The sequence below is a fragment of the Methylomonas albis genome (genome assembly GCF_014850955.1).
Taxonomy (GTDB): domain Bacteria; phylum Pseudomonadota; class Gammaproteobacteria; order Methylococcales; family Methylomonadaceae; genus Methylomonas; species Methylomonas albis.
This window is the reverse complement of sequence record NZ_JACXSS010000001.1, coordinates 173,015-229,569: the sequence shown is the minus strand read 5'-3', so window position 1 is coordinate 229,569 and position 56,555 is coordinate 173,015. Positions and strand designations below refer to the sequence as shown.

The following is a 56,555-nucleotide window of genomic DNA, read 5'->3' as shown; positions in this document are numbered from 1 at the left end:
ATGTGGTGCTGACCTATTTCGTTATCGTCGGCTCCAGCAATGCGGTCAATCTGACCGACGGACTGGACGGTCTGGCCATCATGCCCACCGTGATGATCGCCGCCGCATTGGCAATTTTTGCCTATTTATCCGGACACGTTAATTTCTCGCAATACCTGGCCATCCCGCATATCCCCAAAGCCGGCGAACTCGTAGTGTTTTGCGCGGCCCTGGTCGGTTCCGGCTTGGGCTTTTTGTGGTTTAACACCTATCCCGCCATGGTGTTCATGGGCGATGTCGGCGCACTGGCGCTGGGTGCTGCGCTGGGTATCGTCGCGGTACTGGTGAGACAAGAGATCGTACTGGTGATCATGGGCGGTATTTTCGTGATGGAAACCATCTCGGTGATTATCCAGGTCGCCTCGTTCAAAACCCGCAAAAAGCGGGTGTTTTTGATGGCACCGATTCACCATCATTACGAATTAAAAGGTTGGCCGGAGCCGCGTATCATCGTGCGTTTCTGGATTATCTCGGTCATCCTGGTGTTGATCGGTCTGGCCACTTTGAAGCTGAGATAAGTATGAACACTACCGCCCTGCTCAGTAATCTGGAAACCCATTTCAACTTAAATCCGGATAGCGCTCGCCTATTGATCGTCGGCCTGGGCGCTACCGGCTATTCGGCTGCGCAATTTTTGCAAAAGACCCCGATTAAATTCGCCGTGATCGATAGCCGCAAAAATCCGCCGCTGATCGATAATTTACGCGAACAAATGCCGGATGTGCCGGTGTTTTCCGGCGGTTTCGACCAGTCCGCTCTGGATGTCGCCACTCACTTACTGGTCAGCCCTGGCGTGTCCTTACACGAAGCGGCCATTCAAAAAGCCGTGCAAGCCGGTGTCACCGTGCTGAGCGACATCGACTTATTCGCTTGCGCCACGGACAAACCGGTTATCGCGATTACCGGTTCCAATGGTAAAAGCACCGTGACTACCATGCTGGGCGAGATGGCCAACGCCGCCGGGGTAAAAACCGCTATCGGCGGCAACCTCGGCACACCTGCACTGGACTTACTGCAACAAGACGCCGACCTCTATGTGTTGGAACTGTCCAGCTTCCAGTTGGAACGCACCACCGCTTTGAACGCAAAAGTCGCCACCATATTAAACGTCAGTCCGGACCACCTGGACCGCCACGATGGCATGGCCGGCTATGCGGCGGAAAAGCAGCGCGTGTTTCGCGGCGACGGGGTGATGATCTTAAATGCCGACGACGCCATGGTCATGGCCATGCGCGAACCCAACCGGCAAACATTAACTTTTTCCACGCAAACTCAAGCCGATTTTTATCTGAGGCGCGGCGAAACTGACACCATGATGCACGGCGAACAAGCCTTGATGGCGGCAGGTAAACTGCGCCTGGAAGGCACTCACAACATCGCCAACGCCTTGGCAGCCCTGGCCTTGGGTACCGCCGCAGGCTTAAGCATCACCAAAATGTGCGATGCGCTCAGAAAGTTCAAAGGCTTGCCGCACCGCATGCAAAAAGTCGCGGAAAAAGGCGGCATTAATTGGGTTAACGATTCCAAGGCCACCAACATCGGCGCGTGTATCGCCGCGCTAAAAGGCTACGAGCACAAAGTGATATTGATTGCCGGCGGCGAGACCAAGGGCGCCGACATGAGCGAACTAGTGCCGGCCGTCACCGAAAAAACCAAGGCCGTGGTACTGATAGGCAAAGATGCACCATTGATCGCGCAGGCATTAAACAATTGCGTGCCTATCCATTTTGCCGGGAACATGAAGGAAGCGGTAACAATAGCCGCAGACCTGGCCAGCGCAGGCGACAGCGTGTTGTTATCACCGGCCTGCGCCAGCTTGGACCAATTCCGTAGCTACGTTGATCGCGGTAATAAGTTCGCCGAAGCCGTGATGAGTCTGCCCTTATGTTAAAGCCGACCGCCAAGCCCCGCGCGCAAAACCGCTTGCACATCGACCCGGTGTTGATGTTGGCGTGCTTCAGCCTGCTGGGCATTGGTTTCATGCTGGTCACCTCGTCCTCTCTGCACTTGGGCGTAAAAATGGCCGACGACATTTCGCACTACCCGTTTAAACAGTTGATTCACATTGCTTTCGGCTTGGGCTTTTCCGCGATCATTTTGAACATTCCGATGCAAAGCTGGGAAAAAATGGGCCAAACCCTGTTTATCGCCGGCCTTGCCTTGCTGCTCGTGGTATTGATTCCCGGTGTCGGTATCAAGGTAAATGGCAGTATCCGCTGGCTATCGATTCTCGGCTTGCGGATTCAGGTGTCGGAAGTGGTGAAATTCATCTCGGTGATTTACATGGCCGGTTACGTCACCCGCCATTCGGACCATGTGCGCCGTTCGGCCTTCGGTTTGGTTAAACCTTTAATGCTGTTTTCGGTAGCTTGCGTGCTGCTGTTGCTAGAGCCCGACTTCGGCTCAGCCGTGGTAATTCTGATCATCGCGATGGGCATGATGTTTCTCGGCGGCGCCCGAATCTCTCAATTCATCATTTTATTGGCGTTGGTCGCGGGCTTGGCGGTGATGTTGGTCATCGTTTCACCCTACCGCTTGGCGCGGGTGACCAGCTTTATGGATCCGTGGGCCGACGCCAGGGATACCGGCTTTCAGCTGACTCAGGCCCTGATTTCGTTCGGTCGCGGCGAATTTTTCGGCGTTGGCTTGGGTAACGGCCTGCAAAAACTGTTTTATCTGCCGGAAGCGCATACGGACTTTTTATTCTCGGTCCTAGGTGAAGAACTGGGCTTACTGGGCGTATTGTTAATCATCGGTCTGTTCGCCGCCTTAGTCGTTCGCGCCTTTGCGATTGGCGAACAAGCCGAGCAAGCCGGTCTGAAATTTTCCGCGCTGGCGGCTTACGGCCTGGGTATCTGGTTTGGTTTCCAATCCTTCGTCAATATGGGCGTCAACATGGGCATGCTGCCCACCAAAGGCTTGACCCTGCCCTTGATGAGTTACGGCGGCGGCAGCATGATCGTGATGTGCGGCGCAATGGCCGTGTTGTTTCGGATTCACTACGAGGTGACCGAACACAATAAAAGCAACGTGAAGGGGAAACACGCATGAGCCGACGCATTGTCATCATGGCGGGCGGCACCGGCGGACATGTGTTTCCGGCACTGGCGGTTGCTCAGGAAATGCGCGCACGCGGCTGGCAAGTCAACTGGCTGGGCACCGAGAAAGGCCTGGAGAGCCGAGTGGTGCCTGCGAATGACATCGACATCGACTGGCTGGCCGTAGCGGGTATGCGCGGCAAAGGTTTACTCTCGAAACTGGGAGCCGGCTTTAAATTGATTCAGGCTTGCTTGCAGGCGCGGCGCATACTGAAGCAGCGCCAACCCAATGTAGTATTGGGCATGGGCGGCTTCGTAGCAGGACCCGGCGGCATAATGGCGAAATGGCTGGGCATCCCGCTGGTGATTCACGAACAAAACCGGATACCGGGCACTACCAACCGTTTACTGGTGAAACTAGCCGCCCGCAAAGTGTTGGAAGCGTTTCCAGACAGCTTCGGGAAAGCGGTGCAAGCTATCTGTACCGGCAATCCCTTACGAAACGCATTTATCGGCTTGCCGGAAAAATCCGAATGGCATCCGCAGGCCGGACGTAATTTACGCATTCTAGTCTTGGGCGGTAGCCAAGGTGCCAAAGTTTTGAACGACACCGTACCCGATGCCTTGGCGAATCTAGCCAATCTGGATGTAAAACACCAGACCGGCAGCGCCATGCAAGCTGAAGTGGCCGAGCGATACCGTACTTTGGGACTAAACGCCGAAGCATTGGCCTTCATCGAGGATATGGCCAGCGCCTACCAATGGGCCGATTTAATTATTTGCCGCGCCGGTGCGATGACGGTCAGCGAAGTGGCGGCTTGCGGTTTGCCAGCGATTTTCGTGCCCTTGCTGCACGCAATCGACGACCACCAAACCGCTAACGCCCAATATTTAACCGAAGCCGGCGCGGCGTTGTTGCTGCCCCAGCCCGAATTAAACGCGGAAAGTCTGCGTAAAACCATAGAACAAGCCATGACATCATTAAACTCCATGAGCCGGGCAGCCAAAGCCAAGGCCAGACTCGCCGCAACCCGGACCGTTGCCGACATTTGCGTTGCGGAGGCTGCGGCATGAACCGTCCCAACATCGACAACCAAGCCCTGGGCGACATCGACAAAATCCATTTTGTCGGGATCGGTGGCACCGGCATGAGCGGCATCGCCGAAGTGCTGTCCAACTTAGGCTACACCGTATCCGGCTCCGACATCAAAGGATCGGCGGTCACCGATCGTCTGCAAGCCATGGGCGTCAAGGTCTACTTCGGCCACCATGCCGACAACGTCATTGATGTCGATGTCGTCGTCACCTCCACCGCAGTCGACAGAACCAACCCGGAAATCGTCACCGCCTACGAAAACCGCATTCCGGTGATTCCGCGCGCGGAAATGCTGGCTGAATTGATGCGCTTTCGCTTCGGCATCGCGGTCGCCGGCACCCACGGCAAAACCACTACCACCAGCCTGACCACGATGATGCTGGCCGAAGGCGGACTGGATCCGACTTTTGTGATCGGTGGTCGTTTGAACAGTGCCGGTGCCAATGCCAAATTGGGCTTGGGTAAATACCTGGTGGCCGAAGCCGACGAGAGCGACGCGTCGTTTTTATACCTGCAACCGATGATGGCGATAGTGACCAATATCGATCAGGATCATATGGAAACCTACGGCGGCAGCTACAGCCGTTTGAAGGACACCTTCATCAAGTTTTTGCATCAATTACCTTTCTATGGACTGGCGGTTTTGTGCAGCGACGACCCAGGCGTCTGCGCAATTTTGCCGAACATCTCCAAACCGGTGAAAACTTATGGCGTCAATGAAGACGCGGATGTGCGCGCCATCGACATCAAACAAGACGGTTTGCGCACCCATTTCACGGTGTTGCGCTGGGGCGGACAGCCACCACTAAAAGTCACGCTGAATCTACCCGGCTGGCACAACATGCTGAACGCCTTAGCCGCCACCACCATAGCCACGGCACTGGGCGTGGACGATGCCGCCATTATCAAAAGCTTGGCCGAATTCAAAGGCGTCGGCAGACGTTTTCAAATCAATGGCGACGTGGATTTCAACGGCGGCAAACTGACGCTGGTCGACGATTACGGCCACCATCCGCGCGAACTGGCCGCCACACTGGAAGCCTTGCGCCAGGCATGGCCGACCCGCCGCAAGGTGGTGGTGTTTCAACCGCATCGTTATACCCGGACTCGCGACTTGTTCGAAGATTTCGTGGAAGTGCTGTCCAGCGTCGATGTGCTGATTTTGCTGGATGTTTATTCTGCCGGCGAAGCGCCGATTACCGGTGCCGACGGCAAAGCGCTGAGCCGCTCGATCCGAGTACGCGGCCAAGTTGATCCGGTATTCGTGCAAAACCGTGAAGACTTAGCCACCATCCTGGCGGGCATCGTCGAAGTCGACGACGTGGTGCTAACCATGGGCGCCGGGAACGTTGGCCAGATCGCCGCCGATTTGCCGCAACAATTGACTGAGGCCCTAAAGTGATGGCGCACAGAGGCACCTTATTAAACAACGAACCGCTGGCGAAATACACCAGCTGGCGCGTCGGCGGCCCCGCCCAGCACCTGTACATTCCGGAAAACAAGGCCGACCTGATCGAATTTATCGCCAGTCTGCCGACAGGCGAGCCTTTGTATTGGATGGGCTTGGGCAGCAATTTGCTGGTGCGCGACGGCGGCATTCGCGGCACGGTGATCAATACCCGCAATCGCCTGAAGGAAATGCGCCTGATCGATTCCGGACGCGTTTATGTGGAAGCAGGCGTGCCCTGTGCGCATGTCGCCCGCTTTTGCGCAGACCTGGGCCTGATCGGCGCCGAGTTCCTCGCCGGTATTCCCGGTACGATGGGCGGCGCGTTAAAAATGAATGCCGGCGCCTTTGGCGGCGAAACCTGGAGCATCGTCGACCAGGTAGAAATGATCAACCCGCGCGGCGAAGTGATCGAGCGCAACCATCACGAATTCGAAGTGGCCTATCGTTCGGTCAAAGGCCTTAACGAGGAATGGTTTTTATCCGCGCAATTGACATTGGTCAAGGGCAATAGCGAAGCCAGCCAACAACACATCAAAGCCTTGCTGGAAAAGCGCAACGCCTCGCAACCGACCAACAAACCGACTTGCGGCTCAGTATTCAAGAATCCGCCCGGCGATTACGCGGCGCGCTTGATCGAAGCCTGCGGCCTGAAAGGCTTTGTAATCGGCGGCGCAGTCGTGTCGGAAAAACACGCCAATTTTATCGAAAACCGCGGCGACGCCAGCTCCGAAGACATAGAAGCCTTGATCGAACATATTCAAACCCAAGTACAAACGCAATTCGGCATCAGTCTGCAAACCGAAGTCTGCCGGGTAGGTGAAAAAGCATGAAGCCCTTACGTATCAAAAATGCCGCCGATTTCGGCAAAGTTGCAGTCCTGCTGGGCGGCTCGGCCGCCGAACGGGAAATATCCTTGAATAGCGGCAACGCGGTCTATCAAGCCTTGAAAGCCCAGGGAGTCGATGCGGTAGCGATAGACGTGACCACTAGCCCGATAAACGCGCTGGCCGGCATCAAAGCCGATAGAGTGTTCAACGTAATCCATGGCCGGGGCGGCGAAGATGGCGTATTGCAAGCGGTTCTGCAAGTTTTGGGCTTGCCATACACCGGTTCCGGCGTGATGGCTTCGGCATTGAGCATGGACAAATTACGCACCAAGCTATGCTGGCAAGGTTTGGGTTTGAGCACGCCACTTTGGTTTGTGCTGAAAAACGCAGCCGATATTGATACCTGCATCGCCAAACTGGGTTTTCCGGTGATAGTCAAACCGGCGCAGGAAGGCTCCAGCATCGGCATGAGCAAAGCCACTAACCGCGACGAATTAGTCGCCGCGTTGCAATTGGCCCAGCAATACCAATGCGACGTCTATGCCGAGCAATGGGTGCAGGGCCAGGAATACACAGTCGGCGTGCTGGATGGCGAAGCGTTGCCGGCTATTAAATTGGAAACACCGAATACCTTTTACGACTTCGACGCCAAGTACCGGGCAAATACCACCAAATACCACTGTCCCTGCGGCTTGAACGCAGAGCGCGAACAACAATTACAGGCATTGGCCGTACAAGCCTGCCAAGCATTAGACGTGAAAGGCTGGGCCCGTGTGGATGTGTTTATCGACGCTAACGGCGAATCGCAACTGATCGAAGTCAATACCGTGCCGGGCATGACCGACCACAGCTTGGTGCCGATGGCGGCCAAGGCGGTGGGGATTAGTTTCGAGGAATTGGTCTGGCGAATTCTGGAAACCAGCATGGCGGGTCAAGGTGAGCCGGTTTAAATTCATCCTGTTATCCGCACTGCTGATGGGCGGTGGCTGGTGGACATGGCAACAATTCGGCGCCAGCGCGCTGAACAGTAAGCCCATCCACTATGTAAAGATTGAAGGCGCCTTCCAATACACCAGCAAAGACAGGCTGAAAGAAGTATTGGCGCCGCAAATGAAACGAGGCTATTACCAAGCCGACATGCAGGCTATCCACCAGGCAATTAAGGCGTTGCCCTTGGTGGATAAGGTGGATGTCAAACGGGTGTGGCCGGATGCGGTACATATAAAAATTACCGAGCAAAAGCCGGTGGTGCGCTGGGGCAAATCGGCTCTGTTGAACAAACAAGGCGATTTGCTGGTGCCGGACAATATCGACGAATTTAAGAATTTGCCCTTGATTACCGGCCCGGACGGCCAAGAAAAGAAACTGCTGGAAATCATGAAAGGCGTGTACATCGTATTGAAGGATAAATCGATGCAGCTCGCAGAGTTTCACGTCAACGAACGGCGGGCTTGGCGGATTAAGCTAGGCAGCGGCATGGAGATGCAATTGGGCAGAAAGGCGCCGCTGGAAAATATGCAGCGCTTTTTAAGAACCATGGATTTATTGGGTGAGGAACAACTGGCCATGATAGCGAGTGTGGATACCCGTTACCCGAACGGCTTTGCGGTGACCTGGAAACCGGATGTCACCAATATCGATTGGAAAGCAATCGTGGAAAAAAACAAGAACCTGATTTAAACGCTTACAAGAGCAAAAACAATGGCCAAAAAGACAGATCGAAATTTATTAGTGGGGCTGGATATAGGCACATCGAAAGTCGCAGCCATCGTCGGTGAATACCGGGGTGGCGACGAAATCGAAGTGATCGGTATCGGCACCGCACCGTCCAAGGGCCTGAAAAAAGGCATCGTGGTCAATCTGGAATCGACCGTACATTCGATCCAACGGGCGATCGAGGAAGCCGAGTTGATGGCGGGTTGCCAGATCAAATCGGTGTTTGCCGGTATCGCCGGCAGCCATATCAAAAGCCTGAATTCGCACGGCATCGTGGCGATAAAGGATAAGGAAGTCACGCAGCACGACATCGACCGGGTGATCGATTCGGCCCGGGCTGTGGCGATTCCGGCCGATCAAAAAATCCTGCACATCTTGCCGCAGGAGTTTGTGATCGACCAGCAGGAAGGCATCAAGGAACCAATAGGCATGTCCGGTATTCGTCTGGAAGCCAAGGTGCATATGGTCACCAGCAGCGTCAGCGCCGAGCAGAACATCGTCAAATGTATCCGCAAATGCGGATTGGATGTCGATGACATCGTTCTGGAACAACTGGCATCCTGCGCAGCGGTATTGACCGACGACGAGAAAGATCTGGGTGTTTGCCTGATCGACATCGGCGGCGGCACGACCGATATTGCGATTTTCTCGGAAGGCGCGATCAAGCACACGGCGGTGATTCCTATCGCCGGCGATCAGGTCACCAACGATATTGCCGTCGCGTTGCGGACGCCGACTAAAAATGCCGAAGAAATTAAACGCCAATATGCTTGCGCGTTGACACAATTGGCCGATCCGCAGCAAACCATCGCGGTACCCAGTATCGGCGACCGCGAGCCGCGCAAGATTTCCGCGCAAAACCTGGCGGAAATTGTCGAGCCGCGTTACGAAGAATTAATGTTGTTGGTGCAAGCAGAGTTAAGAAGAAGTGGGTATGAAGACTTAATTGCCGCCGGCATGGTGATCACCGGCGGTAGTTCGCAAGTAAGGGGATTGGTCGAGTTGGCGGAGGAAATATTCCATATGCCAGTTCGCATGGGTGTGCCGCTGCATGTCTCCGGTTTAACCGATGTGGCGGAAAACCCGATTTATTCGACCGCGGTGGGTTTGTTGCTTTACGGCAAGGATCATCACGGCCGAGCGCTAGGCATGAACGATGATAGCTCGGATTTATTGTCAAAAATCAAAAGCTGGTTTCAAGGAAATTTTTAATTATTTTGTCTGGAGGGTGTGAAAATGAAATATGAATTATTGGATAGTAGCGGCACCGCAGTTATCAAGGTCATCGGCGTAGGTGGCGGTGGCGGCAACGCGGTTAATCACATGGTGTCTGACGGTATCGACGGCGTGCAATTTATTTGCGCCAACACCGATGCCCAAGCCCTGCGGGAAATGAGCGTGGAATCCATCGTGCAACTGGGTGTAGAACTAACCAAAGGCCTGGGCGCGGGTACTCGCCCTGAAGTGGGCAGAGCGGCTGCGGAAGAAAATCGCGACCGCATTCGCGAAGTCATCGCCGGCGCCGACATGGTGTTTCTGACTGCCGGCATGGGCGGCGGTACCGGTACCGGTGCAATCGCTGTGTTTGCCGAAGTGGCTAAGGAGCTGGGCGTGTTGACAGTAGCCGTGGTATCCAAACCTTTCGATTTTGAAGGCTCCAAGAAAAAAGGCGTGGCCGATGCCGGCTTGCGCGAACTGGAAAAACTGGTCGACTCATTGATCATCATTCCTAACCAAAAATTGCTGCCGACTTTGGGTAACAATAAATCGTTGGTGGAAGCATTCAGCGCAGCTAACGATGTATTGCGCGACGCTGTGCAAGGTATTACCGAGCTGATTACTCACCCCGGCCTGATGAACGTCGACTTTGCCGACGTGAAAACCGTCATGTCCAACATGGGCAGCGCGATCATGGGTACCGGCGTAGCCAGCGGCGAAAACCGGGCTCGTTTGGCAGCAGAAAAAGCCATAGCCTGCCCATTGTTAGATGACAACAATCTGCAAGGTGCGCGCGGCATTCTGGTTAACGTCACCTCCAACGGCGACCTGGGCCTGAACGAGTTCGACGAAATCGGCAGCATCATGCATGCGTTCGCTTCCGAAGACGCCGACATGAAAATCGGTATGGCGGTCAACGCAGGAATGGGTAACGAAATCAAGGTTACTGTCGTCGCAACAGGCATGGGTGAAAAAGCCAAACAAGCCGCTTCGCCAATCAGTTTGGTTAAAAAAGTCGCGGCCGGCGAGATCAATTACGATCAATTGGACAAACCGACCATAGTGCGTCAGCAAAAACAGGAATCGGCTCGGGAATCTCGCTTCGGCGCGCAACCTAGAAACGATGTGGACCTGGATTATCTGGACGTACCAGCCTTCCTGAGACGCCAAGCAGACTAAGGTCGGCTTGCGGCAAGTCTATGAGGCAGCTGAGCCAAGTTCGGGGGGAGCTATCGCATAATCTGTGATAGACTCCCCGGCTTTGTTTTACCTATTTGTCGGCATTTCATGATTAAACAGCGTACCCTAAAAAACACCATCAGAGCCACCGGCGTCGGTCTACATACCGGCGACAAGGTCTATCTGACCCTGCACCCGTCCGAACCCGATACCGGCATCCGTTTTCGCCGGGTGGATTTGGAAACTCCGGTGATGATAGCCGCGCGCCCTGAAAATGTCGGCGAGACCAAGTTATCCACCACCTTGGTCCGTGATGGCGTCAAGGTTTCCACCGTCGAACATTTACTGTCGGCTTTAGCCGGTTTGGGCATAGACAACGCGATTGTCGACGTCAGCGCCGCCGAAGTACCTATTATGGATGGCAGTGCCGGACCGTTTGTGTTTCTGTTGCAATCGGCGGGCGTGGTCGAACAAGACGTGCCCAAACAATACATCCGTATCAAACGCGCCATACGCGTGGAAGATGGCGATAAATGGGCAGCCTTCGAGCCATTTGACGGCTTTAAAGTCACCTTTACTATCGATTTCGAACATCCGGCGTTTTCCGAGCATTTGAAAACCGCGGTGATGGACTTTTCCTCGACTACCTTTGTAAAAGAAGTCAGTCGAGCTCGCACCTTCGGTTTCATGAAGGACATCGAGTTTTTACGCGAGAACAACCTGGCGCTGGGCGGCAGCCTGGATAACGCCATTGTGGTCGACGACGATAAAGTCTTGAACGAAGACGGTCTGCGTTATGCCGACGAATTCGTGAAACACAAAATTCTCGACGCCATCGGTGACCTGTACTTGCTTGGCTACAGCCTGATCGGCGAATATCAGGGCTTCAAATCTGGTCACGCGCTGAACAACAAGTTGTTGCTAAGCCTATTGAACGACAAAGACGCCTGGGAAATGGTGACCTTCGATACCGCCGAAGAAGCCCCGATTTCTTTCATGCATTCCGCGCAAACATCATCACGTGCGACGGGCTAATCCCGCTCCACGTATAAATTTTTAGCTGTTCTGTGGCCGACCGACTTGATCGGCCACAATCGCAAACAAGTTCCTTAATCTTCCCGCAAGCGTTTCGCCAAAGTGGCGCCCAAACGCGTCAACGCCGCAGCCAACACATCCTGTTCATCCGCCTGCTTAAACTGCTGTGCAATCAAACCGACATTTTCCGCTGAGGGCAAGTGCGGTGTGCGTTTTGGCCGAAACGGCTCGCCTGTCGGCGGGACAATCCGAACTTGAAAGCGCACAATATAGGGATGCCCCGCACCATGCAATTTGTCTAAAATCGCTCGATTGAAAAACCGAATTTGCGATGCCCAGCTGGCCGAATCGCAGTACAAGAGTACCTGCAAACCGGACGCGACGCAGTACACGGCATGCTTGGCAATATCAGCCGGCAACGCCGTCCTGACAATGGCAAGCAAGGCTTGTTGCGCGGCAATTTTCGCCAAACACAAGTTCAGCTGCCTATTGTCAAAATCCAGAGCGGTCTTGAACACACCTTTGCGATAGGGAGTCATCGCAAAGGTGTGTGGTCGGCACCGATTTTTGAATACTCCAAAAGTAAGCCCTGCTGATCGTTTCTAAAAATCTGCCAGCCTTTTCCCAATAAGTGCTGCTCATCAACGGCTGACAATGGCAGGTTTTCAGGCTCCACACCGAATCTGCCCGGAAAGAATCCAACACGTATTGGTCTACTACCGGCTTGCTGCTTTATATCGTTTATGGCGTCGAGCACCGAAACATAGCCGTCGTTTGCGGACATGACCGCTCGCATCTCGCCGCCTTCAGCAGTTCCGGTAATGGCTTCAATCTGCCGCACGCGCGCACCACACTCAATACGAAACACATGTGCCCAATTCGATACCAAGTAGGTATCGGCCTGATTGCCGCACAAGTACGCTTTTCCGCTTGCAAAGGCGTGCGCCAACTTCGGATAGTCTTTGTCGCTGTTGCGAAAACTCTCCGAATATAGGGCATAGTTAACATGAAAAAAAACCAAACAGGCTGAAACCAGCAAACTGGCAGTCGTTAAGCCCTTAAAGACACCAGCCCTACCATGATTAGCCAACAGCACAAACAATCCAGCCAATAAATAGGGCGAATACTGCAGGGTATGGCGAAGATTAATCAATTCACCCCATTGATAGCGGGTTCTGGCGGCAACCACTACACAAGACCCCGTTACCAGATAAATCGTTGAGATGGCGAAGGCTTTTTTTCCGTCATTCGGCACGTTGGACCAGAGATATTTGTAAACAGTATAGACCGCGGCGATCAGCAACACTCCGAGGCCAAGCAAACCAGGCAGGGACCAGGCAACATAACGTGCACACTCACTACAAGCCGTTCCATCCTTCAGTAAGGCTTCAATATACGTGCGCAGATTCTCGACAAAACCTATCGTGCTTGGCCCCATCAAATAGGGATTTGGTGATCCAAACAGCACAAAATTTCTAAGCAACAGCGGCACTACAACCACGGCCATACCGAACATCGCCGCAAGAGTCTGTAGGACAACAGCACGCCGCTCCCGCGCCGCGCCGCTTAACCAGCAATAACCAAAATACAAAACAATCGTGGCCAGCAGTGCTAAATGCACATTTCTGATCGCATAGGCCACACCAGCGAGCAAACCGGCAAAGATAAAACCAACGATAGAGCGCGAATTAAGCGTCAAACCAATTGCCGCCGTCGCCAGCCATAAGCCGAATACATCGGTCAACCCCATTAGCGAATGCTTGAGCACCCCCGGCGATAACACAGCCAGTCCGGCCAATAGCAAGGCGTGGATCGTACCCAGGCTACGGCGAAAACTAAAAAATAATAACCAAGGCAGTGTTATCGCGGAAAAATGCGCCAAACCTACCGCAGCATCCTTCGCATCGATGCCAAAACTGGAAACGGCTGCCAGCACAACAGCAAAGCCGATTGGAAACAAACGATTCTCGACTTGATCCTGGTCACCCGGCACCAAGCCATACGGTGTATTCAGTAAGCTGCCGGAATCGAGAAAATTTCTGGCTTGCTCAATATAGCCGGCGCTGTCCGGCGAAAAAGGAAAACTCGGCGACCTGTAGTGCACATGCACCATTACCAGTAGCGAAATCGCCGACAGAATTAATAATTGATGTAAGCGCGCTCTAAATTTCCAAGTCATACGTGTTCGCTATCTCGTTAGACGATCAGGAGTTGGCCACCAGCCAAACGCCTTCGCAAATCAGCAGGATGCCCAATACCCGGAAGGCGGTGACTGTCTCGCCGAGCAGCATGCCGACCAGCACAGTCAGGGCGAAGCCCAAACCTACCAGAGGATAGGCCTTGCTAACATCCCAGGAAGCCAACACTTTCAGCCAAACCACCGCGCCAAAACCGTATAGGGCAAACCCGGCGAACACAAATTTGTTGGTCAACACAATCCAGGGCAGACGCGGCGTCAATGGTCCGGCCATGGCTTGTTTAACATCCAGGCTGGACATGCCGAGTTTCAACATAAACTGCGCGGCAACCGAAAGCACGATGCTAAAAATAGCAATCAGAAGAATTTGCATGGGTTATTCCAAATGTAAAAAATGAGCCGCAAGCACGGTCATCAGCATCAGCAGAATCGTTATCCGGCTGCCGTTGTCGCGAACCGCAAATACCAGCGGATCGTCATGCATTTCGCCGCGCGCAGTTTTTATCCACAAGCGTGCCAACCAATAAATCAAACCTATCGCCACAAACCATAATATTTGCGGATTCAGATAGCGGGCCTGGGTTTCCGCTGCGCTGATAAACAAGCCGAATACCACCACAGCACACAACGCCGAACTGACGCCCAACGGCCAAAGCACCGCCAAATCCGCCGTCCGGTAATCGCGACCGTGGGTAGTATCCCGTCCCTTCTGCTGTAACACTACTAATTCCGAACAGCGTTTTACCAAGGCCAGGCTAAAAAAGATAAACACCGAAAACGCCAATAGCCAGGAGCTGGTGTTAACGGAGGCCGCCACGGAACCAGCGATAATCCTGAGCGTATATAGCAGCGACAACACCATCACGTCGACCAGCACATACGTCTTAAGCCACCAAGTATAGGTGGTTGTTACCGTCAGGTAGAGCAACAACATTCCCAGGAAGGCCTGGGATACGTTAAACGCTAACACCAAGCCCAACGCTAACAAACCGAAAGCCGCCCCAAGGCCTTTCAGAATCGGCAATTCGGCGCTGGCAAACGGCCTGAATTTCTTGCGCGGGTGATTTCGATCACTGTCCAGATCCCACAAATCGTTACCCATGTAAGTCGCGGATGCCGCCAGCGAAAAGGCAAAAAAACCCAGAATTGCCGCACTTAGCTTGTCGAAATCCTGAAACGAAAAAGCCGTCAGCAAGGGCACAAATATCAACAGATTTTTCAACCATTGGTGCACCCGCAAAGCGCGCAGCCACAAACGAAGCTGATTAGCCTTGGCAGCGAATTCTTGTTCTACAGGCGTATTTTGTCTAACCGTCTTGGCAACCGCTTTTGAAGTATTAACCAGAATTGCGGCTTGCGCGGCTTGCCAGATCGGCAGATCGGCTTTGCTGTCGCCCGCATAAACAAAATTCGGTCCCACAGCCTGCCGGATGGCCTCCAGCTTATTCGCGCCTTTTAGGTTGATATCTTCATCGCTAGCCAACACTTGGTCAAACAAATTCAGATGCTGAGCTACCGCATCGGCAATATCGATATGCGCCGCGGTAGCCAATACCAGCCGCCGGCCTCGGCGCTTTTCCGCCCGCAGATATTCCAGTAAATCACTGCGATAGGGCAGGCTTTCTACCGTCAACGACGCCGCGTTTGCAACCCTAGCTTTAAAAGCGGCTCGCCCTTTTAACAACCAAATAGGCAATTTGAATATAGCCATCGGCTGCCGCTTACAGACCGTTATTACCGATTCCACCAACGTATCGGCAAGTGTCAGAGTGCCATCCAAATCCACGATCAAGGGGGCAAGCAATGTTTCCGTCATGTTATGTTTCTATAAGGTGATTGATGCAAGGCTGACAAATCGGCGATACCCGGACCCTCGAGCGCATTGTAATGTAACAGCAATTCCGTTAGCTATGTTTAACTGAGCTCGTAAACACACGCAAACCGATTCTTATCCAAACCAGCCCTCCCAAGATTTTAGCTGCATTTTCTCGTTGAGTCTGTCTGCCACCCTGTTACTATCAGCAAATCCAATAAAGCACCGGAAAATGCGTTTGAACTATCGGCAAAATATTCAAGCGGATTCTCCCAGCCAATGATGACAATATTGCGGAGGTTTTATGCCAAATTTACCGATCAAATTATTACTCGCGCTAGTTCTCGCCAACCAAAGCTTAACCCATGCCGCCGATCTCACTCGCGCCCAAGTGGAACAAATGCTGGCCAAAGCCGACAACCAGCATCCCGCCGACCTGCGCCGCAAAGATCTAACCGATCTGGACTTGTCCAATCTGGATTTTCGCAATGCCGATTTATGGGGTGCCGATCTAAGACGGTCCAATCTGAATAAAAGCAATCTCCAAGGCCTGACGCTGGATTTAACCGTGATGACCAATATCAAGCTCAACGCCGCCAATCTAGCCAACACCAGCATATTCGGCGTCAGCCTGATGCACGCCGACCTTAGCAACGCCGACATGAGTGGCAGCCGAGTGGTCGCCATCATGGACGGTGCCAATTTAAGCCACGCCAATCTCAGCGATGTGCAATGGGCGGCGGACATGAAGAATCAATCGATGGGCCTGATGCGTGCCAGCTTAAAAGGCGCCAATCTGACCGGCGCCAATCTTAGCAATGCCCAACTCGGTCGGGCCATGTTAAAACACGCCAAACTGAATAACGCCAATTTGCAAAATGCCGACCTGTATTCCGCCGAGATGGATGGTGCGAACCTGACCGGCGCGAATCTGACCAATGCCAATTTCTCGCAAGCCAAATTGCACGACGCGATTTTCAACGAGGCGGTGATCACCGGCACCCGCTTTGACGGCGCCCAAAACCTGCCCGATTCAGTAAAGCCTGACCCTTCCAAATAATCGAGACCACTTCATGCAAATCCCCAAGCAATTACTGCAACGCAAATCCGTTGAAGCTTTGACCGATGTCCAACATGGCTTAAAACAAACATTGACCGCCAGGGATTTAACCATCCTCGGCATAGGCGCGGTGATCGGTGCCGGCATCTTTGTATTGACCGGTATCGCTGCGGCCAAATACGCCGGCCCGGCCATCGTCGTGTCGTTCATTCTGGCCGGCATAGCCTGCGGCTTGGCAGCCATGTGTTACAGCGAATTGGCAGCGATGATTCCGGTGTCCGGCAGCGCTTACAGTTACGCCTACGCCACGATGGGCGAGTTGATGGCCTGGATCATCGGCTGGGATTTGATACTGGAATACGCTCTGGCTAGCAGCACGGTGGCGATAGGCTGGGCCGGTTATCTCACCAGTTTTCTGGATAACTTTGGCATACATTTACCGACCTATCTCACCACCGCCTACCTAGCTAATCCCGAGGCAGGATTCATCAATTTACCGGCCGTGACCATCATTTTATTGCTGACCGGCTTGCTGGTTGTCGGCATCCGTCAGTCGGCGATCTTCAATTTCGTGATGGTGCTGATCAAACTGACGGTGATAGTGGTGTTCATCATCGCCGGCTCCGGGCATATCCAAACCGAAAACTGGGCTAACTTCACCCCCTTTGGTTTCGGCGGCGTATTAACCGGTGCTGGCGTAATTTTCTTTGCGTACATCGGCTTCGATGCCGTGTCGACGGCAGCCCAAGAAGCCATCAACCCGCAACGTGACGTCCCCATCGGCATCATTGCCTCGCTGGCGGTCTGCACATTGCTTTACATTCTGGTGGCTGGCGTGCTGACCGGCATCATTCCTTACACCGAACTCAACGTCCCCGCGCCGATTGCACTGGCAGTAGATCATGTAGGCATGAGTTGGCTATCGCCCATCATAAAAATCGCCGCCATCGCCGGCTTGACCTCGGTGATGCTGGTGCTGCTGATGGGTCAAAGCCGCATATTCTTCTCGATGGCCAAAGACCAACTGCTGCCGCCGCTGTTTGCAAAAGTCCACCCCAAATTTCAAACCCCGCATTTATCCACCATTCTGGTCGGTGTAGCCGTATCGTTACTGGCCGGCTTCATGCCCATTGAGAAACTCGGCGAGCTAGTCAGCATCGGCACCTTATTTGCGTTTGTGTTGGTGTGCGGTGGCGTCTGGATTTTGCGGAACAGCCACCCGGAAATGCAGCGCCATTTCAAATGCCCGGCCGTACCTTATGTGCCCATCGCCGGGATTTTGGTGTGTTTGAGCTTAATGGTGGGTTTGCCGGCGGATACCTGGGTTAGGTTGTTTGTTTGGCTGCTGATCGGGTTTTTGATTTATTTTGGCTATGGGGTAAAACATAGTCACTTAAGGTCTTCTTGATACTAAGTAGCTTTCACGGCGTCACTTTGGCAGCGGATGCGATTTTCTCAGCACTTCAGAGCAGCGTGGCGTTTGACCAAATTGTATATTGGAATTGGCCGGTCTATGGGAAGCAGAAAGCCAGCTTCGAATGGGTTGAAGGCTTTCACTTTGATCGAATTGATCTCGGTGATTGCTATCGTGGGGATCTTGACGGCGACTGCGTTACCCCGTTTTGCCGGCCTCGGACGAGACGCCCACATAGCGTCTTTGAAGTCTATGGAAGCGGCATTCCGGACTGCCGCGACATTATTGCATAGCGCATGTCTGATCAAACCCTCCTGCGCATCGCCATCGGGCTTTTTCTATTTGCCTTACGACGGCCGGACATTGCTGATCACAAATACATATCCATAGGCTGGCGATGTGATTGGCGGCGACCAGATCGATACGATAATTATCTGTAGCAGTTTTGACGCAATCCTCGCGAATAATTTAACCACACGCTTTGATTTAAAGACCGCACTCAACCCCTCGACGTGTTCGATATCCTATAAACAAGCAGCCAAGCTAGGCGACGAACCGACGATCATCGTCACCAACACTGGTTGCTAAGCTTTAATAGACTATCTTCGATGCCGCAGCCTTCAAAAGCACCTAAGACATGAATGTGATAGGTCATGGATTTGGCTCAAAATACACGTTAACTTTTTGCCAGGTGTTATCTGACATAATGTAGTTTTTGTCCCAACATTTCGGCAGTTACTAGCACGACCCCGCCTTCGCTTACATAAAATCTACGTTTATCTTCATCAAGATTCTCGCCAATCACCGTGCCTGCCGGCATTTCACAGCCTTTCTCGACGATGGCTTTGGTAATACGGCAATTTTGACCTATGCGTACTTGCGGTAACAGGATGCTGTCTTTGACAAGCGATGATTCGTTCACCGTTACGTTGGAGAACACCATGGAGTGCTTGATGGTCGCTCCAGAAATAATCGAGCCGCCCGCGATCATCGAATCGACGGCCAGACCACGCCGGTCGTTATCGTCGAAGACAAATTTGGCCGGTGGCGTTTGTTCCTGATAAGTCCATATCGGCCAAGCACTATCGTACAAATTCAAATCCGGTTCGACACCGATTAATTCGAGATTGGATGCCCAATAGGCATCTATTGTCCCCACATCGCGCCAATAACTTTGTTGGCCACTTTGTAAATCCAAGAAGGGATAGGCATTAACGATATGATCGTCGATGACGGCCGGAATAATATCTTTGCCAAAATCGTTAGTGGAGTTTTCTATTTGAGAATCTTTAATTAATTGCTGCCATAAAAATTCGGCATTAAAGATATAAATACCCATCGACGCCAATGCAGTATCGGTTCTACCCGGCATCACGGGCGGATTGGCAGGTTTTTCGACAAACGCTCTGACGCGGCGATTTGCGTCTACATCCATTACCCCAAAAGCAGACGCGTCTTTTAATGATACTTCCAGACAGCCTATCGTTAAGTCGGCGTTTTTTTCGACGTGATCGATTAACATGGCCGCGTAATCCATTTTATAAATATGATCGCCAGCCAGAATTAAAATATGCTCGGGTTGGCGAGCTCTTAGAATATCGATATTCTGCAATACAGCATCGGCTGTACCTTTATACCAGGAGCTCTCGTCTATACGCTGCTGCGCCGGCATTATATCGACGTATTCACCAAATTCGCCGCGCATGAATCCCCAACCTTTTTGGATGTGGCGAATCAGTGAATCGGCCTTGTATTGCGTCATCACGCCGATTTTACGGATACCGGAATTCACGCAATTCGATAACGGAAAATCGATAATACGAAACTTGCCACCAAAAGGCACGGCGGGTTTGGCTCGCCAATCCGTCATATTCATTAACCGCGAGCCGCGTCCGCCGGCAAGAATTAAAGCAATAGTATTTTTAGTTAATTGATGGATATTGTGTGTGGGTGTGGGCGCTGACATTGCTATATCTTCAGAAAAATAAACTGTTGATCGAATATGTTATATAGGGTGTATCAAGATTTTTAAACCTAAAGATTACCGGCGAAAACTCAAAACACACGCATTTTTTCAAGCGAGGCAAATACGCTTGGGTCGCTAATATCCGGAGTGATATGTAATTCGATAATGCTTACCGCAGGTAAATCGACAATATGTTGTTCCGATTCCGCTGTGCAACCTTGTGGATTGAAATTCCACTGCTGACGGACGATTTCGACAAACGACTGCCCGTTATCCTGAGACATACGAATGATGTATTCTTGCGTTCTGACGATAGAGGATTCTAGAAAATCCAGTTGAATACATTTAACGGGCTGCGCCTGCTTAAACAGTAGTCGAATGGTTTGCTTTCCCGGCACTCCCGCTCGCCAACCTCGGTTAAAGCCTGGCAATAAAGCGGCTTCGATAGGGTGCTCCACATCCTCCGAAGAGACTTCAACGTCTGCAAGCTCCTCCAGACTCAGGTGCTGCGTCATTAAAGATGCTGCGTCGATCCGACTGTCCCCGATAATTCGTTTTTGCATGGTTTACCTGGCGTATGACTGCATTAAACAATCGAAATAATTTGAACTCGGCTTTGTTTGTCGTAATTAATTTGAAACACGGGTTGAGAGTTTTTTATTTGATCTGCAAGGGCCTCAGGCGCGGCATTGAGCTATTAAGACTTAAAAATTTCGGCATGGCTAGGCCTCTTTGAGAACAAAGTATTGTTACGAAGAATCGCAGCCGAAAAATATGGGCGCGTCCTTGCGCCCTAAGTCGAGGGGAGGATTAACCCTTTAAAAAGCTGGCCATGATGCCTGCTGGGTCAATACCTTGATGCGGGAATTGCTCCCATAGCCCACCGCAACCTTCTTTGTATGTACCGAGATGGGAGTATTTGGGCGCGTAACCGCGCTCCAATAGCCAAGAGCCCATGCGACTACCCAAGCCGGTTTTCCGATTGAAGGCTTCCACCACCATCACTTTTGGAGACTTGCCGATTTTAGCCAGCATGTCTTCATCGATGACATTCAGCGTTGGTTTGTTGATCAAACCGACATCAACACCTTGTTGTTTCAAGCGCTCGACAGCATCCAAGGAACGATATAGTGCTTCACCGAAGCTGACGATATAACCAGCGGTGCCTTCACGGATCACTTCGTCTTTACCGGAGACGAATTTGTAATCGCCGCCAAAAAACTCATTGCCGTTGCTATCCAGAATGGTTGGTACTTTGGAACGCGTTGAAAACACAAAACGCAAACCTGGGTTGAAGAAGACGGTTTCCAAACAAGCCTTCATTTGCAACGGATCGGCCGGGAAATACAGATTAGTGTCATAAGCATCGCTCAAGCCATTGTCGGCAAACATATTGTTCAAACCGAAGTGACAGGTGTTGTCGGCCATATCATCAATCCCGGAGTGGGAAAAATGGCTGAGCACGTTGGATTTGTTCAAGCGAGCCATGGTAATTTCTGACATCAGCATCTCTAAGAAGGCGCTGAAAGTACCGAAAATGCCCTGTTTGCCTGCTTCCATACCAAAACCTGCAGCAGCGGAGAAGTTGCCGCGCTCCATAATCCCTGAGGAGATAAACACTTCCGGGAAGGCTTTATGAATTTTGAACAGACCACAAGAGCCTTCCAGATCGCTATCGACTACGCGGACTTTTTCAACGCGTTCAGCTTCGCTCAGGCGACCAAGTATGTCGACACAGGCATCACCGAACACGTTGCGATTGGCATCCCAATTATCACTGGAACCCAGGAAAACGGCATCATTTTTAGGCGCTTTGACTTCTCTTAAATGATCAGCGGCAGCTTGTTGTCCATGTGATTCCAGGTATTCCAGAGCGACTTTAACGGAAACCACATCGTGACCATGGGTTGAACCTTCCAGACCGACGATACCAGGACACATTGGACGATGATTGATCACTGCAACCGGTCCAGGAGTATTAATGGCTGTGATAATGCGTTTATACAGATCATCCAAGTCTTCACCATCACCTTCCAAAACGGTGACGCCTTGGCCTGCCAGGGTTGCTGCGGTACTGCAGCCTTTCAGATAATGGGACGGGTGACCGGCAATGGTGACGTCGTTGTCATCGATAATCAGCTTCACATTCAGGTTTTGCGCTACCGCAAGACGAGCCGCTTCGGCATCGTTACCTTCCTGCTGCGAACCATCGGAACCCAGACAGAATACGGTTTTACCGGGATTGGCAATGGCTACGCCGTTGACATAAGGCCACATGTGACCCAACCGGCCGGAGCTGAATTTTACGCCTGGCGTAAAGCCTAACTCGGGATGGCCAGGCAAATGAGAATGTGCGGCGCGGTATTGCATCAGACGTTCTGCCGGCAAATCGCCGTTTAAAGTCGACATCAGGTACTGAGTCGCGACCCGGTGCCCGGCTTCGTCAAAAAATATTGGTACGAACCCATCCGCTGAACCACGGAATAAGGCATCCATGATCATCACTTCGGGCACCGTATCGTATGGTCCGCCTGTATGGCCGCCTACGCCACGCGCTGCGCCGGTGGCCGTGAAAAACACGATGGCATCGCGGCAAAGCTGGATATTGGCTTTTAGACTGACACGTTCTTCGGCGGTTAAAGTTGAATTATTTGGATTTAAAGCAATGCGCTGATAAGCGCCAAGATCGATTGGAAATTTGGACATAACTAAATCTCATGGTGAGGACATTATTTTTATAGACGCGCATTAGTTGTTGCGCTGTCATTTTTTACGCGGCACAAAGCAAAAAATAATACTTAGCTCTATTAAATATCCGTTGCTAATTAACTACAGTAATGCAGCTTTTTTTACAAAATCCGTTGCTATTTGTAGTCTTATATTTATTTTTTTATGCCGTTGTATCGAACCTTACACCCATTAAAACGGGCTTTGCAAGACTTATTAAATACGCATAATTTTGTATATAAATTGAAACGGATGGCCTTGATGGGCAAGCTCGAAGCAGCAGAATACGTTCCATGGAAAATCAATTAGTTATTCAACTTTTTCCTTCTGGCAGGGAAATATTCACCGCTAAAAAAATATTTTATTCTTCACAGCACGGCCGAACAAGCTGGGGATTTTTGCTTAAACCGGTGTGCTCAATCGTGCTACGAGGGCTGCTCTCATCAACTCAATTAGCCAATCTGAGCAAATACCGACCACGCTCGCTAACATGAATACAGACAATCTCAAAATAACAGCAATGGCCAACAGCTTGTTCAAGTTGCTTGAACTTGAAGCGGCAACACCTGATAAAACGAGCGATGCCGACAGCCTTGAAATCCACCCTATCTAGGTGACGTCAAAGCGCGAAGGCCACGCCCAAATTGTCCATCCAATACTAATTTCTCAGCAAACGAGCAGAGGCAGTTTAAATCGCGACGTTTTCGTGCAATTGCAGTATATGTTGGAAACGGTGTGCTTGGCGCGAAGCAAGGTCCGCAAGTAAGACTGGGCACCGTAGTTGTTTTCTCTGAAACGTGAGCTATGTTTTAAGTTACCTAAAGTAAAACCGCTGGGTGACGCTATATAAGTAGCTTCGATAGTTGATTAAATCGACTTACCGACGAGAGCGGCGGTTCGCTATCTTGATTTTCATGAATCCCGCCCCCGTCGCAACGTGTAAATTTATTAGGCAGTGCTTCCCTAAACGACAGCGAGTGCAAGCCAAGCAAACGTGAAGTTTCGAAGCGCTGCTGCAAATGGCCTTGGGATACGCCCAGTACAGTTAAAGTGTCTTTATGATATTGATTATTAAAAATATCCCGTCGATTACTCAAGAAAGCGAGTTGGGAGACTTCGTTGCTCCTGCGCTTAAATTTTGTCTATTATTGCCCTTCAGGCTGGGCAATATTCTAAAAACCGACATCTTTTGTCTTAAAAATATCAAGACCAACGTACTGTCGTTCCATGGCCGTATTTTTATTGACGATGAAAAAGCCGGAAAGCGCGTTATCGAAAGGCTGCATGGCAAGCGCTTCAAAAACAAAATCGTCGAAGTTAGAGAATATTTTATTCGTTCGGACAAAAACGACAGACGCTTAACTCAAAAACCGGTATCGACAGACATACTTGAAAAGCGTAAAGGGGAGCGCCGTTGCAATATTAAGCATGCTGGAGAGGCCGCCGCTTACACGAATGTATTTGATACCGAAAATATCTATCAAATTAGCCGCAGGTTACGGAATGACTTTTATGATGGCCAATAAAGCTTGAGCATGCGGTCCCTATATTTCACCCCGCACGTGTAAAAATCGCGGCGGCTCTGCGCTAGGGTTCAAATAATGCCGGTTTGCTCAACTCTCTCCCCTTCAATCTTTCCCTCAAACCGATGCGCTATCCCTTGCATCACCAAAATCAACACCACGCCTGCCAAAATAAAGCCAATCTGCTGCAACGAAGTTTTGATGTCGGTCTTCTGATGTAACGATGGGATCAAGTCGGCAACTGCAATGTAGATAAAACTGGAAGCGGCCAGAGTTAAAAAGTAGGGCAGGATGTGATGCAGGTCGCCCAAGCTGAAATACGCCAACACACCCCCAACTACCGTGCTCAAACTGGAAAGAATGTTGTAGAACAAGGCTTCACCGCGCTTGTAACCGCTATGCAGTAGGATGGCGAAATCACCGACTTCTTGTGGAATTTCGTGCGCAGCCACCGCCAAGCTGGTGACGATACCCAATTGCACGTCAGTCAAAAACGCCGCGCCGATCAGCACACCATCGACAAAGTTATGGATACTGTCGCCCAAAATGATGAACATGCCGGCCGGCCGGTGGCCGACTGGCTGCACTGGATGGTTATGACCGTGATTATGCTGATGGTCGTCATGCGACTCTTCGCCGTGAGCTTCGCAAGCGTGGGAATGGCAATGCCGCCAGACCAGCAGTTTTTCCAATACAAAAAACAGCAGAATACCGGCCAGAATCGTCGCCGAGAGGGCAGACATATCTTCGACAGGTACTTCTTCGAACGCATGCGGGATCAAGCCGCAAAACGCGCCCGTCAATAAAGCGCCTATCGCGAAGCTGATGCCATGCGGCAGAACGTGTTTTTGTTGGTGCTCGGGTAACAGTAAAAACACGGCGGCAGCCAGCACGCTCAGCACCCCGCCCAACGCAGTAAACAGGATAATCGACAATAATACGGTCAAATTAGTCTCTCCAGATCAGACTGGCCATGCGGCCAGTGGTCGCGCCGTCGCGGCGGTACGAGTAAAAGCGTTGTGGGTCGGCAACGGTACACAAGCCGCCTCCATAGACTTGTTCGACGCCCAGTTCAGCCAGCTTAATTCGTGCCAGCCGATAAATATCGGCCAGCCATTTACCTGGCTGCCCAGCACGAAACGCCACGGCGGCAATCGGGTTGTCCTTAATAAAAGCCTCCCTCACTTCGTCGCCAACTTCGAAATTGTCCGGCCCTATCGCCGGCCCCAGCCAGACGTGCACATCTTGGCAGCTCATTGCATACAGGGTTTCGGCGATGATGCCGGCCTGCAAGCCACGCCAGCCGGCGTGAGCGGCGGCAACTACTTCGCCGTTGTCGCCACAGAACAGCAGCGGCAAACAGTCGGCAGTCAGCACCGCGCAAACCGTGCCGGGCTGATCGGCGAAGCTGGCGTCGGCCTCTTCCAGACTTTCGGTTTCATCGGCATTCACTACCCGCACCCCATGCACTTGCTGTAGCCAGATCGGTTCGGACGGCAGTTGCAGCATGTCTTTGATGATGTAGCGGTTAGTTTTAACGTGCTGTGGGTCGTCGTTGACGTGGCTGGCCGGGTTCAAACTGGCGTAAGCGCCGGCGCTGACGCCGCCGGTACGCAGGGTAACGGCGGCATGTACATGCGCCGGTAGCGGCCAATCAGGCTTGATCCAATTCATTTTCGCCCAGTAGTTTTAATAGGTTTTGCATATCCTCGGGGATGGTTTGCTCCCATTCGCAATACTCACCGGTTTCCGGATGCTTCAGACCCAGTTTGGCCGCATGCAGGGCCTGACGTTTGAAATTACGGAAGGCTTCGGCCAACGCCGGGTTGCAATCTGCTGGCATTTGGAAGCGGCCGCCGTAAACTTGATCGCCAACCAGCGGATAATTGATGTGGGTCATATGCACTCTAATTTGATGGGTGCGGCCGGTTTCCAGCTTGACCCGAATCAGAGTGTGGCGTTTGAAGCGTTGTTCGAGGCGGTAGTGGGTAATCGCTTCCTTACCATCGCGGCGCACCGCGTTGCGTTTACGGTCCACCGGATGGCGGCCTATTGGCTCGTCGACGGTGCCGCCGGCGGTCATCCAACCCTTTACCAGAGCCAAATACTCGCGATGGATACTGCGCTCCTGGAGTTGTTCGACCAGACTGTTATGCGCCTGCAAAGTTTTGGCCACCATCAACAAGCCGCTGGTGTCCTTATCGATGCGATGCACGATGCCGGCGCGCGGCAGGGTATCCAGGCTGGGGGCGTGATTGAGCAAGGCATTCACCAGCGTGCCGTCCCAGTTGCCTACTGCCGGATGCACTACCAAGCCGGCTGGTTTGTTGACGATTAATAAGGAATCGTCTTCGTAAATGATGTCCAGAGGGATTTCTTGCGGTGCGTATTCGATGACGCGCTCGGCTTCGGCATCCAGCTCGATTTCCTCGCCGCCATCCAGTTTTTCGCGGCCCTTCATGATTTCGCCGTCCACCAATACCCGGCCGGCTTTGATCCAGGTTTGCAGCTTGCTGCGTGAATAATCGGGGAACACTTCGGCCAGACATTGGTCCAGTCGCATACCCGCCAGTTCCTCTGGAACCCTTGCCGTCAATATCGTCATAGTCGTTTTTAAGTTATACTCGCGGTCAGAACGCCGCCAAAAGCTGCAAAAAACCCGCAATATTACAACGTGTTGATAAACGTATGCGATTAGTTTTAGTAAAAACCGTTTTTATCGCCAGTCTGGCTTGGATGCTGCAAGGCTGCGAAACCCTGGAAGCCTTCATGAGCAAGGATTCTTCCGCCAGTAAGGAGGAAGAATACGCCGGCTGGGATGACAAGATGTTTCATGAAAAAGCCAAGGAAGCGCTGGATAATAAAAACTACCAAAAAGCCGTTACCCTCTACGAAGCGTTGGAATCTCGGTATCCGTTTGGCGATTACGCTGCCCAAGCGCAATTGAACGTTGCTTTCGCTTATTACAAAAACGACGATCCGGAAGCAGCGTTGGCTGCCGCCGACCGTTTCATCAAAATTCACCCGCGTAACCCTAGCGTCGATTACGCCTATTATTTGAAAGGCCTGATCAATTACAACCGCGGCATCGGCTTTATCGACCGCTTCTTGCCCACCGACTCTTCGCAACGCGATCCCGGTCCGGCCAAAGACTCATACGATAATTTCCAGGAATTGATCCGCCGCTACCCCAACAGCCAATATGTCGCCGACGCCAAACTGCGGATGATCGCGTTGCGCAACAATATGGCGATGTACGAAGTCCATGTCGCCGACTTTTACATGCGCCGTAAAGCCTATGTCGCCGCTGTTAACCGCGCCAATTACATCATTAAAGAATACCAACGCACGCCGGCGGTACCGTTTGCGCTGCAAATCATGCAGGACGGTTATCGGCAGTTGGGTATGGACGAATTGGCCGCTGATGCCGAACGGATTTACACTTTGAATTACCCGGCCGGCGCGCCGCAAGCCAACTACAAAGACGAAGGCGCCATCCAAAAAGTCTGGGACGCCATGGGCCTGGATAAATAAGGCTTGCGCCGTTTGACTTTTTTGCGGCCTGCTTGCTTAGGCTGGCTGCTGTTAAATATTGGCGCTGTTCACGCAGCTGAACCGGCGCCGCTGTTTCAAAACCGCTTTTTCACGCTGTCGCAGAACACGGAGCTGGTCTGCGCAACCAGCCAGCAAAACTTTACCCCCACCGCCGCACTAGCCGACATCATCCGTTTTTACGAAGTGGGCCATCCGGACTTGCGCAAACAAGCGGTGGCGGTGCTGACCGATCATAAAAACCAGGATTATCTCGACGACTTAGCCGATTACCGCGAGTCCTGCGCCGACAATATCGCCGGCGAACTCTGTGTACTTGAAAAGTATTGGGATGACCGTGAGGCCGCCTGGCGGGCGCTGGCCTTGTTCTATGACACCAAAACCGTCATCAAACACAGCGAGGATTACCGCTACGAAGTAAAGCGCTTCAACGCCGATCATCTGCGCCTGTTCGAAAAAGCCATCCGCAAAATCCCGGCTTTTTTAAGGCAAAGCATCAGCAAAGCCAAGCCGGTAGATAATCTGGAACAGGAAATTGCCGACAAGCCGACTGTGATGCAAGAGCTGATTCGCGACGCATTTCAGGAAGATTACAAAAACAGCATCTGGCAAGATCATACTCATCCGTTGACGCTGGTGCCGGGCATCGGTTTTCGCTCGCAGACCGTCGCCCAAGTATTCAGCGGCCAAAACCTGATTGTGTTTACCGTCAAAGCCTTCGACAAAGGCAAGGAAGGCGGCACTTATCGCGACATCGGCGTGCAATATCTGGTGGATTTTAGGCTGCCTATCGTCGTCCACGAGATCGCCCATACCATCGATAACTTCCATTTCTGGAACGGTCAGGACGATCTGTATTTTTTTTATAAATACCACAAGATTTCCAACGACGCAGACATCATGAAAATCATCGCCGAGGCCAAGTTGGCGCTGTGGCCGTCGAAATGGTTTGAGGCCTTCGAATATCTGGGCGAAGTTAACGAAGGCCGTTACGACGGCACCAGCCAGGAAAAGCTGGCCGAGTTGGTGGCCCAATACATCTTGATCCCGGAGCGCCTGCAGCACAGCGCGCCGGCGGCTTACCAGTGGTTGCGCGAAGACATTTTTCGCGGCATCGAATATCAAGGTTACGACCGCTGCGCCGCACCTTTGACCAGACCACTAAGCTGGTGGCAGTACGCCACCGGCAAGATGCTGGGCCAATAAAACTTTGTGCTATGCTGACCGCGAATTTTAACGTCGATAAACCGCTGTCTAGCCATGAAAAAACCGCAAACCTTATCACTGCAAGAGCAACTGCTTAAATCCGGCTTGAGCAACGATGCCAAGCTGAAACAAGTCAAAGCCGAGAAACGCAAACAAACCAAGTTGGAACGCAATACCGGCGTCGAGATCATCGACGAGATCAAACTCAGCGCCGAGCAACTGCGCCAACAACAAGTGGAACGCGACCGCGAATTGAATCGGCAACACAAATTGGCCGAGGAACAGAAAGCCCTGGTCGCACAGATCAAACAAATCGTCGAAATGAACCGTATCGCCCAGGATCCTAACGGCGTGGCTTATAACTTCACCGATGACAACAAGGTCAAAACCTTATACGTGGCGGAAAAAGTACGGGTGGCATTAATCAATGGCCGGGCTGGTATCGCCAAAGTAGATAGTCATTACCAAATCGTACCGGCAGAAGTCGCCCGAAAAGTACATGAGCGGGACGCCGCCGTTATAGTGGTGTTGAATGAAGCCACCCAGGATGTGGCGGCCGCCGACGATCCGTATGCGGCGTTTCAAATTCCGGATGATTTGATGTGGTGAAAACCGTTGGCTGAGCGGAGCCGGCGCGCGCTTCGACTCCACTCAGCGAATGTGTTATAGACTCTCGATCGGCTTAAACCTTCCGAAAAATCAAATCCCAAACCCCGTGACCCAAGCCCAAACCGCGGTTTTCAAACTTGGTTAAGGGCCGATAAGTTGGACGCTCGCAGAAGTCGTTGCTGAGGCTGCTGTTTTGCAAACCGGCGCCAGCCGACAATATTCCCAACATATCGTGGGCGTAATGTTCCCAATCGGTAGCCGCATGGAAGTAGCCGCCGGTCTGCAGTTTCTTGTTCAGCAATTCCACGAAACTGGGGCGAACGATACGGCGCTTGTGGTGACGACGCTTTTGCCAGGGATCGGGGAAAAACAGATGCACGCCGGCCAGACTGTAGTCGGCAATTTTCTGTTCCAGAATCTCGATGGCATCGTGATGATAAATCCGCACATTGTTAATGCCGCGTTGCTCCAGCAACATCATCAAATGGCCGACGCCGGGCCGATGCACTTCGATACCTAAATAGTTCAAATCCGGATTCGCCTCTGCCATCGCCGCCAAACTGTCGCCGTTGCCAAAACCGATTTCAACGATCAGCGGCGCTTGCCGACCGAAAGCCTGCTCGGCATCAAAGTTGGCTTGCGGGGACAGACAATATTTATCCCAGTGACTCTCCAGCGCCAGTTTCTGACCGGCGGTGGCACGACCTTGGCGGCGGATAAAGCTTTTGATGCGGGCTGGATCAATTTTTTGCGGTTCAGTCATGGAAATAGCGAGGGTTACTCGGGTAATGCTCAACGAAATTGGCAACAAGACCGGTCTTGGGTAGCGAGTATATCAGCTTAGTTATTATCGACAGGCTAACGATCCGGTAAGGGGTCTCAATCTCGATTGAGACCCCTCAATGATCTAGAAGTCCTGACTGACAACGCCATACAAACCCGAAAACGACGGCTCAATCATTTTCTATACACAGTTGCCCAGTGAGTGTCGCCGTTTGATATGTGATATTGCCGGTTATCTCAAATTGCCCGTGACTGCCTTTGAAGACTTTACTGCCGGCGACCACCGTCAGCATTTCGGTCGTCGCCGCATCAGGATTAAAAATCAGATCCTTGGTGAAAATCCGACCCAACTCTACAGAGCCCGCGCTCAGTTTGATCGCCGATACTGCCGTTAATTGGCCTACACCGTTGGCGATTACCCCGGAAAACGCGGTACCGGTCAGTTGTTGCTTGCCTAGCGTGGCCGTTAAGCTACCGGCAAAACAGACAGGCGGAGCCTCGGCTGGCAAGGGGCCTAGAAAAGTGGCATCGGGAAAATGCCTATCCTTGAATCGCAGAATATTACAGTCCGGATCGGCCGCGAAAGGCTGTATGACGCCGTTGATTGTCTTGCAAACGTAATCGCCCGCATTTGAGTTTGCGGAAACCAACAGCACTAACGCCGCGATCGTAAATGTCGATAAATTCATGATGAAATCCTTGGGGCTTTGACGAGAGGAAAAGTCTACCGATTTTGTAAGCATGCAGATGTAGCCAGCAATGGCCGCGCAAACACACCTTCTACCGGTCTTGTTTTGACAAGCTTCCAAAATGTAGCTGAGATACATCAACTATCAAGCAGTCTGTGCGGATTTAACCGCTAGCTGGTCCGGAGCTTGGTCAGTCTGGCGGTTGCGGCCAAACCAAAGGCGGAATCCGGCTCCTTTTCCAAGATTCGCTGCAACACCGAAACACTGGATTTTTCCAATAAACCAATCGCTCGCAGTCTGACCGACGCGTGATGGGCATTCAGCGCCGCCAGTTCCGTCAAATAAGCGCTGGCGTCGTTTAGCAGATTGAGGATGACATTTTCGGGATCGTCGGTGAACAGGTCGCGAACCAATTCGCCATATTGTTCCTGGAGCCGGATCAATTCCCGGCGGTCGAGTTTTTTCGGCTCGGTGGGATCGTCGCAGCAGGCCATTGTCTTAAGCTTTTTGACCGTGCTCGGATATGAGTTGCTGAAATTCGAATTCGCAGCCGCCGCAGCCGGACGCAGTGCCGGTGATACGGGAGATTCTTTCCGGATCGGTGACTCCCTCGTCGAGTAGTTGTTTGATTTGCTGCCCGGTGGTGCCGCTGCAGTAGCAAATTACTTCGTTTTCGGTGTCAAGCTTCGTGGCGTTCATAATGAAAGGTTTAAGCGTATCAGATGATCGTGTTAACGGTGCGTAACCCGGCACGTTGGCCATTCGTTGGGTCACGCCCTACCAGGCTAACCCAACCTACATTCCGTATTTAAAAGTTACAAAGATAAAAAATCCAATTGAAGTTACTGCAACTATCAGTATTACTTTCTTGTGCAAACTCTCGAATTCTAAATTGGGGATTATAGTTTTTAATAAAAAATAGACCCCAAGAGTAATCGCTAAAATCAGAAGTTTTATTACTAAGCGTTCTGATATTTCCACGGACTCTCCGTTACAAAAACAACCCATCAATCGGCGAAGACGCCGAGGCAAAGCGTTTGCGCGGCATGCGTCCGGCCAAAAATGCTTCGCGGCCGGCTTCGATGCCTTTTTTCATCGCCGAGGCCATCAACACCGGGTTTCTTGCGGCGGCAATGGCTGTGTTCATTAACACGCCGTCGCAGCCCAGTTCCATCGCCATCGCTGCGTCGGAAGCGGTGCCGACACCGGCATCGACCAAAATAGGTACTTTGGCGTTTTCGACGATGGTCAGGATATTGTACGGATTACGGATGCCCAAGCCGGAACCGATAGGTGCGGCCAATGGCATCACAGCGATGCAGCCGATTTCTTCCAAGCGTTTAGCCGCAATCGGGTCGTCGTTGGTGTAAACCATCACATCGAAGCCGTCTTTGACCAGCAATTCGGCGGCAATATAACTTTGGGCAACGTCCGGAAACAAGGTCAGCTGATCGGCCAGCACTTCCAGTTTGACCAATTTATGCCCGCCCAATAATTCACGGGCCAAGCGGCAAGTGCGCACCGCGTCTTCGGCCGTATAGCAGCCGGCGGTGTTGGGCAGGATGGTGTATTTATCGGGCGAGATTACGTCCAGCAAATTGGGTTCACCAGGGTTCTGGCCGATATTGGTTCGGCGAATAGCCACCGTGATAATCTCGGCGCCGCTAGCTTCGGTGGCCAAACGGGTTTCTTCCAGATCCTTGTATTTGCCGGAGCCCACCAACAGCCGAGAGCGATATTGCTTACCGGCCAGCGTGAAATAATCGTCCTGCCCGCCGCCGATGGCTTGCACGATTTCCAAGCGGTCGTCGTTTTGTAAACGTTGGCTGGCGTGTTGGGTGAACGGCAAAATTTCCTTGTTCAATTCCACGGCGATGCGTTTGCCGGTCAAACCCAAATCGGCAATTATGTCGGCAACGGTAGCGTTCTCGCCGACTTCGCGATTGTCGCCATTGACCTGTATTTTCATGCTTTAAACCTTGTGTGTAGTCGCGGCGCGGCGGCGTTGTACCGCACTAGCCAGATGATGTAACAATTCCGCGCTGTCTTCCCAGCACAAGCAGGCGTCGGTAATGCTTTGCCCGTAAGTCAGCGGTTTGCCTTCCTCGACATCCTGACGACCACCGACCAGATGACTTTCCACCATCGCGCCGATGATACGTTTGTCGCCTTGTCTGATTTGCCCGGCCACATCTTGTGCAACCAGCATTTGCCGTTCGTATTTTTTGGAACTGTTGGCGTGACTGAAATCGACCATGATATTGGGGCGAAGGCCTGCATCAACCAAGCCTTCGGCCACTTGCTCGACGCTGACTTCGTCATAATTCGGTCTATTGTTGCCGCCGCGCAAGATGATATGCGCATCTTCGTTACCGCGCGTCGAGAAAATCGCCGAACGGCCTTCCTTGGTCAAGGACAAAAAGTGATGCGGACTCATTGCAGCATTGATGGCGTCGATGGCGATCTTAATACCGCCGTCGGTGGCGTTTTTAAAGCCGACCGGGCAGGATAATCCGGACGCCAATTCCCGATGTACCTGGCTTTCGGTGGTGCGGGCGCCGATGGCGCCCCAGGAAATCAAGTCCGAGACATATTGCGGCGTAATCAAGTCCAGATATTCGGTAGCAGCCGGCACACCGAGGTTATTCACATCCGACAATAACTGCCGAGCCATGCGCAGGCCTTTGTTGATGTTGAAGCTGGAATTGAGGTCCGGATCGTTGATCAAGCCTTTCCAGCCTACCGTGGTGCGCGGCTTTTCGAAGTAAACCCGCATCACTATCACCAAATCATTTTGTAACTCGTCCATGATGAGTTTCAAGCGTCCGGCATATTCCACTGCCGCTGCCGGGTCGTGGATGGAGCAAGGACCGATAATCACCAGCAATCTATCGTCGGCACCGGTGAGAATGTTGTGAATCGCCGCCCGCGTATGCAGAATGGTGGCGGCGGCCTGCTCGGTCATCGGAATTTCTTCATGAACTTGAATCGGCGCTACCACGTCCTTGGTTTCACAAATTCTTAAATCATCGGTGTTATAGTTAGTTGGCATGACACTCAGCAATACGCTTTCAATAGAAGGATTAATTGACTATTTTAACCGTTTTGCCGTGTCGGTGTTACAAACTAATGCCGAAACCGACTTGAGAAAACCCGGACATGACAGACGATAGACCGATTAAACGCTGCCTGACGGTGTGCCTGGCACAATCGTTCGAATTCGCGCAATTGCGGGAAAAACTGCTGGATACCACCCGCGCACAACTGTTCAGAAACGCGATGGTTATCGATTATAAAACCGGCTGCGCGATTGTGTTTGCCTATGGGGTGATGGTGTGCTGGAACCTGAATCTCGACGACCGGCGCTCCTTGCAGGATTTGTTGCTGGATTATGCAATCAAACCCGACGCCGAACCGCAGGAAGATAATTTCAGCTATGAAGTGGGCTGCGAGCAAGATAGGTTTCAACACGATCACCTAGAGCTGCAGTCCGCCGATTTCAAAGTGCTGCTGGCGCTGTCGCATGCGATGGCGCAATCGATCAAACTGGCGGCATTCGAAGGCCATGCTATCGATACCATCCGCGCCACCAGCCATTTACCGCAATCGCTGGCGCGGGAAGGTAAAATCAAGCTCAATCGCAAAACCATGGCGATGATCCGCGGCCAGTTGTTTCTGACCAAAAGCGACATCATCCTCAATTACGACTTACTGGATACGCCGGAATTTTTCTGGGAACACCCGGAATATCAGCATATTTACTCGATGGCCGCCAATTACCTGGAAATTCAGCAACGCACCGACGTATTGTCAAAAAAGCTTGAGACCATACACGAGCTGCTGGAAATGTTGGCCGACGAACAAAAGCACCAGCATTCCTCGGCCTTGGAGTGGATCATCATCTGGCTGATTGCGGTAGAAATCGTGATGTCGATTTTGGATAAACTTTTTTAGTAAGCCCAACTCGCATCTCCCCGATTCGGCACCTCGTCAGTAGCAATCGAGCACTTGCCCAGGAAAATCAAGGGTTGACGGTATCGACCGGCTGCGGCCATAATCGGACCAGAGATTGAACTCGCTCACAAAAATATTGGTATTCCCCTGCATTTCAACTTAGCCTTGCTGTTAAGTCTAAGTTGAAGTCATATCACTAAATTTACTTTAAGGACAAACCATGAAAATACTATCTGCCTTATTTGCGACGTTTTTATATTCGGCTAGCGCGCATGCGGCTCTTGAATTTACTTTTTCAGGCGATTTCGTCAATTTCACTACCGGCAGCTTTTCGGGCCAACTAACCTTTGATGCCTTGTCACCGGATTCCAGCGATTTTTTTCCGGCTACAGCCAGCGACCCCGCCAGCTTGCGCTTGAGTTACTCCTTGAGTGCTCCCCTGTCGATAGTAGCTAATAGCCAGGCTCTCACTATCGACAACAATAATGTTGTACTAAATATTGTCGATAACGCCACCGGCACAACTGATGACCTGATAGCAAGCCACGGCTTTACCGGCCACGTGACGGCCGGCGTTTATGATTTACTAACGCTCAGCATGGAATCCTCAAATAATATATACGATGAAAATGGCTTGGTATCCGGTACGGAATTTTCGGTAACAGGCTTTTTTGACCAGACATTACTGAGCGGCACTAACCTTAACCCCCCCAATCTCCAAAGTCTATTTGGATTACCTGACCCAAAATATTTTGTTTTTGAAGTTAACCGAAAATTAGGCGACGCAGACGATTATCATGGCGCGGGCATTATTACGGCTAGCGACATTGTCGATACACAGGTATTTACTCCCGTCCCTCTGCCTGGCGCCGCATGGTTGTTTGGCAGCGTTATCGCCGGATTAGGCTTGCGGTTCCGTAAACAAGCATAAACGCTTAATGTCAGGATGAGTCAGCGCCTGCGCCAATCGTTGCCAGGCCGACTCGTCTTTCGGCAAACCAAAACGTAGACTAGCCGGCTCCTGAAACAATCGGGTCAGAATACCCTGCCTAGCCAATAGATCGTGCAGGTTATCGGCCTGCTCACATTTCACCCATTGAAACAAATCGCATCCTCCGCTGGGCGGCCAACCATAATCGGTCAATAGCTGCCGCAGGCGCTGGCCTTGCATCGTTAGTGCTGCGGCATTGGCAATCTGCCAGCCTTGATCAGCCAATGCCAGCGCCGCAACATAGCGACCAGGATGACTGATAGCCCAAGGCCCTAGAAGCTCGGTAAGTTTCGACAACAAGTCCGACTTGGCGATCACGAAGCCGCAACGGATTCCAGCCAAGCCAAAAAACTTACCCACGGACCGCAATACGATCAGACCAGGCCGCACTGGTAATGGCGATAGACTGTATTCGCCGGGCAGGCTGTCCATAAACGCTTCGTCGATCAATAACCAGCCGCCGCGCCGGCTAAGTTTTTCATGCCAACTCAATAGCTGCGGCCGAGTCCATAATCGCCCAGTGGGATTATTGGGGTTGACCAGAATCAGAACATCTATGTCATCCAGACGATCATCTATCGCATCCGCTTCGATCTTGATAATTTGATGCCCGGCTTTTTGCCAACTGCCGGCATGCTCGGCATACGCCGGATGCAGCAGGCCTACCCTTGATGAGGAACGCAGCAAGGGCAAGGTTTGAATTGCGGCTTGTGAGCCGGCCACCGCCAGTATTGAATCGTTTTGGTAATAAGTTCGCGCTGCCAGCAATAGCTCGTCATCATCTTCCGGCAGACGTTGCCAGCATGCTGCGGGAATGGCAGGCACCGGCCAGCCGTTGGGATTAATACCCGTGGATAAATCCACCCAGTCGGCTAAAGCAATGCCATATTGGCTTGCGGCTTGCCGCAAGCGTCCGCCATGCTCAAGCAAGCGCATCTCCCAGGCCGATTACGATCAGCCATAACAGTAGAGTTCGGTACATCAGTTTGCAGGCGCGATTAATATCGTCATTTTCAGGCAGTTGTTGGCCGCCAAACCAGGGTTTTGGTTTTATTTGGCCGTGATAACAAGCCGGCCCACCCAGAAGTAACAACAGGGCGCCGCCGCCAGCGGTCATCACCGGCCCGGCGTTAGGGCTATCGAGCAAATGCGCTTGAGTTCGCCAGGCCTTGATGGCCTGCGCGGTGTTACCCAGCAAGGCATAACTCAATGCCGTCAAGCGTGCCGGCAGCCAGTTCAGCAGATCGTCGAAGCGGGCAGCGGCCCAGCCGAAGTATAAATATCGTTGATTTTTGTAGCCCCACATGGCATCCAGGGTATTACTAAAGCGGTAGAGCAAGGCGCCGAACGGCCCCAATACGACGAACCAGAACAAGGGCGCAAATACCGCATCGGCACCGTTTTCCAACACAGACTCTATGGCAGCCCTCCGCACGTCGGCCTCCGTCATGGCCTCAGTCTGACGGCTAACGATTCTGCCAACCTGTTGCCGCGCTAACGGCAAGTCGCTATCCAACAAGGCCGAAAGAACGGCTAGCGCATGTTGTTGCAAGCTGCGGGCAGCGATACAAAAATACAAAACCAATATATCGACAGCAGTTTGCAGCGGCGGCCAACTGCGCAGCACCAGCAAATACAGGACACACGGCGACAAGACTATCAACACTGCCACACAACCCGTCAGTCGCTGACGAAAAGCCGATTGCCGGCTGTTTAACAGCCGCTTTTCGACAGCAGTGACCCATTTACCGAACATCACTAGCGGATGATACGCGTTGCGTGGCTCGCCCAGCCAAAAATCGATGGCTACGGCCAACAAAATGCTGATGGTGAGAATCATGATTTACGGTGGATAAACAGGTATATCAAAACTAGCAGAAAGGAAAGGGGCAACAAAGGTGACACAACTCCAATCAGCGGGGACGACTTTCATCGCCCCGCCGGGTTTGGCGGAATTGCTTAGATAGCTTCGTGGGTGGCTTTGGCGGCCAGCAAGGCTTTTACTGCACTGACCAGAGCAAAAATAACCACGCCATAGATCAAGGTCGATGTCAGGTAAGGCGGGTAATACATCGCAACGCGCTCAAAATATTGGGCGAATGAGCCGTTCGGATAGCGGCCGGACAACCAGTAGAAGCTGCCGTTGGAAAACAAAAACGCGATGGATGTAGCTGCTACCAGAACCGCCAGACGTTGCGCGGCGGTTGCCACCGATAACACAGCGAATTGTCGGCACCATTTGCCGCCCAACCACATCGCGCCGTATGAACCGATCAGAAACACATAGGCTTTGGACACACAAAAATCGCTGACGCCGAGTTTGGTGATCGCCAGGTAATCAATCAAGCCGGCTTCTGCTAGCAACAAGGCGAACAAATAGCGTCCGCCCAGCCACAAGCCGGCGAAAAAAAACACCGCCAATGAAGCGTCCGGCAATGCGAACGGCGTGCCGAAATGGTGAAAACGGGTGGCGGCCATCAACGCCATCAGCGCAACCGCGCCGGGTTTGACAGTCAAGGTTTGATTCAGACTCATAGGGTTCTCCAGAAAAGGTTTAGTAATTGTAATGGATCGAAAAATAGAAATTTCTGCCGAAGCTGTTATAGGTGTTAACTGTTTGATAGCGTTTATCGAACATATTATTCAGTTTGGCGCTTAACATCCAATTTTTGTCGATGCGATAAGCGGTGCGCAGATCGGCGGTCATGAAGCTGCCCAGGCGGACTCGGTTCGCGGCGTCGTCGAATCGCTCGCCCTGAACCAATACCGCCGCACCCAGATCAAAGTCGCCGAACGAGCGGGAAATATCATAGGACAGCGTTTCGGTGACCCGGCGCGGCAGGCGCAGATTGGTCTGTCTATCCTTTGGCGTCATCAGGCTCATACCCAATTTGTTGTTCCAGCCGAAAATTTGCGTGGATATTTCCGCTTCTATGCCGTCTATCTGCGCTTTGCCAATATTTCTGGCCGTAAACGGCGTCCCGCTGAACACAATCAAATCCTCGATATTGGTGTGATAGCCGCGTAGCTCCCAATTTGCCCAACTGTGGCGTCCGGCAAAACCGGCTTCGAAACTGGTGGACTTTTCCGGCCGTAATCCGGCATTACCAAAACCCGGAAAGTATAGCTGGTTAAATGTTGGCGCCTTAAAGGCATTACCGAAACTGGCAAAGGCGCTAAGGCCGTAATCCCAATTAAACCGCCAACCGAAATTGCCGGTGACACTATCGCCGAAAGCCTGGTTTTCGTCCCAACGCAAGGAAGCATTCAGAAAGTGCTTATCGAAAATCCGGCTATGTAGTTCGGCGAATGCGCCCACATCGTAACGGGAGTTCTCCGCATAGCGCGTTGTGCTGTCGATTTCGTCAAAACGGTAATCGGTACCGAACGTCAACTGGTGATTCTTATGCAAGGCCAATTCATTTAGCCAGCTGGCGTTCCAACGCGTGGTATTAAAGCGGCTGGCGAACGAACCGTTATGCCGAAATTGATCGGCATCATCAACGCTTTGTCCAACACGTAATATGGATCGCCACATGTCACTGAAATTAGCACTAGCTGTGGCACCCAGCGTTTGATTGACAAACTCCGTGCTGCTGCTGGTGACGTTATCGATCTCGGTTTCGCCTTCGGCCCGTAGGAAAAACGCTTCCAGTTCCGCGCCGTTGTCGAAGCGGTAACCCGTTTTTGCATTCAGACTGGTGTTGTTATAGCCGTCGCGGTCCGGATTGTAGCCATTCGCTACACTAACGCCGCTCAGAGCATTTATCCCCTGGCTACCGAATTGCGCAGCACTCAAGTTATACCAGGCTTTACCCCATTTGCCGTTGATGGCCGCGGAGCCGTTATAAGTGTCGTAAGAACCGCCGCCGGCTTCCAGCGCGATGTTCGGCCGTTCGCTTTTACCACCCTTGCGGGTAAATATTTGAATTACCCCGCCAATCGCTTCCGAGCCATACAAACTTGACTGAGGGCCACGGGTAATTTCCACTCGCTCGACTTGATCGATAGGAATAAACTGAAAGGCGCTGGTGCCCGTGGTAACCGAACCAGCCTTGATGCCGTCTATCAGCACCAGTACATGGTCTGAATTGGTGCCACGCAGATAGACATTGGTATCCTTGCCGTAACCGCCGCTCTGCACCATATCAACACCCGGAGTGCCTTTCAGTAACTCGGGAAGGGTTCTGACCTGAAGTTTTTCTATGTCCTGACGCGTATAAACCGTCATGGCCGTTGCCAACTCGTTCTGCCGGGTTTCGGTTCGGGTAGCCGTCACGACTGTTTCCGCAAGGTTGACCGTCTCGTCGCCATTCGCCGCCAGCGCAGTGAAAGGCGCACTCGCCAGAAATAAAGACCTGTATAAAATTGATTGCATATTGTCCTCTGCGCCCGCCGCGCATCCGGGTAAAAAAGGACAGAGGAAAAACGGTAAACGAAAAAGACGGAGGCAGGCTAGGCATGGACTCAGACCATTCCGTCAACAGCCCTCCGCTGTCTCGAATGATCTTCCGGGCCAGTCTCCGGGCTTATAAGTGGCTTGACACCTGATCTACGACCTTCCCATGCAAAGCGCACAGTGGCAAAAACGTGGATCTTTACTTATCTACCGTTGCGGGGGCAGCGTCGGCATGGGCGGTTAAATACCGACGCACCGACTTCCTGTTTGAGCTTGGCCGAGAAACGGCACAAGCACCTGAAAGAAGGGCGCAATTGTATGTAGTCGGGCAAGATATAGCAAGAATACCTGCTTAGTTACGGACAATCAGCATTGCAAATACCCCTTTCCGTGCTATACATTGGTGCATTGATTAATGCTGTTAACTTAATATTTAGACAAACACGGGCGGGATTATGGAAATTCAATCGAAATTGTTAGGCAACCAAGAAATCAATCCGGACACCATCATTAATTTTCCGCGCGGCCTACCTGGCTTCGAGGATCAGACCCGCTTTAAGTTATTTCATCAGGAAGGTAGCGAAATCGTCTATTGGCTGCAATCGGTCGATAACGCGGAACTCACCTTTTCCGCTGCACATCCGGCCAATTTCAACATCAATTACAATTTTACGGTAACCGATCCCGAAGAAACGATCTTGCAAATAGAGCCGGGTGACGACTTGGTGATTTTGATTCTGCTGCACAAGGACAACGAGCAGGATAACGGCAAACCGACCATCAAAGGCTCGATCAAATCACCAATATTAATCAACGCTAACAAGCGCATCGGCATACAAAAAGTACTGGTAGCGATCGAACAAAGCATCACACTGACTGAAAAAATCAGCGAAATCGACGTATCGGAAGCGTAAAAAATTGCAAACAAGCGCCGATGACTGCTGGTCACCGGCGGCTGTTGAAATCAGGCAGCCTGAACAGGAATGGAATGACTGGAATGGCTAATGTGGTTGTTGCCGTCGAAATACACCAAAGTCGGCTTGTAATTCTTCAGTTCCTTCTCATCTAGGCTAGCGAACGCGCAGACGATAATCAAGTCGCCAGGGCAAGCCAGCCTTGCAGCTGCGCCGTTGATCGAAAACACGCCGGAACCTTCTTCGGCACGAATCGCATACGTGGTAAAGCGCTGACCGTTGTTAATGTTGTAAATATGGATTTGCTCGTATTCCAGAATCCCTGAAAAATCCAAAATCTTGCCGTCAATAGCACACGATCCTTCGTAATCCAGCTCGGAATGCGTTACCCGCGCACGGTGTAACTTAGCTTTAAGCATGTTTATGTTCATGGTAAACAAGGTCGAATACTAGGGCCGGCGATTATGCCTGAAATTGACCCTGCTATCAAATTTAAGCATTAGCTTTTATAGGCCGGAAAACCAGCACCGTCAGATGCTAGATTTAGAAAAGTAGAGGTTATCAATCAGGCGCGTGTTGCCTAGCTTGGCGGCAGCCAAAATCAGCAGACTAGGATCGCTAGAGCCAGCGGGCAATAAATCCTGGCTACGACAGATACTGAAATAGTCGACCGCAAAACCGGCTTGCTGCAAATCCTGTCGCTGCCGCCCCGCCACTGCCAGATAATCGTCGTGCCCGGCCAAAATCTCATCGCGCGCCGCGCACAATGCCTGATAAAGCATAGGGGCTTGCAGTCTTTGCTGCTCGGACAGATAGCCATTGCGCGAACTCATCGCTAAGCCATCGTCTTCCCGAACCGTTGCCACGCCCTGAACCGTAACAGGGATATTTAGATCCGCCACCATTTGCCGAATCAGCGTCAGCTGTTGAAAATCCTTCTCTCCCAGCAGTAGCAGATCGGGCTGAACCATATTCAATAGCTTGCAAACCACCAATGCCACGCCGTCGAAATGCCCGGGCCGACTGGCCCCGCAATGCAGGCTCGACAAGGCTGCGACCGAGATGTTAGTTTGCGCGACGTGCGGATACATTTCCGTCACCGCAGGCAAGAACAGCAAATCGGCGCCGCTGGCTAACAGCTTTTCCTGATCCTGCTGTTCGGTGCGCGGGTAACTGGCAAAATCTTCGTTCGGACCAAATTGGGTGGGGTTGACGAAAATACTGGCCACCACCTTATCGGCCTGTTGCTTGGCAGTACTGACCAGTTTTATATGGCCTGCATGCAGATTGCCCATGGTTGGCACAAAACCGACGCTGTGCCCGGCTTGCCGCCATTGTCGGGTTGCTTCTCTCAATGCGACCACGCTGGTGACTATCTGCATACGCCTAATAACTGTGTTCGGAAGCTGGAAACTGCGCGGATTTAACCGCTTGATGATAATGCCGTACCGCCTCTTCTATGCTGGAGGCATCGGCCATAAAGTCTTTGGAAAAACGTGGCCGCTTGCCGGTGCTGATATTCAACATGTCATACAACACCAATACCTGACCATCGCAATCGACGCCGGCGCCGATGCCGATGGTCGGAATACTCAGGCGCTGACTTATTTCGGCGGCCAGTTGCGCAGGTACGCATTCCAGCACTAACAGGCCGGCACCCGCTTGTTCGATTTTTTCGGCATCCGCCACGATTTGCCGAGCTTGCTGCTCTTCCCGCCCTTGCACCTTATAGCCGCCCAAGCGATTCACCGATTGCGGCAACAGACCCAGATGACCGCAGACCGGAATACCTTGTTCGACCAAAAAGCCGATGACATCGATTTTGGCACCTTCCAGCTTGACCATTTGCGCACCACCAACCGCCATCAAGCTTGCTGCATTAGCCAAAGCCTGTTCGGGCGTAGCGTAGCTGGCAAACGGCAAATCGGTAATCACGAAAGCTCGCTTTCTGGCCATTGCCACATTACGGCTGTGATACACCATATCGCCCACCGTGACCGGCAGGGTACTGCTGTGCCCTTGAATCACCATGCCCAGCGAATCGCCGATTAGCAACACATCAATACCGGCCCGGTCCAGCAACGCGCTGAAACTGGCGTCGTAAGCCGTTAGGCAGCTGATTTTTTCGCCGGACCGTTTCATCGCTGCCAGATCGCTGATAGTCAGGGCCTTTAAGCCATCCGCGTATAGACTCATGAAGCTATTTTCCGCAAACCGTCGGCTGGGCAAGCTGCCAATAGCTGCGATAACGAATCCAGACCCGGAATCATTAGGTCACTGCTAGACACATCGGCCAATGGGTATAACACAAACGCGCGCTTGGCCAACTCGGGATGCGGCACAATCAGGTCCGGTTCGTTAATGCTCTGTTGCGCGTAAAGCAATACATCCAAATCCAGGGTTCTGGCTCCCCAACGCACACTGCGCAGCCGACCATGCTGGTTTTCGATTTGCTGTAACTGTCTGAGCAAAACCAAAGGTTCCAACTCGGTCGAAATTCGCAGCACCGCATTCACGTAATCGGGTTGATCTTGCGGGCCGACCGGGACACTGCGATACAAGGGTGAAAAGCCAATTTCGGCAACGCCCGGCAAGGCCGCGATTTCCGCTCTGGCCCGACTGACATGACCGACAGAGTCTTCGAGATTGCTGCCCAAGCCTATATAGGCCTCGACACCTTCTTTAGGGGGAATCATTGCCGATGGAAGCCGGTTTAGCTCGAGAACGGTAACGACCGGTTTTGCGATTACGGGATTTGCCGTTGCCGGATTTGGGCGGCGCGGTCATTTTTTCACGCTCCACTTCGTCGGCTTCTTGAAAACCTGTCCACCACTCGACCAGCTCAGGATCGGCACCGCCGGTTTCCGCACGCAGCCGTAAAAAATCGTAAGCCGCTCTAAATTTTGGCTGCTCCAGCAACCGGTAAGGCCGAGGTCCAACCGTTCTGGAAAACTTATTCTGTAAGAACCAAACTTCGCGCATAGATTGCGTAATATGCCGCGGTAGCGCGGTAATTTTGATCTGTCTGGTCAGCACTTCGTTGGCGGCGTTTTGATAGGCCAGTGTTTCGTTTTCACCGTGGCTGATGCGTTTTTGCGCGGCCAATTGCAACGGCTCCCACAATAAGGCCGCCAGTAAAAAATAAGGTGTCAGGGTTTTGCCGTCGTTAAAGCGGGTATCGGAGTTTTCCAAAGCCCTGATCAAAAACAGGCGCGGAAAATCGTGGTCTTCGCTGGCCAGACAGCGGTCGGAATCCGGAAACAAAATCGCAAATAAGCCGTAATGTCTGAGCATTTCGAAGGTTTGCAGGCCGTAACCGGACAAAAACAACTTGATGACTTCATCGTAAAGGCGTGCCGAGGGGATGCTCTTTAGCAGATCAGCTTGCGCGTAAATCGGTTTTTCGGTATCGGGGTGCAGGGTAAAGCCCAGCTTCACCGCAAACCGGATGGCGCGCAGCATCCGCACCGGGTCTTCCCGATAGCGCACTTCCGGATCGCCGATCAGCCGTATCACCGCGGCCGCATGGTCCTGCATGCCGCCGGTATAATCGACCACGGAAAAATCGCGGATGTTGTAATACAGCGCGTTGACGGTGAAATCTCGGCGCCAGACATCTTGTTCTAGCGTGCCGAACACGTTATCGCGCAGTAAGCGACCGTCTTCATGCACGACTTGCTGATCGGACTCTTCCGGCTCGGAGCCGCGAAAGGTTGCCACCTCGATGATCTCGCGCCCAAAAAACACATGCGCCAGCCGAAAGCGCCTGCCGATAATCCGGCAATTACGAAATACTTGCTTAATTTGTTCCGGACTGGCGTTAGTCGCCACATCGAAATCTTTAGGCTCCCGTCCCAATAGCAAATCCCTGACGCAGCCTCCCACCAAATAGACTTCGTAATCGGCTTTTTTCAAGCGCTGCAACACTTTCAGGGCATTTTCACTGATTTGCGCACGAGAAATGCAGTGCTCTGAGCGCGAATAAATCTTCACAGCACTAGCCCCTGCCGATTCATTGACTTGATCGGCAACCTGCTCAACCGGTGAAAAGATTTTTTTGAAGAAACTAAAAATGACTTTATCCCTTAATATAAATGACGTTTGCCAGATTTTTCGAGGCTTCGGGCGCAAACAACCTGGCGCGCTTATCATAACACCTCGCCAGATTTAAGCTCAATCAAGCACATTCTTTTACATTCCCTTGCGTTAAATGTAGAATTTCGCCATTCGCCGAATATTTGGTGTAATAACATAAAAATGGCTGTACTTTGTCGCCCTTAAACAGGTGACGGGGAATTTATATCGGAGAGTGAAGCGCATGTTTAAAAAAATTTTACTGGGTTTTGTAGACCAACCTATATTTGCTAGTCTATTCATCACCGATTTCGCTATATTGGTTTTCCATAGACCGCCCTTCTTGTTTTCCATTGTCATGATCGGGGCTCTGGTCGGCATGAGCATGTATATGGGGCAAAAACTGGCGATTTTCGAAAAATAATTGCGACAAACCGCTAAAGTAAACATCCCAAAACCCGGCGCGGATTCACCGTCCCCGCCGGGTTTTTTGCGTCGCCTGGCGGCTGCTTGTTACGACGCCTTCTTACTGGTGGCGGTATGGTTTTTAGCCACGGCAATTGCTCTGCCGTTCAATGCAGGCCAGGCATTCGCCAGTGATCAGCTGTTTTATCCACTGTATCTGCTGAGCATCAGCTTTGTGTTTTACGGCTGGTTTTGGACCCACGGCGGCCAAACCCTGGGCTTGCGCGCCTGGAAAATAAAAGTATGCACTCCGGAGGGTCACGCCTTGGATTGGCGACAAGCCGGCATCCGCTTCGTTGGCGGCTTGCTATCTTGGGCCTGCCTGGGCCTGGGATTTTTCTGGTGTCTATTCGATAAAAACGGCCAATGCTGGCACGATTATCTATCAAAAACTCGGCTGGTTTTTCAGGAAGAAAAGCGCTGACAGTAAAAGCGGATATGCTATATTCGCCGCTCGATTAATCTCTCATCCGGGAGCATACAATGAAAACAATAATAATGCTTTTATCCCTGCTTGCAGCATTTGCGACGTCTACAGCCAGTGCTGACGTTAAGCTGCAGGACAATTCCAAGCTGCTGGGCAAATGGCAGGTTACTCACGAAGCTCTGGCGCTTGATCGCGAAAAGAAACCCCTGCATGTCACTTGGGAGTTTCAAAAGGACGGCACCTTGGTAACCACCGGCGAAGATGCCCGGAGCGGCATTGGCGAAATGACTATCCCGATCAAATATAGCGTGGCCGACGGCGTCATCAAAAAACAAATCACCCCCGGCCGGGAAAAATACGAAGATTGTTCTGTCGTGGAAATGGACGATAAAAATATCGTTTTGAAATGTAAATTTCTCTATCTGTTCATGACGCGTAAATAACACCCGTCATCACCTCGGCTGACAGTAGTAAATTCAAGGCATTGACCGACTCACTGCGAAACGGAAGCAACCGTTTCGCAGTGAGGCCAGCAAAAGACTTATCTAGCTAACCCGCCTAACCGCTATCAACGCACCGCAAAATACCAAGGCGCTTGGCAACATAGCCATCAACATAGGATTGATGTCGTAAACCAAGCCAACATGACCGGCAATTCTGTCGAAAATGTTAAACGTCATGCCAATCACGATGCCCATCATGATCCGCGCGCCGGTGCTGGTGCCGCGACCGATGCCAATCACAAACGGCGCCGACACCATCAACATCACAAACGTCACAAACGGGTTGATCAAACGGCTCCAGAACGCCAGCTCGTAGCTTTGCGACTTTTGATTATTCTGTTTCAGGAAGTCGATGTAGTTGAACAAATCGTATAAAGACAGGTTGTCCGAGTTGACTACGGCCACTTTCAACAAATCCGAATCGATGCTGGATTTCCACGGCTGTTCCGCTTCGGTGCGGGCATAAATTTGCTGCGAATTGATCTCAGACTGCTTCACGCTATCCAAGCGCCACTGCTTATTGCCTTGGAACAGAGCATGCTCGGCGTGAGTGATCCGGTTGAGTTTATGGGTTTCGTCGACATCGTAAATGCGCACATCGGCCAGCGAACCATCATCGAGAATTTTGCGGACGTTGATAAAACTATTGCCCTCTCTCAGCCACATCCCGTATTGCGAACGCATCACCACGCCGTCGTTCAGCGCCGTGGTTTTCAATAATTGCGCGGCACGTTCGCATGACGGCGCAACGAACTCGCCAACCAATACCGCCACGGTCACTAGCAGCAAGCCCGCCAACATAATCGTTCTGATGATCCAGGCGATTGATAAACCCGCGCCGCGCATCGCCACAATTTCGCGATTATTGGCCATCGAGCCCACCACGAACAAGCTGCCCAGCAGCGCTGCCGACGGCACCAACTCATAAAACACCCGCGGCGAGGTCAGCGTCAAAAACCACAAAATCTGCTTCAAGTCATAGCCGCCTCTCCCCAAATTCTTTAATTCATCGCTGAAGCTGAACAGATTGAACAGCGTCAACAACAGTAACACCGCAATCAAAGAACCCTTAACAACTTCCTTGATAATATAAATGGTTAATACATTGATCATGCCAGCTTCTCCTTAAGACTTTGCGATAACCACTTCCAGCCATATAAGCGCATTAACATGAATAAGCCCAACACCAGCAACAAGGAGTCCACCCAGAAATAACCCAGCCAGGACGGCAATGCCCCACTGATCACCCAGCTGTGATTTACCCGCTGCAAATTGCCGTACACAAAATAAATCCCAAAAGCCACCAGCATGCTGCCGTAGATGCCGCCGCGCGGCGACAGTTTAGCCAAGGGCACCGCCAGAAAAGCCAGCAACATTACGCCCAACGGCGTGCTGACACGGTCTTGTAACTCGGCAATATCCCGTAACTCGGGCGACAGCCATAAGTTTTCGGTAGTAATGGCTTCGCGCCCCAAATTCAAAATGGTGGCCTTTTTTTCGATCAGCACCGCATATTCGGCAAAGGTCTCCACCGTGAAATCCTTATTGCCGGGTATACCTTGAATCCGCTCGCCATTTTCCAAAACCAGATACAAACCGCCGGGCAAGTTTTTCAGCCAACCGTACTCGGCGTTCACCACCCCGGTCTTCTCACCCTGCTTGTTTTGCACGAACACCTTATGCATGCGGCCTTCGTCGTCGACATTTTCGGTATAAAAAATCAACTCGCCGTCGCTGTATTCGCTGAATCGACCGGCGGCTATTCCGCGAAGATCGGCGTCTTGTTTGTCATGATGCATCAACTGCTCGGTTTTGGCCTCCGCCCAGGGCGACGCCAGCATCGACAGCCCCATGCCCGCCACGCTTAAGGGCACGACCAGCATAAATATCGCCCGATAAATGGTAAACACGCTGCCGCCGGCCGACGAAATTGCCGCCATTTCCTGCTCGCGATACATGCGGCCCAACACCATCAATATCGCCATAAACAGCGCGGCCGGCAGGAAGGTCGTAGTGGCTATCACGATTTTCAAACCCAGCAGCGTCATCACCGTTTCATTGGCGATATTGCCTTCAATCGCCTGCGCCAGCACCTTGATGAACTTGCGGCTGACGATGATCACCACCAACACGACTAATACTGCCGTAACAGTCTGAAACAGTTCCTTAATTATCATTTTGTCCAACACCGTCAACAGCCGGAAAGGCCGGCCCGCGCTGGGTAATCCTCGCTCAATGCTCAACAACTCACTCCTGATTTTCTATTGTATAATCGAACAAAGCCTCTGCACCCCGCAGAAACCCTCAATCTCAGACATTTACAGACCACTCTCATGGACTATTCTATAGAAAGCTCACCCTTAGACAAACTGCAAAGCGACTGTCTATTGGTCGGAATCTTCGAAAATCAACTACTCAGCCCGGCGGCAACCCAACTGGACAGGCAGTTCGACGGCCTGCTGACTAAATTGATCGGCCGCGGCGACATCAAAGGCAAAAACGCGGAAACTCTGCTGATCAACAACCTGCCCGACGGTAATATCGCCCGTATCGTGTTGCTGGGCTTCGGCGAGCGCGGCAAAGTCAGCCGCAAGCAATACCGTAAAGCCTTGGTGGCCGCGATCAAAACCGTCAAAGACAGCAAAGTCAGCGCCGCCAGCTGCGCGCTTTTGGATATCGACGTCAACGGCGTGGATAGCCAATGGAAAGCCCGCCAAGTTGTCGAAATATTTAACGACGGCCTGTACCAATACAGTGCCACCAAAAAAGTGGACGATAAAAACCCACTGCAAAGCTTAGCCGTCGTCGCCGACGACAGCCAAAAAGCCTTAGCCGAAACAGGTCTGCAACAAGGCATAGCCATCGCCAAAGGCTTGGAACTCGCCAAACACTTGGCCGATCTGCCCAGCAATTTTTGCACACCCACCCATCTAGCCGAACAAGCCTTGGCTTTGGCTGGCGAGCACGACAAACTGAATTGCGAAATCCTGGAAGAAAGCGATATGGAAGCGCTGGGCATGGGCTCTTTCCTATCCGTATCGCGCGGCAGCCGCCAACCCGCCAAACTGATCTGCCTGGACTACCAAGGCGGCGACAGCAACACTAAACCCATCGTCCTGATCGGCAAAGGCCTGACTTTCGACGCCGGCGGCATTTCGCTTAAACCTGGTTTAGGCATGGACGAAATGAAATACGACATGTGCGGCGGAGCTAGCGTCCTAGGTCTTTTGCGCATGGCCACCCTGCTGAACTTGAAATTGAACATTGTCGGCCTGGTTCCGTCCTCGGAAAACCTACCTGACGGCGCCGCCAGCAAACCCGGCGACATCCTGACCAGCATGTCCGGCAAAACCATAGAAGTATTGAATACCGACGCCGAAGGCCGGCTGATTTTGTGCGACACGCTCACCTACGCCAAAAAATACAACCCGGACGTCGTCATCGACATGGCAACCTTGACCGGCGCTTGCATCGTGGCCTTGGGCAGAGTACCTAGCGGCCTGTTCGGCAACGACGACAAACTTTGCAATGACTTGCTTGGCGCCGGCGAAACTGCGTGCGACTTGGTTTGGCGCATGCCGGTTTGGGAAGAATACCAGGAGCAACTGAAATCCAACTTCGCCGACCTGGCCAACATCGGCGGCCCTGACGGCGGCAGCATTACTGCGGCGGTGTTTTTGTCCAAATTCGCCGAAGAATACCGCTGGGCGCATATCGACATCGCCGGCACCGCCTGGCGCACCGGTGCCAATAAAGGTGCAACCGGCCGGCCCGTGCCGCTGGTAAGCCAGTATTTGCTGAACCGCGCATCGGTTTAACGGTCTTTTCAGGAAGAGCCAAGCTCAATGCGCTTAAGTTAACCCGTTCGTGGCCGGGTGCAGGAGTTAAAGCAACGCAAGAGCAGTTGCCGAGAGCCTGTCGAACCATGGACGGATTAACCCGTCATCCTTCGACAGGCTCAGGACGAACGGTTAATCCTTACCTGCAGGCCTTGCTCCTCCAAAATGGCACGAAGCTTAAACAGCATAATGGAACACAGTCGTCCCCCAACCATCCCCGAAGTCAGCTTCTACGTGCTGGCTACCCACGACCAGCAACAACGCCAGGATTTTGCCTGCAAGCTGATCGAGAAAATCTACCGTAGCGGCCATTTTCCGTATGTACTGACCGATTCGGCGGAACAAGCGGAACAGATCGATAAAGCCCTGTGGACCTTTCGGGCCGGCAGTTTTATTCCGCACCAAATCTATCGCGGAGAAATCCCGGCATTTACCGGCACCATCCTGATCGGCAGCGAAAACATCCCGGACGGCTGGCAGAAAATTGTCGTCAACCTGTCGAGTTTCTATCCGCCGACCACGGCCCCGACCGAACGCATCCTGGAAATACTGGATAACAGCGAAGAATGCAAACAGGCCGGCCGGCAGCGTTACCGGCATTACCAGCAAGCCGATTTGGCGATCACTACCCACAAAATGTAGGGTGGGCACGCTAGTGCCCACGCGGTGAAGCGTCCAAAAATGGCGGATAACGCTTTTCTGTTCGCTGGTTGGAAGAATAGCCTCAATTCCGCGTGGGCACAAAAACCGTAGCCACCCTACATGACTTATTCCGACCTAAGTGGCTAGCTCGCTGAGCTTCTTCATCAAGCTTCGAACACTATCCATAGTAACTGACATCTCCTTTTGAATACGTTGATTGAAGGAGGCGGCATCTTCTCGCCGATGCTCATCTTGGGTGTCTACAATATTATCGAAGCGCTGCATCATCGCCCCGTGCCCGACAAAAATTTGATCGAGGTCGCTCTTCAATTGCGGAAAGTAAAGCGAGATGACTACGTTCAATTCCATGAGGGTATCAGTCGGAGCCGACATAATGGCGAGATCATTAGACGTAATGTCTCCCTTCGTAATAAATCCGATGCCCAGGAGCTTACCCACATCGTTCGAGTATCTTGCGGTGAGCGTCATGGCTCGTTCCAGATGCGCCATGCGTTCTTTTCTAACCGTCTCGTTTTGTTCGACGCGAAACGTGTAGTAATTAGTCGCAACAGAAACAATCAAGCTCAGAAGACTTCCTACGACTACGGGAATCAGAACCGCAGCCATTTTTGAAATAACTAAGTCACTTCTCGCCATCAGCAAAGACTCCAATTGCATAACGTAAACTAAGTAGGATAGGCCAGAATAAACCGCTAGGCGTTTGGCTAGCTTTGGCGCTTCCTTATTCCGGCCTACAAGGCTTCGCCCTCTATTTACCCATCATAGCCCCGATTAGCAAAGCGTAATCGGGGCTATGATACGAATCTTGCGTACGATTACGCGAGCTTTATGGAGGCAATACGCTCCCGCAAAGCTCAATGAATTGATCTGCTTTAAAGCGAGCACCCAGCGTATGCTCTTCGTCCCAAGCAACAGAATAACCGAGCTCGTAAATTAACTCACCATCCAGCGGTGTAACCGATACGAATTTCAATGCGACGTAAGGCCACACTTGACTCGCCGCGCTGATGCTTGGCATGGTCTCGCAGGCAGCGGAATTGTTCTCCGACTCAAATTCTTCGGCATAAGGGGGGTAGTGCGCGACTAGCTCCGATTCTATCATCGGGCGCATAGAGGCAAATACTGCCGCCAAGCCGCGAGCCATGCTGATGGCTTGCGCCACTGGCTCTGTTCGGTTACCCGCAAGTATTAACGGGATATTCTCGGAGTCGTCCAGCGCAATGACACCCCGCCAATAACCACCGGAACGCTTAAACTCGCCGAGCTGCGAGTCATGAAAAATTTTTGATTTGAACAAACCAAACATTGCTCTACCCCTAAGGCGTTTGAGTTAACCCGCCCGCTTTATTTTCCTCCTTAGCATCATACCTTCGGAGCTGGCGATCACTGCCATCAAATGTAGGGTGGGTACGTTAGTGCCCACGCGGTGAAGCTTCCAAAAATGGAGGGCAATCTTTTTTGGCTGGCTATCAGGAGGATATAGTCCCAATTCCGCGTGGGCACAAAAACCGTGCCCACCCTACACGACTAAGAGGGTTGGCGTTACGACAGCATAATTTCAGCCTAAGCCTAACTCCCGATTTATGAGTGAGTAAGGGCCTGTTCTAACGCTTGCGAGAATACTGCTATAGCTGCGAGCACCGCGCCAATGGAGTTCCACTTCGCTTGAGCAGCCAATGTTTCCCGTACCTCCCAACCGTCAAAAGAGATTCCAGAAAGATCCGGGGCAGTACCAGCCCTTTCGGCAGTTCGGCGGCGGTCCTCAAGCGCCTTTTCTCTGGATACTTTTACGCAGCTTGCATAGAGCCAAGCCAATGCCGATGCAAAACCTGAAACTATAGAAAGAACCGTAAGCAGGGACAGACTCATAAACATAACCTCGACTGTATAAGTCAATTTAGCAGTTTCCACACATCACCCAAATTTGCAGGATAAACGACAGCTTAGCAACCAAACATCAACCCGCCCTCTCTATCATCCCCTCAGCCTGCTTAGCAAACGCCTTCAAATCGCCTTTCTTCACCGTGGCGCGCGGAATCACGATCGCCGCGTCGATATCGACATACAGATAAACATAGTCTTTATGCTTCTCCACCCGCAACATGTCTTTCCACGGGGTTTTGCTTTTACCGCCTGGGGCGCGTTCCTGCAAAAACTCCGGCTCGATACTCAGCCAGTGGACACCGAACAACGCTTTCTTTTCGGCTTCGGTGTATTTATCAAAAAACTGCCGGCGCAAATCCATCTTCATGATAAACGGCGAGGCGAACGACCAAGCCAGCGCCAGGATGGTGATGTAGGCAGTGGTGGTCATATCCACGTAGTACACGTAATAAAACAAACCAATCGCCATCATCACGCCGGGCGCGAAGATGCGGTTTTGGCGGATTTTTTTCTGCATTTCCGGGTCTTTTTTCAGCCTTTCCTCATTAAAATGGACCAGGTCTTCTTCGCGGAATTCGTATTCAATTTCTAACATGTATATCGCTCGGTGGATTGATGGGTTAGTGCATTTTCATTTTGGCGTGGGTACTGCGCCGGAACAGGTTGGACAAGGTCAGCATCGCGGTGCGGAAGTAGCCGTGGATGGCGACCTGGTGCATTTTGTACAGGGACAAATACACGCCATAGGCAATTAAACCGCCGACGCTGACCGTACCCATCAAGCTACCCATCAAACTGCCGACCGTGCTGAATTTACCCAGCGATACCAGCGAGCCATAATCCCGATACACGAACGTGGCAGCCGGTTTACCTTTCAGGCGGTTGCTGATGGTTTTGGCAACAGTGGAGGCCATCTGGTGCGCGGATTGGGCGCGCGGTGGCACATTGCCGCCGTGGCCGACCCATACACAAGCGGCGCAGTCGCCGATGGCAAAAATATCCGGATCGCTGGTTTGCAGGGTTTGATCGACTATCAATTGATTGATGTGGTTGGATTCCAAACCGTCCAGATTTTTCATCCAGTCCGGGGCCTTGATGCCGGCCGCCCAGACTTTTAAATCCGCGTCGAACACTTCGCCATCGTAGGTATGTACCTCGGTATCGGTGACTTCCGTAACCTTGCGGCCCAGTTTTAACTGGATACCCAGTTTGATTAATTGCTCCTGGGTGGCTTGCGACAAGCGCGGCGGCAGCGCAGGCAGCAATTGGGTGGCGGCTTCGATAATGGTGATGTTGACGTCTATCGAACCTTCCAGCCCGTAGGTTGCCAGCAGTTTGGTCACTTCGTGCAACTCGGCGGACAATTCCACGCCGGTGGCGCCAGCGCCGATGATCACAATCGACAGCGGCTCTTCGCGCTGCTTACTTTGGTTGGCGTAGGACTGAATGTAATAAGTCTCCACCAGTTGTTTTTGAAAACGGAAAGCTTCCTTGGTGGTATCGATAAAGCGGCAATATTTATCCACGCCCTTGATGCCAAAAGTGTTACTGACGCTGCCGACCGCCATGACCAAGGTGTCGTATTTGAAGCGGCGTTGCGGAATGATCTCTTCGCCTTTCTTGTTGGTAATCGCGCCGACGATGACTTCCTTGTTTGCCCGATTCAAACCTTCCATTTTGCCAAACAAAAACCGGAAGTGATTGCTATGCGCCTGGGCCAAGTATTCGACTTCCTCAGCCTCGGCCAAAGTGCCGGACGCGACCTCGTGCAGCAAGGGCTTCCATATATGCGTGGACGCGGCATCCAGCAGCGTGACTTCGGCTTTTCCGGATTTGCCGAGTTTATGCCCCAATTCTGTCGCCAATTCCAGCCCGGCAGCGCCACCGCCGACAATCAGGATTTTATGTTTCTCCGCCATTTATCTTCCCCTCAAGTGCTGTTTGCCGATACGGTAAACAAAAAAATCGCTATCCCTGTCTTAGTTGTCTTTCCTGGTGACGGCATTATAACCAAACCTGCCCTGGCTGGCCGATTTTGACGGGATGGGCTGGCAGCGGCAATACTTAACTGCTCGGAAGAACCTGAAGGTGCAGGTAAACCAAACCGAGTTTAACCAGCGCATCAGATTATGATTAGCTATTGCCAGCCTTCCGGAGCTATCGAATGTCGCCAAACCCTCGCCTCCAAGCGCTTGCCCAGCCGGGCTTCTTGCTGATCCTACTCGGCCTGCTGGCTGGCTGCGCATCCGAGCCGCCGCGCCCGCAACTACCGACATATCAAAACAATGCCTCTTACAACAAGCCCTATACCGTTAAAGGCGTCACTTATTACCCATTGGTTTCGGCGAATGGCTATCGGGAAACCGGTTTGGCTTCCTGGTATGGCGCGGAATCGGGCAATCGCACCGCGGACGGCAGCCGTTTTGATCCGCAAGGCTTTTCGGCGGCGCATAGGACCTTGCCGATACCGTCGAAAGTCCGCGTGACCAATTTGCGCAATGGCCGTTATGTTGACGTGGTGGTTAACGATAGAGGCCCATTCAGCCCGAACAGATTGATTGACCTATCACAAGGTGCGGCCAAGCAAATCGGTATGAATGGTTTGACGGAGGTGGAGGTAAGTTATCTGGCAGCGCCGTCTGGTGTGGAGTAAAGGGCGCATCTAGTCACTTGGTTTGACCGGACCACTTAATAGCCGGAAACCGCAAACCCGCTCATGCTGCGTCAGGCAGACACGAACAGGTTTGCAAACATTCAAGCGGCCTTGACTAAATTAAATCATTGCCGCTGACTGCATCGTTACAAAAAACGCCGTTTGCGGTTGCCGACTAATTTGAACATGGCAAACACCGAACCGAACAACCAAAATGCACCGGGAAGCGGTACGACTTGTACCGCCTGATTGCTGGCGTCCGGCGCAAAATCCGAAATTTGGCCAAAACCGCCGGGTAGCGCGCCGTCGCGCGGCCAAAGATTCCAGGTGTAGTCGGTTTTGGCAAAACCGGTAGACGGCAGCAGGCTACCGGCAATATCGGCAATCAGCTGCTTGCCTTGAATATTGGCGGTGCCGACGGCCAGTGCTGTGCTGCCTGAGGTAGGTGCCAACAGCGTGACCGCGCCGCCGCCGTCCATATTAAAACGTACGACCGAATCGAACAGTATATTCGGCAAACCGTTCGCAAAGAACCGCGCGGTACCGGCACCACGATCAAAGCCCAAAATGTAAAAGCCGGATGGCGAACCGCCAATGGCACCGGCAAAGGTACTTTCGAAATGAAAAATATCGCTGGCAGGATTGTAAGTGA

Annotated in this window: 61 protein-coding genes and 1 riboswitch (2 of these 62 running past the window's edge); of the genes, 28 read left to right on the top strand and 33 right to left on the bottom strand. The window is 52.1% G+C overall.

All coding sequences use genetic code 11. From position 1 onward, the window contains the following. The 11 genes from mraY to lpxC all read left to right on the top strand — a co-directional run. Positions 1–557, top strand: partial view of a phospho-N-acetylmuramoyl-pentapeptide-transferase gene (gene mraY, locus EBA_RS00995; RefSeq protein WP_192372402.1) — the 3' portion only. Its footprint begins 526 nt before the window's first position; only the last 557 of its 1,083 coding nucleotides appear in the window; its start codon lies beyond the left edge, outside the window; its stop codon occupies positions 555–557. Between the two features lie 2 nt (positions 558–559). Further along, positions 560–1,930: a UDP-N-acetylmuramoyl-L-alanine--D-glutamate ligase gene (gene murD / locus EBA_RS00990; protein ID WP_192372400.1), complete on the top strand. Its 1,371-nt coding sequence runs from the start codon at positions 560–562 to the stop codon at positions 1,928–1,930. Continuing rightward, positions 1,924–3,090 (top strand): putative lipid II flippase FtsW, encoded by a 1,167-nt coding sequence (gene ftsW, locus EBA_RS00985; RefSeq protein ID WP_192372398.1) that lies wholly within the window; start codon positions 1,924–1,926, stop codon positions 3,088–3,090. Before murD ends, ftsW begins: the two co-directional genes overlap by 7 nt. Next, positions 3,087–4,151: an undecaprenyldiphospho-muramoylpentapeptide beta-N-acetylglucosaminyltransferase gene (gene murG, locus EBA_RS00980; RefSeq protein ID WP_192372396.1), complete on the top strand. Its 1,065-nt coding sequence runs from the start codon at positions 3,087–3,089 to the stop codon at positions 4,149–4,151. The genes ftsW and murG overlap by 4 nt, the downstream gene beginning before the upstream one ends. Beyond that, the gene (gene murC, locus EBA_RS00975; protein WP_192372394.1) at positions 4,148–5,575 is read left to right on the top strand and encodes a UDP-N-acetylmuramate--L-alanine ligase; all 1,428 of its coding nucleotides are present in this window, start codon (positions 4,148–4,150) and stop codon (positions 5,573–5,575) included. Before murG ends, murC begins: the two co-directional genes overlap by 4 nt. Next, the gene (gene murB, locus EBA_RS00970; protein WP_192377123.1) at positions 5,575–6,453 is read left to right on the top strand and encodes a UDP-N-acetylmuramate dehydrogenase; all 879 of its coding nucleotides are present in this window, start codon (positions 5,575–5,577) and stop codon (positions 6,451–6,453) included. The genes murC and murB overlap by 1 nt, the downstream gene beginning before the upstream one ends. Further along, positions 6,450–7,400 (top strand): D-alanine--D-alanine ligase, encoded by a 951-nt coding sequence (locus EBA_RS00965; RefSeq protein ID WP_192372392.1) that lies wholly within the window; start codon positions 6,450–6,452, stop codon positions 7,398–7,400. Before murB ends, EBA_RS00965 begins: the two co-directional genes overlap by 4 nt. After that, on the top strand, positions 7,387–8,130 hold the full coding sequence (locus tag EBA_RS00960) for a cell division protein FtsQ/DivIB (protein ID WP_192372390.1): 744 nt from the start codon (positions 7,387–7,389) through the stop codon (positions 8,128–8,130). The genes EBA_RS00965 and EBA_RS00960 overlap by 14 nt, the downstream gene beginning before the upstream one ends. Positions 8,131–8,151: 21 nt before the next feature. Then, positions 8,152–9,378, top strand: coding sequence for a cell division protein FtsA (ftsA, locus tag EBA_RS00955; protein ID WP_192372388.1), 1,227 nt, complete (start codon positions 8,152–8,154; stop codon positions 9,376–9,378). Between the two features lie 24 nt (positions 9,379–9,402). Next, entirely contained in the window at positions 9,403–10,563 is a 1,161-nt protein-coding gene (gene ftsZ, locus EBA_RS00950; protein ID WP_192372386.1) for a cell division protein FtsZ, read from the top strand. Between the two features lie 108 nt (positions 10,564–10,671). Then, positions 10,672–11,598 carry a UDP-3-O-acyl-N-acetylglucosamine deacetylase gene (gene lpxC / locus EBA_RS00945; protein ID WP_192372384.1) on the top strand — a complete coding sequence of 309 codons (927 nt, stop codon included), beginning with the start codon at positions 10,672–10,674 and terminating at the stop codon, positions 11,596–11,598. Positions 11,599–11,672: 74 nt separating this feature from the next. On the opposite strand, the gene EBA_RS00940 is transcribed toward lpxC, so the two are convergent. Genes EBA_RS00940 through EBA_RS00925 form a run of 4 tightly spaced genes read right to left on the bottom strand, consistent with a single transcriptional unit; the run spans position 11,673 to position 15,611 of the window. Continuing rightward, positions 11,673–12,137: a DciA family protein gene (locus tag EBA_RS00940; RefSeq protein WP_192372382.1), complete on the bottom strand. Its 465-nt coding sequence runs from the start codon at positions 12,135–12,137 to the stop codon at positions 11,673–11,675. After that, on the bottom strand, positions 12,134–13,777 hold the full coding sequence (locus tag EBA_RS00935) for a hypothetical protein (protein ID WP_192372380.1): 1,644 nt from the start codon (positions 13,775–13,777) through the stop codon (positions 12,134–12,136). Before EBA_RS00935 ends, EBA_RS00940 begins: the two co-directional genes overlap by 4 nt. Positions 13,778–13,802: 25 nt before the next feature. Then, the gene (locus tag EBA_RS00930) at positions 13,803–14,168 is read right to left on the bottom strand and encodes a DMT family transporter (RefSeq protein ID WP_192372377.1); all 366 of its coding nucleotides are present in this window, start codon (positions 14,166–14,168) and stop codon (positions 13,803–13,805) included. Positions 14,169–14,171: 3 nt separating this feature from the next. Then, on the bottom strand, positions 14,172–15,611 hold the full coding sequence (locus tag EBA_RS00925) for a UbiA family prenyltransferase (RefSeq protein ID WP_192372376.1): 1,440 nt from the start codon (positions 15,609–15,611) through the stop codon (positions 14,172–14,174). Between the two features lie 301 nt (positions 15,612–15,912). On the opposite strand from EBA_RS00925, the gene EBA_RS00920 reads away from it, so the two are divergent. The 3 genes from EBA_RS00920 to EBA_RS24825 are packed head-to-tail and all read left to right on the top strand — an operon-like array spanning position 15,913 to position 18,472. Next, positions 15,913–16,668, top strand: a complete 756-nt coding sequence (locus tag EBA_RS00920) for a pentapeptide repeat-containing protein (protein WP_192372375.1) — start codon at positions 15,913–15,915, stop codon at positions 16,666–16,668. A gap of 13 nt (positions 16,669–16,681) precedes the next feature. Then, positions 16,682–18,076 carry an amino acid permease gene (locus tag EBA_RS00915; protein ID WP_192372374.1) on the top strand — a complete coding sequence of 465 codons (1,395 nt, stop codon included), beginning with the start codon at positions 16,682–16,684 and terminating at the stop codon, positions 18,074–18,076. 36 nt (positions 18,077–18,112) lie between these two features. Further along, the gene (locus tag EBA_RS24825; RefSeq protein ID WP_407663523.1) at positions 18,113–18,472 is read left to right on the top strand and encodes a type II secretion system protein; all 360 of its coding nucleotides are present in this window, start codon (positions 18,113–18,115) and stop codon (positions 18,470–18,472) included. A 304-nt stretch (positions 18,473–18,776) separates the two neighbouring features. Here the strand turns inward: EBA_RS24825 and glgC are convergent, their stop codons facing one another. The 3 genes from glgC to EBA_RS00895 form a co-directional block, all read right to left on the bottom strand. After that, on the bottom strand, positions 18,777–20,048 hold the full coding sequence (gene glgC / locus EBA_RS00905; RefSeq protein WP_192372372.1) for a glucose-1-phosphate adenylyltransferase: 1,272 nt from the start codon (positions 20,046–20,048) through the stop codon (positions 18,777–18,779). Between the two features lie 89 nt (positions 20,049–20,137). Beyond that, entirely contained in the window at positions 20,138–20,611 is a 474-nt protein-coding gene (locus EBA_RS00900) for a carbohydrate-binding protein (protein WP_192372371.1), read from the bottom strand. 247 nt (positions 20,612–20,858) lie between these two features. Next, complete coding sequence (locus tag EBA_RS00895; RefSeq protein WP_192372370.1) at positions 20,859–22,754, bottom strand: transketolase C-terminal domain-containing protein; 1,896 nt, start codon at positions 22,752–22,754, stop codon at positions 20,859–20,861. Between the two features lie 511 nt (positions 22,755–23,265). Here EBA_RS00895 and EBA_RS24505 point away from each other — a divergent pair. Both EBA_RS24505 and EBA_RS00890 read left to right on the top strand, forming a co-directional pair. After that, entirely contained in the window at positions 23,266–23,388 is a 123-nt protein-coding gene (locus EBA_RS24505; protein ID WP_267873563.1) for a hypothetical protein, read from the top strand. Positions 23,389–23,833: 445 nt separating this feature from the next. Beyond that, the gene (locus EBA_RS00890; RefSeq protein WP_192372369.1) at positions 23,834–24,301 is read left to right on the top strand and encodes a hypothetical protein; all 468 of its coding nucleotides are present in this window, start codon (positions 23,834–23,836) and stop codon (positions 24,299–24,301) included. A 68-nt stretch (positions 24,302–24,369) separates the two neighbouring features. On the opposite strand, the gene EBA_RS00885 is transcribed toward EBA_RS00890, so the two are convergent. Genes EBA_RS00885 through rluD form a run of 3 tightly spaced genes read right to left on the bottom strand, consistent with a single transcriptional unit; the run spans position 24,370 to position 26,903 of the window. Then, positions 24,370–25,245, bottom strand: a complete 876-nt coding sequence (locus EBA_RS00885; protein WP_192372368.1) for a ZIP family metal transporter — start codon at positions 25,243–25,245, stop codon at positions 24,370–24,372. A 1-nt stretch (position 25,246) separates the two neighbouring features. Continuing rightward, complete coding sequence (gene pgeF, locus EBA_RS00880) at positions 25,247–25,972, bottom strand: peptidoglycan editing factor PgeF (RefSeq protein WP_192372367.1); 726 nt, start codon at positions 25,970–25,972, stop codon at positions 25,247–25,249. After that, positions 25,953–26,903 (bottom strand): 23S rRNA pseudouridine(1911/1915/1917) synthase RluD, encoded by a 951-nt coding sequence (rluD, locus tag EBA_RS00875; protein ID WP_192372366.1) that lies wholly within the window; start codon positions 26,901–26,903, stop codon positions 25,953–25,955. The genes pgeF and rluD overlap by 20 nt, the downstream gene beginning before the upstream one ends. An 83-nt stretch (positions 26,904–26,986) precedes the next feature. Between rluD and EBA_RS00870 the strand changes: the two genes are divergently transcribed. Genes EBA_RS00870 through EBA_RS00860 form a run of 3 tightly spaced genes read left to right on the top strand, consistent with a single transcriptional unit; the run spans position 26,987 to position 29,665 of the window. Then, entirely contained in the window at positions 26,987–27,832 is an 846-nt protein-coding gene (locus EBA_RS00870; RefSeq protein ID WP_192372365.1) for an outer membrane protein assembly factor BamD, read from the top strand. A gap of 12 nt (positions 27,833–27,844) precedes the next feature. Next, a complete protein-coding gene (locus EBA_RS00865; protein WP_225615814.1) occupies positions 27,845–29,056 on the top strand; it encodes a hypothetical protein in 1,212 nt (403 codons plus the stop codon). A 54-nt stretch (positions 29,057–29,110) separates the two neighbouring features. Beyond that, complete coding sequence (locus EBA_RS00860; protein ID WP_192372363.1) at positions 29,111–29,665, top strand: DUF2058 domain-containing protein; 555 nt, start codon at positions 29,111–29,113, stop codon at positions 29,663–29,665. A gap of 73 nt (positions 29,666–29,738) precedes the next feature. Here the strand turns inward: EBA_RS00860 and trmB are convergent, their stop codons facing one another. The 6 genes from trmB to aroG form a co-directional block, all read right to left on the bottom strand. After that, positions 29,739–30,428, bottom strand: a complete 690-nt coding sequence (trmB, locus tag EBA_RS00855) for a tRNA (guanosine(46)-N7)-methyltransferase TrmB (RefSeq protein WP_192372362.1) — start codon at positions 30,426–30,428, stop codon at positions 29,739–29,741. Positions 30,429–30,618: 190 nt separating this feature from the next. Next, positions 30,619–31,137 carry a hypothetical protein gene (locus EBA_RS00850; protein WP_192372361.1) on the bottom strand — a complete coding sequence of 173 codons (519 nt, stop codon included), beginning with the start codon at positions 31,135–31,137 and terminating at the stop codon, positions 30,619–30,621. Positions 31,138–31,307: 170 nt separating this feature from the next. Next, positions 31,308–31,631, bottom strand: coding sequence for a hypothetical protein (locus EBA_RS00845; protein WP_192372360.1), 324 nt, complete (start codon positions 31,629–31,631; stop codon positions 31,308–31,310). 4 nt (positions 31,632–31,635) lie between these two features. Next, positions 31,636–31,836 (bottom strand): (2Fe-2S)-binding protein, encoded by a 201-nt coding sequence (locus EBA_RS00840; protein ID WP_192372358.1) that lies wholly within the window; start codon positions 31,834–31,836, stop codon positions 31,636–31,638. A 292-nt stretch (positions 31,837–32,128) separates the two neighbouring features. Further along, a complete protein-coding gene (gene thiS, locus EBA_RS00835; RefSeq protein ID WP_192372356.1) occupies positions 32,129–33,106 on the bottom strand; it encodes a sulfur carrier protein ThiS in 978 nt (325 codons plus the stop codon). A gap of 3 nt (positions 33,107–33,109) precedes the next feature. After that, positions 33,110–34,189, bottom strand: coding sequence for a 3-deoxy-7-phosphoheptulonate synthase AroG (gene aroG, locus EBA_RS00830; protein ID WP_192372354.1), 1,080 nt, complete (start codon positions 34,187–34,189; stop codon positions 33,110–33,112). A 107-nt stretch (positions 34,190–34,296) separates the two neighbouring features. Here aroG and EBA_RS00825 point away from each other — a divergent pair, with 107 nt between their 5' ends. Together EBA_RS00825 and EBA_RS00820 are read left to right on the top strand one after the other, a co-directional pair. Then, a complete protein-coding gene (locus EBA_RS00825) occupies positions 34,297–35,091 on the top strand; it encodes an RMD1 family protein (protein ID WP_192372352.1) in 795 nt (264 codons plus the stop codon). A gap of 220 nt (positions 35,092–35,311) precedes the next feature. Next, on the top strand, positions 35,312–36,022 hold the full coding sequence (locus EBA_RS00820) for a hypothetical protein (protein WP_192372350.1): 711 nt from the start codon (positions 35,312–35,314) through the stop codon (positions 36,020–36,022). Here EBA_RS00820 and cobD read toward each other — a convergent pair. The 4 genes from cobD to EBA_RS00800 all read right to left on the bottom strand — a co-directional run bounded on the left by cobD (position 35,993) and on the right by EBA_RS00800 (position 40,460). Next, the gene (cobD, locus tag EBA_RS00815) at positions 35,993–37,012 is read right to left on the bottom strand and encodes a threonine-phosphate decarboxylase CobD (RefSeq protein WP_192372348.1); all 1,020 of its coding nucleotides are present in this window, start codon (positions 37,010–37,012) and stop codon (positions 35,993–35,995) included. The two genes, EBA_RS00820 and cobD, sit on opposite strands and share 30 nt — an antisense overlap. Further along, on the bottom strand, positions 37,005–37,922 hold the full coding sequence (gene cbiB, locus EBA_RS00810; protein ID WP_192372346.1) for an adenosylcobinamide-phosphate synthase CbiB: 918 nt from the start codon (positions 37,920–37,922) through the stop codon (positions 37,005–37,007). The genes cobD and cbiB overlap by 8 nt, the downstream gene beginning before the upstream one ends. Positions 37,923–38,041: 119 nt before the next feature. Beyond that, entirely contained in the window at positions 38,042–38,617 is a 576-nt protein-coding gene (locus EBA_RS00805; protein ID WP_192372344.1) for a hypothetical protein, read from the bottom strand. A 19-nt stretch (positions 38,618–38,636) separates the two neighbouring features. Further along, positions 38,637–40,460, bottom strand: coding sequence for a TonB-dependent receptor domain-containing protein (locus EBA_RS00800; RefSeq protein ID WP_192372342.1), 1,824 nt, complete (start codon positions 40,458–40,460; stop codon positions 38,637–38,639). Between the two features lie 119 nt (positions 40,461–40,579). After that, positions 40,580–40,797: riboswitch (cobalamin riboswitch) on the bottom strand. A gap of 139 nt (positions 40,798–40,936) precedes the next feature. On the opposite strand from EBA_RS00800, the gene fliW reads away from it, so the two are divergent. Continuing rightward, positions 40,937–41,395, top strand: a complete 459-nt coding sequence (gene fliW / locus EBA_RS00795; protein WP_192372339.1) for a flagellar assembly protein FliW — start codon at positions 40,937–40,939, stop codon at positions 41,393–41,395. A gap of 50 nt (positions 41,396–41,445) precedes the next feature. On the opposite strand, the gene panD is transcribed toward fliW, so the two are convergent. From panD to pcnB, 5 genes are all read right to left on the bottom strand, one after another. Then, complete coding sequence (gene panD, locus EBA_RS00790; RefSeq protein ID WP_192372337.1) at positions 41,446–41,826, bottom strand: aspartate 1-decarboxylase; 381 nt, start codon at positions 41,824–41,826, stop codon at positions 41,446–41,448. A 99-nt stretch (positions 41,827–41,925) separates the two neighbouring features. Then, on the bottom strand, positions 41,926–42,777 hold the full coding sequence (panC, locus tag EBA_RS00785) for a pantoate--beta-alanine ligase (RefSeq protein ID WP_192372335.1): 852 nt from the start codon (positions 42,775–42,777) through the stop codon (positions 41,926–41,928). A gap of 4 nt (positions 42,778–42,781) precedes the next feature. After that, on the bottom strand, positions 42,782–43,591 hold the full coding sequence (gene panB / locus EBA_RS00780) for a 3-methyl-2-oxobutanoate hydroxymethyltransferase (protein ID WP_192372333.1): 810 nt from the start codon (positions 43,589–43,591) through the stop codon (positions 42,782–42,784). Continuing rightward, a complete protein-coding gene (gene folK / locus EBA_RS00775) occupies positions 43,588–44,091 on the bottom strand; it encodes a 2-amino-4-hydroxy-6-hydroxymethyldihydropteridine diphosphokinase (protein WP_192372331.1) in 504 nt (167 codons plus the stop codon). Before folK ends, panB begins: the two co-directional genes overlap by 4 nt. Next, entirely contained in the window at positions 44,078–45,388 is a 1,311-nt protein-coding gene (gene pcnB, locus EBA_RS00770) for a polynucleotide adenylyltransferase PcnB (RefSeq protein ID WP_192372329.1), read from the bottom strand. Before pcnB ends, folK begins: the two co-directional genes overlap by 14 nt. 325 nt (positions 45,389–45,713) lie before the next feature. Between pcnB and EBA_RS00765 the strand changes: the two genes are divergently transcribed. From EBA_RS00765 to EBA_RS00755, 3 genes are read left to right on the top strand one after another with little or no spacing between them, the layout of a single operon-like run. Further along, positions 45,714–45,893, top strand: coding sequence for a hypothetical protein (locus EBA_RS00765; protein WP_192372327.1), 180 nt, complete (start codon positions 45,714–45,716; stop codon positions 45,891–45,893). Further along, positions 45,894–46,358 carry an RDD family protein gene (locus EBA_RS00760; protein ID WP_192372325.1) on the top strand — a complete coding sequence of 155 codons (465 nt, stop codon included), beginning with the start codon at positions 45,894–45,896 and terminating at the stop codon, positions 46,356–46,358. It abuts the gene before it with no gap. Between the two features lie 59 nt (positions 46,359–46,417). After that, on the top strand, positions 46,418–46,804 hold the full coding sequence (locus EBA_RS00755) for a hypothetical protein (RefSeq protein WP_192372323.1): 387 nt from the start codon (positions 46,418–46,420) through the stop codon (positions 46,802–46,804). Between the two features lie 102 nt (positions 46,805–46,906). Here EBA_RS00755 and lptG read toward each other — a convergent pair whose 3' ends face one another. Both lptG and lptF read right to left on the bottom strand, forming a co-directional pair. After that, positions 46,907–47,974 (bottom strand): LPS export ABC transporter permease LptG, encoded by a 1,068-nt coding sequence (lptG, locus tag EBA_RS00750; RefSeq protein ID WP_192377122.1) that lies wholly within the window; start codon positions 47,972–47,974, stop codon positions 46,907–46,909. Then, positions 47,974–49,107, bottom strand: coding sequence for an LPS export ABC transporter permease LptF (gene lptF, locus EBA_RS00745; RefSeq protein ID WP_192372321.1), 1,134 nt, complete (start codon positions 49,105–49,107; stop codon positions 47,974–47,976). The genes lptG and lptF overlap by 1 nt, the downstream gene beginning before the upstream one ends. 90 nt (positions 49,108–49,197) lie before the next feature. On the opposite strand from lptF, the gene EBA_RS00740 reads away from it, so the two are divergent. Further along, positions 49,198–50,682 carry a leucyl aminopeptidase gene (locus EBA_RS00740; protein WP_192372319.1) on the top strand — a complete coding sequence of 495 codons (1,485 nt, stop codon included), beginning with the start codon at positions 49,198–49,200 and terminating at the stop codon, positions 50,680–50,682. A 210-nt stretch (positions 50,683–50,892) separates the two neighbouring features. Continuing rightward, positions 50,893–51,345 carry a DNA polymerase III subunit chi gene (locus EBA_RS00735; protein ID WP_225615810.1) on the top strand — a complete coding sequence of 151 codons (453 nt, stop codon included), beginning with the start codon at positions 50,893–50,895 and terminating at the stop codon, positions 51,343–51,345. 135 nt (positions 51,346–51,480) lie between these two features. Here the strand turns inward: EBA_RS00735 and EBA_RS00730 are convergent, their stop codons facing one another. The 5 genes from EBA_RS00730 to EBA_RS00710 all read right to left on the bottom strand — a co-directional run bounded on the left by EBA_RS00730 (position 51,481) and on the right by EBA_RS00710 (position 55,169). Beyond that, complete coding sequence (locus EBA_RS00730) at positions 51,481–52,002, bottom strand: hypothetical protein (RefSeq protein ID WP_192372317.1); 522 nt, start codon at positions 52,000–52,002, stop codon at positions 51,481–51,483. Between the two features lie 190 nt (positions 52,003–52,192). Then, on the bottom strand, positions 52,193–52,672 hold the full coding sequence (locus tag EBA_RS00725; protein ID WP_192372315.1) for a DUF6985 domain-containing protein: 480 nt from the start codon (positions 52,670–52,672) through the stop codon (positions 52,193–52,195). A 275-nt stretch (positions 52,673–52,947) separates the two neighbouring features. Then, positions 52,948–53,235 (bottom strand): hypothetical protein, encoded by a 288-nt coding sequence (locus EBA_RS00720; protein ID WP_192372313.1) that lies wholly within the window; start codon positions 53,233–53,235, stop codon positions 52,948–52,950. 88 nt (positions 53,236–53,323) lie between these two features. Beyond that, positions 53,324–53,845 (bottom strand): YcxB family protein, encoded by a 522-nt coding sequence (locus tag EBA_RS00715; RefSeq protein WP_192372311.1) that lies wholly within the window; start codon positions 53,843–53,845, stop codon positions 53,324–53,326. Positions 53,846–53,870: 25 nt separating this feature from the next. Further along, entirely contained in the window at positions 53,871–55,169 is a 1,299-nt protein-coding gene (locus EBA_RS00710) for an NAD(P)/FAD-dependent oxidoreductase (protein ID WP_192372309.1), read from the bottom strand. Between the two features lie 245 nt (positions 55,170–55,414). On the opposite strand from EBA_RS00710, the gene EBA_RS00705 reads away from it, so the two are divergent. Then, a complete protein-coding gene (locus EBA_RS00705) occupies positions 55,415–55,903 on the top strand; it encodes a septal ring lytic transglycosylase RlpA family protein (protein WP_192372307.1) in 489 nt (162 codons plus the stop codon). 146 nt (positions 55,904–56,049) lie between these two features. Here EBA_RS00705 and EBA_RS00700 read toward each other — a convergent pair whose 3' ends face one another. After that, positions 56,050–56,555 carry the 3' portion of a hypothetical protein gene (locus EBA_RS00700; protein ID WP_192372305.1) on the bottom strand. Its footprint extends 154 nt past the window's final position, so 506 of the gene's 660 nt are visible here — the last part of the coding sequence; its start codon lies beyond the right edge, outside the window — the gene reads right to left on this strand; it ends in the stop codon at positions 56,050–56,052.

Excerpts from the sequence above, each read along its gene's own strand:
- murD (WP_192372400.1), top strand. The coding sequence starts at position 560 with ATGAACACTACCGCCCTGCTCAGTAATCTGGAAACCCATTTCAACTTA.
- ftsW (WP_192372398.1), top strand. The coding sequence starts at position 1,924 with ATGTTAAAGCCGACCGCCAAGCCCCGCGCGCAAAACCGCTTGCACATC.
- murG (WP_192372396.1), top strand. The coding sequence starts at position 3,087 with ATGAGCCGACGCATTGTCATCATGGCGGGCGGCACCGGCGGACATGTG.
- murC (WP_192372394.1), top strand. The coding sequence starts at position 4,148 with ATGAACCGTCCCAACATCGACAACCAAGCCCTGGGCGACATCGACAAA.
- murB (WP_192377123.1), top strand. The coding sequence starts at position 5,575 with ATGGCGCACAGAGGCACCTTATTAAACAACGAACCGCTGGCGAAATAC.
- EBA_RS00965 (WP_192372392.1), top strand. The coding sequence starts at position 6,450 with ATGAAGCCCTTACGTATCAAAAATGCCGCCGATTTCGGCAAAGTTGCA.
- ftsA (WP_192372388.1), top strand. The coding sequence starts at position 8,152 with ATGGCCAAAAAGACAGATCGAAATTTATTAGTGGGGCTGGATATAGGC.
- ftsZ (WP_192372386.1), top strand. The coding sequence starts at position 9,403 with ATGAAATATGAATTATTGGATAGTAGCGGCACCGCAGTTATCAAGGTC.
- lpxC (WP_192372384.1), top strand. The coding sequence starts at position 10,672 with ATGATTAAACAGCGTACCCTAAAAAACACCATCAGAGCCACCGGCGTC.
- EBA_RS00940 (WP_192372382.1), bottom strand. The coding sequence starts at position 12,137 with ATGACTCCCTATCGCAAAGGTGTGTTCAAGACCGCTCTGGATTTTGAC.
- EBA_RS00935 (WP_192372380.1), bottom strand. The coding sequence starts at position 13,777 with ATGACTTGGAAATTTAGAGCGCGCTTACATCAATTATTAATTCTGTCG.
- EBA_RS00930 (WP_192372377.1), bottom strand. The coding sequence starts at position 14,168 with ATGCAAATTCTTCTGATTGCTATTTTTAGCATCGTGCTTTCGGTTGCC.
- EBA_RS00925 (WP_192372376.1), bottom strand. The coding sequence starts at position 15,611 with ATGACGGAAACATTGCTTGCCCCCTTGATCGTGGATTTGGATGGCACT.
- EBA_RS00920 (WP_192372375.1), top strand. The coding sequence starts at position 15,913 with ATGCCAAATTTACCGATCAAATTATTACTCGCGCTAGTTCTCGCCAAC.
- EBA_RS00915 (WP_192372374.1), top strand. The coding sequence starts at position 16,682 with ATGCAAATCCCCAAGCAATTACTGCAACGCAAATCCGTTGAAGCTTTG.
- EBA_RS24825 (WP_407663523.1), top strand. The coding sequence starts at position 18,113 with ATGCGATTTTCTCAGCACTTCAGAGCAGCGTGGCGTTTGACCAAATTG.
- glgC (WP_192372372.1), bottom strand. The coding sequence starts at position 20,048 with ATGTCAGCGCCCACACCCACACACAATATCCATCAATTAACTAAAAAT.
- EBA_RS00900 (WP_192372371.1), bottom strand. The coding sequence starts at position 20,611 with ATGCAAAAACGAATTATCGGGGACAGTCGGATCGACGCAGCATCTTTA.
- EBA_RS00895 (WP_192372370.1), bottom strand. The coding sequence starts at position 22,754 with ATGTCCAAATTTCCAATCGATCTTGGCGCTTATCAGCGCATTGCTTTA.
- EBA_RS24505 (WP_267873563.1), top strand. The coding sequence starts at position 23,266 with ATGAATACAGACAATCTCAAAATAACAGCAATGGCCAACAGCTTGTTC.
- EBA_RS00890 (WP_192372369.1), top strand. The coding sequence starts at position 23,834 with ATGATATTGATTATTAAAAATATCCCGTCGATTACTCAAGAAAGCGAG.
- pgeF (WP_192372367.1), bottom strand. The coding sequence starts at position 25,972 with ATGAATTGGATCAAGCCTGATTGGCCGCTACCGGCGCATGTACATGCC.
- rluD (WP_192372366.1), bottom strand. The coding sequence starts at position 26,903 with ATGACGATATTGACGGCAAGGGTTCCAGAGGAACTGGCGGGTATGCGA.
- EBA_RS00870 (WP_192372365.1), top strand. The coding sequence starts at position 26,987 with ATGCGATTAGTTTTAGTAAAAACCGTTTTTATCGCCAGTCTGGCTTGG.
- EBA_RS00860 (WP_192372363.1), top strand. The coding sequence starts at position 29,111 with ATGAAAAAACCGCAAACCTTATCACTGCAAGAGCAACTGCTTAAATCC.
- trmB (WP_192372362.1), bottom strand. The coding sequence starts at position 30,428 with ATGACTGAACCGCAAAAAATTGATCCAGCCCGCATCAAAAGCTTTATC.
- EBA_RS00850 (WP_192372361.1), bottom strand. The coding sequence starts at position 31,137 with ATGAATTTATCGACATTTACGATCGCGGCGTTAGTGCTGTTGGTTTCC.
- EBA_RS00845 (WP_192372360.1), bottom strand. The coding sequence starts at position 31,631 with ATGGCCTGCTGCGACGATCCCACCGAGCCGAAAAAACTCGACCGCCGG.
- EBA_RS00840 (WP_192372358.1), bottom strand. The coding sequence starts at position 31,836 with ATGAACGCCACGAAGCTTGACACCGAAAACGAAGTAATTTGCTACTGC.
- thiS (WP_192372356.1), bottom strand. The coding sequence starts at position 33,106 with ATGAAAATACAGGTCAATGGCGACAATCGCGAAGTCGGCGAGAACGCT.
- aroG (WP_192372354.1), bottom strand. The coding sequence starts at position 34,189 with ATGCCAACTAACTATAACACCGATGATTTAAGAATTTGTGAAACCAAG.
- EBA_RS00825 (WP_192372352.1), top strand. The coding sequence starts at position 34,297 with ATGACAGACGATAGACCGATTAAACGCTGCCTGACGGTGTGCCTGGCA.
- EBA_RS00820 (WP_192372350.1), top strand. The coding sequence starts at position 35,312 with ATGAAAATACTATCTGCCTTATTTGCGACGTTTTTATATTCGGCTAGC.
- cbiB (WP_192372346.1), bottom strand. The coding sequence starts at position 37,922 with ATGATTCTCACCATCAGCATTTTGTTGGCCGTAGCCATCGATTTTTGG.
- EBA_RS00805 (WP_192372344.1), bottom strand. The coding sequence starts at position 38,617 with ATGAGTCTGAATCAAACCTTGACTGTCAAACCCGGCGCGGTTGCGCTG.
- EBA_RS00800 (WP_192372342.1), bottom strand. The coding sequence starts at position 40,460 with ATGCAATCAATTTTATACAGGTCTTTATTTCTGGCGAGTGCGCCTTTC.
- fliW (WP_192372339.1), top strand. The coding sequence starts at position 40,937 with ATGGAAATTCAATCGAAATTGTTAGGCAACCAAGAAATCAATCCGGAC.
- panD (WP_192372337.1), bottom strand. The coding sequence starts at position 41,826 with ATGAACATAAACATGCTTAAAGCTAAGTTACACCGTGCGCGGGTAACG.
- panC (WP_192372335.1), bottom strand. The coding sequence starts at position 42,777 with ATGCAGATAGTCACCAGCGTGGTCGCATTGAGAGAAGCAACCCGACAA.
- panB (WP_192372333.1), bottom strand. The coding sequence starts at position 43,591 with ATGAGTCTATACGCGGATGGCTTAAAGGCCCTGACTATCAGCGATCTG.
- folK (WP_192372331.1), bottom strand. The coding sequence starts at position 44,091 with ATGATTCCCCCTAAAGAAGGTGTCGAGGCCTATATAGGCTTGGGCAGC.
- EBA_RS00765 (WP_192372327.1), top strand. The coding sequence starts at position 45,714 with ATGTTTAAAAAAATTTTACTGGGTTTTGTAGACCAACCTATATTTGCT.
- EBA_RS00755 (WP_192372323.1), top strand. The coding sequence starts at position 46,418 with ATGAAAACAATAATAATGCTTTTATCCCTGCTTGCAGCATTTGCGACG.
- EBA_RS00740 (WP_192372319.1), top strand. The coding sequence starts at position 49,198 with ATGGACTATTCTATAGAAAGCTCACCCTTAGACAAACTGCAAAGCGAC.
- EBA_RS00735 (WP_225615810.1), top strand. The coding sequence starts at position 50,893 with ATGGAACACAGTCGTCCCCCAACCATCCCCGAAGTCAGCTTCTACGTG.
- EBA_RS00730 (WP_192372317.1), bottom strand. The coding sequence starts at position 52,002 with ATGGCGAGAAGTGACTTAGTTATTTCAAAAATGGCTGCGGTTCTGATT.
- EBA_RS00725 (WP_192372315.1), bottom strand. The coding sequence starts at position 52,672 with ATGTTTGGTTTGTTCAAATCAAAAATTTTTCATGACTCGCAGCTCGGC.
- EBA_RS00720 (WP_192372313.1), bottom strand. The coding sequence starts at position 53,235 with ATGAGTCTGTCCCTGCTTACGGTTCTTTCTATAGTTTCAGGTTTTGCA.
- EBA_RS00715 (WP_192372311.1), bottom strand. The coding sequence starts at position 53,845 with ATGTTAGAAATTGAATACGAATTCCGCGAAGAAGACCTGGTCCATTTT.
- EBA_RS00710 (WP_192372309.1), bottom strand. The coding sequence starts at position 55,169 with ATGGCGGAGAAACATAAAATCCTGATTGTCGGCGGTGGCGCTGCCGGG.
- EBA_RS00705 (WP_192372307.1), top strand. The coding sequence starts at position 55,415 with ATGTCGCCAAACCCTCGCCTCCAAGCGCTTGCCCAGCCGGGCTTCTTG.